The sequence below is a fragment of the Thiobacillus sp. SCN 63-57 genome (assembly GCF_001725555.1).
In the GTDB taxonomy this organism is placed as follows: domain Bacteria; phylum Pseudomonadota; class Gammaproteobacteria; order Burkholderiales; family Thiobacillaceae; genus Thiobacillus.
On the sequence record NZ_MEGP01000024.1, the window covers coordinates 54,836 to 108,630 of the forward strand.

At 62.6% G+C, this 53,795-nt stretch carries 56 protein-coding genes, 1 pseudogene and 1 riboswitch (1 of these 58 cut by a window edge); of the genes and pseudogenes, 35 read left to right on the forward strand and 22 right to left on the reverse strand.

Going from position 1 to position 53,795, the window contains the following annotated elements; genetic code table 11:
* Positions 1 to 453, forward strand: the final stretch of a protein-coding gene (locus ABT23_RS10675; protein WP_296634803.1) for an EAL domain-containing protein. 1,944 nt of this gene lie to the left of the window's left edge; 453 of the gene's 2,397 nt are visible here — the last part of the coding sequence; the start codon falls outside the window, past its left edge; its stop codon occupies positions 451 to 453.
* 93 nt (positions 454 to 546) lie between these two features.
* Positions 547 to 1,563 carry a glycosyltransferase gene (locus tag ABT23_RS10680; protein WP_296634806.1) on the forward strand — a complete coding sequence of 339 codons (1,017 nt, stop codon included), beginning with the start codon at positions 547 to 549 and terminating at the stop codon, positions 1,561 to 1,563.
* Between the two features lie 59 nt (positions 1,564 to 1,622).
* On the opposite strand, the gene ABT23_RS10685 is transcribed toward ABT23_RS10680, so the two are convergent.
* The 12 genes from ABT23_RS10685 to ABT23_RS10740 all read right to left on the reverse strand — a co-directional run bounded on the left by ABT23_RS10685 (position 1,623) and on the right by ABT23_RS10740 (position 16,221).
* A complete protein-coding gene (locus tag ABT23_RS10685; RefSeq protein WP_296634808.1) occupies positions 1,623 to 2,996 on the reverse strand; it encodes a phosphomannomutase/phosphoglucomutase in 1,374 nt (457 codons plus the stop codon).
* Positions 2,997 to 3,027: 31 nt separating this feature from the next.
* Positions 3,028 to 3,987, reverse strand: a complete 960-nt coding sequence (locus ABT23_RS10690; protein WP_296634810.1) for an alpha/beta fold hydrolase — start codon at positions 3,985 to 3,987, stop codon at positions 3,028 to 3,030.
* Positions 3,988 to 4,040: 53 nt separating this feature from the next.
* Positions 4,041 to 4,475 (reverse strand): nuclear transport factor 2 family protein, encoded by a 435-nt coding sequence (locus tag ABT23_RS10695; RefSeq protein ID WP_296634813.1) that lies wholly within the window; start codon positions 4,473 to 4,475, stop codon positions 4,041 to 4,043.
* A gap of 45 nt (positions 4,476 to 4,520) precedes the next feature.
* Positions 4,521 to 4,724: a zinc-finger domain-containing protein gene (locus ABT23_RS10700; protein ID WP_018506805.1), complete on the reverse strand. Its 204-nt coding sequence runs from the start codon at positions 4,722 to 4,724 to the stop codon at positions 4,521 to 4,523.
* Positions 4,725 to 4,736: 12 nt separating this feature from the next.
* Positions 4,737 to 5,657: a branched-chain amino acid transaminase gene (locus ABT23_RS10705; RefSeq protein WP_296634816.1), complete on the reverse strand. Its 921-nt coding sequence runs from the start codon at positions 5,655 to 5,657 to the stop codon at positions 4,737 to 4,739.
* Positions 5,658 to 5,767: 110 nt separating this feature from the next.
* Positions 5,768 to 6,091: a TusE/DsrC/DsvC family sulfur relay protein gene (locus ABT23_RS10710; RefSeq protein ID WP_296634819.1), complete on the reverse strand. Its 324-nt coding sequence runs from the start codon at positions 6,089 to 6,091 to the stop codon at positions 5,768 to 5,770.
* A 54-nt stretch (positions 6,092 to 6,145) separates the two neighbouring features.
* Positions 6,146 to 8,890 (reverse strand): EAL domain-containing protein, encoded by a 2,745-nt coding sequence (locus ABT23_RS10715; protein WP_296634821.1) that lies wholly within the window; start codon positions 8,888 to 8,890, stop codon positions 6,146 to 6,148.
* A gap of 3 nt (positions 8,891 to 8,893) precedes the next feature.
* On the reverse strand, positions 8,894 to 10,090 hold the full coding sequence (locus tag ABT23_RS10720) for a hypothetical protein (RefSeq protein ID WP_296634823.1): 1,197 nt from the start codon (positions 10,088 to 10,090) through the stop codon (positions 8,894 to 8,896).
* Complete coding sequence (locus ABT23_RS10725) at positions 10,059 to 10,484, reverse strand: hypothetical protein (protein WP_296634825.1); 426 nt, start codon at positions 10,482 to 10,484, stop codon at positions 10,059 to 10,061. Before ABT23_RS10725 ends, ABT23_RS10720 begins: the two co-directional genes overlap by 32 nt.
* Before the next feature lie 67 nt (positions 10,485 to 10,551).
* The gene (mutY, locus tag ABT23_RS10730; protein ID WP_296634828.1) at positions 10,552 to 11,598 is read right to left on the reverse strand and encodes an A/G-specific adenine glycosylase; all 1,047 of its coding nucleotides are present in this window, start codon (positions 11,596 to 11,598) and stop codon (positions 10,552 to 10,554) included.
* Between the two features lie 78 nt (positions 11,599 to 11,676).
* On the reverse strand, positions 11,677 to 13,893 hold the full coding sequence (locus tag ABT23_RS10735; protein WP_296634831.1) for a DUF1631 domain-containing protein: 2,217 nt from the start codon (positions 13,891 to 13,893) through the stop codon (positions 11,677 to 11,679).
* A 77-nt stretch (positions 13,894 to 13,970) separates the two neighbouring features.
* Positions 13,971 to 14,062, reverse strand: a riboswitch (cyclic di-GMP riboswitch).
* 92 nt (positions 14,063 to 14,154) lie between these two features.
* On the reverse strand, positions 14,155 to 16,221 hold the full coding sequence (locus ABT23_RS10740; RefSeq protein ID WP_296634833.1) for a DUF1631 family protein: 2,067 nt from the start codon (positions 16,219 to 16,221) through the stop codon (positions 14,155 to 14,157).
* Between the two features lie 184 nt (positions 16,222 to 16,405).
* Here ABT23_RS10740 and thiS point away from each other — a divergent pair, with 184 nt between their 5' ends.
* From thiS to pgl, 7 genes are all read left to right on the forward strand, one after another.
* Complete coding sequence (gene thiS / locus ABT23_RS10745) at positions 16,406 to 16,609, forward strand: sulfur carrier protein ThiS (protein WP_296634836.1); 204 nt, start codon at positions 16,406 to 16,408, stop codon at positions 16,607 to 16,609.
* Positions 16,610 to 16,671: 62 nt separating this feature from the next.
* Positions 16,672 to 17,460, forward strand: a complete 789-nt coding sequence (locus tag ABT23_RS10750) for a thiazole synthase (RefSeq protein WP_296634838.1) — start codon at positions 16,672 to 16,674, stop codon at positions 17,458 to 17,460.
* A gap of 4 nt (positions 17,461 to 17,464) precedes the next feature.
* Positions 17,465 to 18,148 (forward strand): tRNA (guanosine(46)-N7)-methyltransferase TrmB, encoded by a 684-nt coding sequence (gene trmB, locus ABT23_RS10755; protein WP_296634840.1) that lies wholly within the window; start codon positions 17,465 to 17,467, stop codon positions 18,146 to 18,148.
* A 34-nt stretch (positions 18,149 to 18,182) separates the two neighbouring features.
* The gene (locus tag ABT23_RS10760; protein WP_296634844.1) at positions 18,183 to 18,818 is read left to right on the forward strand and encodes an NAAT family transporter; all 636 of its coding nucleotides are present in this window, start codon (positions 18,183 to 18,185) and stop codon (positions 18,816 to 18,818) included.
* A gap of 148 nt (positions 18,819 to 18,966) precedes the next feature.
* Positions 18,967 to 19,875, forward strand: a complete 909-nt coding sequence (gene gnd / locus ABT23_RS10765) for a phosphogluconate dehydrogenase (NAD(+)-dependent, decarboxylating) (protein WP_296634847.1) — start codon at positions 18,967 to 18,969, stop codon at positions 19,873 to 19,875.
* Between the two features lies 1 nt (position 19,876).
* Positions 19,877 to 21,367, forward strand: a complete 1,491-nt coding sequence (gene zwf / locus ABT23_RS10770) for a glucose-6-phosphate dehydrogenase (RefSeq protein ID WP_296634849.1) — start codon at positions 19,877 to 19,879, stop codon at positions 21,365 to 21,367.
* Positions 21,367 to 22,059 (forward strand): 6-phosphogluconolactonase, encoded by a 693-nt coding sequence (gene pgl, locus ABT23_RS10775; RefSeq protein WP_296634852.1) that lies wholly within the window; start codon positions 21,367 to 21,369, stop codon positions 22,057 to 22,059. Before zwf ends, pgl begins: the two co-directional genes overlap by 1 nt.
* Here pgl and ylqF read toward each other — a convergent pair whose 3' ends face one another.
* Positions 22,060 to 22,974 carry a ribosome biogenesis GTPase YlqF gene (gene ylqF / locus ABT23_RS10780; RefSeq protein ID WP_296634854.1) on the reverse strand — a complete coding sequence of 305 codons (915 nt, stop codon included), beginning with the start codon at positions 22,972 to 22,974 and terminating at the stop codon, positions 22,060 to 22,062.
* Between the two features lie 48 nt (positions 22,975 to 23,022).
* Positions 23,023 to 24,438 (reverse strand): aspartate ammonia-lyase, encoded by a 1,416-nt coding sequence (locus tag ABT23_RS10785; RefSeq protein WP_296634857.1) that lies wholly within the window; start codon positions 24,436 to 24,438, stop codon positions 23,023 to 23,025.
* Between the two features lie 13 nt (positions 24,439 to 24,451).
* On the opposite strand from ABT23_RS10785, the gene ABT23_RS10790 reads away from it, so the two are divergent.
* Genes ABT23_RS10790 through ABT23_RS10805 form a run of 4 tightly spaced genes read left to right on the forward strand, consistent with a single transcriptional unit; the run spans position 24,452 to position 27,251 of the window.
* Positions 24,452 to 24,946 carry a TlpA disulfide reductase family protein gene (locus ABT23_RS10790; RefSeq protein ID WP_296634859.1) on the forward strand — a complete coding sequence of 165 codons (495 nt, stop codon included), beginning with the start codon at positions 24,452 to 24,454 and terminating at the stop codon, positions 24,944 to 24,946.
* A gap of 24 nt (positions 24,947 to 24,970) precedes the next feature.
* Positions 24,971 to 25,477, forward strand: coding sequence for a thioredoxin family protein (locus ABT23_RS10795; protein ID WP_296634862.1), 507 nt, complete (start codon positions 24,971 to 24,973; stop codon positions 25,475 to 25,477).
* Complete coding sequence (locus ABT23_RS10800; protein ID WP_296634865.1) at positions 25,474 to 26,742, forward strand: TolC family protein; 1,269 nt, start codon at positions 25,474 to 25,476, stop codon at positions 26,740 to 26,742. The genes ABT23_RS10795 and ABT23_RS10800 overlap by 4 nt, the downstream gene beginning before the upstream one ends.
* Entirely contained in the window at positions 26,739 to 27,251 is a 513-nt protein-coding gene (locus ABT23_RS10805) for an efflux RND transporter periplasmic adaptor subunit (protein WP_296634869.1), read from the forward strand. The genes ABT23_RS10800 and ABT23_RS10805 overlap by 4 nt, the downstream gene beginning before the upstream one ends.
* A 51-nt stretch (positions 27,252 to 27,302) precedes the next feature.
* On the opposite strand, the gene ABT23_RS10810 is transcribed toward ABT23_RS10805, so the two are convergent.
* From ABT23_RS10810 to ABT23_RS10820, 3 genes are all read right to left on the reverse strand, one after another.
* A complete protein-coding gene (locus tag ABT23_RS10810; protein WP_296634873.1) occupies positions 27,303 to 27,815 on the reverse strand; it encodes a hypothetical protein in 513 nt (170 codons plus the stop codon).
* A gap of 263 nt (positions 27,816 to 28,078) precedes the next feature.
* Positions 28,079 to 28,720 (reverse strand): lytic transglycosylase domain-containing protein, encoded by a 642-nt coding sequence (locus tag ABT23_RS10815; protein ID WP_296634875.1) that lies wholly within the window; start codon positions 28,718 to 28,720, stop codon positions 28,079 to 28,081.
* Between the two features lies 1 nt (position 28,721).
* On the reverse strand, positions 28,722 to 30,452 hold the full coding sequence (locus ABT23_RS10820) for a proline--tRNA ligase (RefSeq protein WP_296634878.1): 1,731 nt from the start codon (positions 30,450 to 30,452) through the stop codon (positions 28,722 to 28,724).
* 321 nt (positions 30,453 to 30,773) lie between these two features.
* Between ABT23_RS10820 and ABT23_RS10825 the strand changes: the two genes are divergently transcribed.
* Complete coding sequence (locus ABT23_RS10825; protein ID WP_296634881.1) at positions 30,774 to 31,544, forward strand: polyamine aminopropyltransferase; 771 nt, start codon at positions 30,774 to 30,776, stop codon at positions 31,542 to 31,544.
* Here the strand turns inward: ABT23_RS10825 and ABT23_RS10830 are convergent.
* Entirely contained in the window at positions 31,508 to 32,407 is a 900-nt protein-coding gene (locus ABT23_RS10830; protein ID WP_296634884.1) for a hypothetical protein, read from the reverse strand. The genes ABT23_RS10825 and ABT23_RS10830 overlap by 37 nt on opposite strands.
* A gap of 131 nt (positions 32,408 to 32,538) precedes the next feature.
* Here ABT23_RS10830 and ABT23_RS10835 point away from each other — a divergent pair, with 131 nt between their 5' ends.
* From ABT23_RS10835 to alr, 11 genes and pseudogenes are all read left to right on the forward strand, one after another.
* Positions 32,539 to 33,090 (forward strand): RNA pyrophosphohydrolase, encoded by a 552-nt coding sequence (locus tag ABT23_RS10835; RefSeq protein ID WP_296634887.1) that lies wholly within the window; start codon positions 32,539 to 32,541, stop codon positions 33,088 to 33,090.
* An 18-nt stretch (positions 33,091 to 33,108) separates the two neighbouring features.
* Entirely contained in the window at positions 33,109 to 33,468 is a 360-nt protein-coding gene (locus ABT23_RS10840) for a hypothetical protein (RefSeq protein WP_296634889.1), read from the forward strand.
* Positions 33,469 to 33,653: 185 nt separating this feature from the next.
* A complete protein-coding gene (apbC, locus tag ABT23_RS10845) occupies positions 33,654 to 34,742 on the forward strand; it encodes an iron-sulfur cluster carrier protein ApbC (protein WP_296634892.1) in 1,089 nt (362 codons plus the stop codon).
* Positions 34,742 to 35,308 carry a dCTP deaminase gene (gene dcd / locus ABT23_RS10850; protein ID WP_296634894.1) on the forward strand — a complete coding sequence of 189 codons (567 nt, stop codon included), beginning with the start codon at positions 34,742 to 34,744 and terminating at the stop codon, positions 35,306 to 35,308. Before apbC ends, dcd begins: the two co-directional genes overlap by 1 nt.
* A gap of 97 nt (positions 35,309 to 35,405) precedes the next feature.
* Positions 35,406 to 37,602 (forward strand): annotated as a pseudogene (locus ABT23_RS10855) (arginine/lysine/ornithine decarboxylase).
* A gap of 165 nt (positions 37,603 to 37,767) precedes the next feature.
* On the forward strand, positions 37,768 to 38,166 hold the full coding sequence (gene rpsF / locus ABT23_RS10860; protein WP_296634896.1) for a 30S ribosomal protein S6: 399 nt from the start codon (positions 37,768 to 37,770) through the stop codon (positions 38,164 to 38,166).
* Positions 38,167 to 38,186: 20 nt separating this feature from the next.
* Positions 38,187 to 38,477, forward strand: coding sequence for a primosomal replication protein N (priB, locus tag ABT23_RS10865; RefSeq protein ID WP_296634899.1), 291 nt, complete (start codon positions 38,187 to 38,189; stop codon positions 38,475 to 38,477).
* A 3-nt stretch (positions 38,478 to 38,480) separates the two neighbouring features.
* On the forward strand, positions 38,481 to 38,768 hold the full coding sequence (rpsR, locus tag ABT23_RS10870) for a 30S ribosomal protein S18 (RefSeq protein ID WP_018506772.1): 288 nt from the start codon (positions 38,481 to 38,483) through the stop codon (positions 38,766 to 38,768).
* Between the two features lie 10 nt (positions 38,769 to 38,778).
* A complete protein-coding gene (gene rplI / locus ABT23_RS10875) occupies positions 38,779 to 39,228 on the forward strand; it encodes a 50S ribosomal protein L9 (RefSeq protein ID WP_296634900.1) in 450 nt (149 codons plus the stop codon).
* A 131-nt stretch (positions 39,229 to 39,359) separates the two neighbouring features.
* Positions 39,360 to 40,751: a replicative DNA helicase gene (gene dnaB / locus ABT23_RS10880; RefSeq protein WP_296634903.1), complete on the forward strand. Its 1,392-nt coding sequence runs from the start codon at positions 39,360 to 39,362 to the stop codon at positions 40,749 to 40,751.
* A gap of 3 nt (positions 40,752 to 40,754) precedes the next feature.
* Positions 40,755 to 41,822: an alanine racemase gene (gene alr, locus ABT23_RS10885; RefSeq protein WP_296634906.1), complete on the forward strand. Its 1,068-nt coding sequence runs from the start codon at positions 40,755 to 40,757 to the stop codon at positions 41,820 to 41,822.
* Positions 41,823 to 41,829: 7 nt separating this feature from the next.
* Here alr and ABT23_RS10890 read toward each other — a convergent pair whose 3' ends face one another.
* A complete protein-coding gene (locus tag ABT23_RS10890) occupies positions 41,830 to 42,192 on the reverse strand; it encodes a TusE/DsrC/DsvC family sulfur relay protein (RefSeq protein ID WP_296634910.1) in 363 nt (120 codons plus the stop codon).
* Positions 42,193 to 42,320: 128 nt separating this feature from the next.
* Between ABT23_RS10890 and ABT23_RS10895 the strand changes: the two genes are divergently transcribed.
* On the forward strand, positions 42,321 to 43,355 hold the full coding sequence (locus tag ABT23_RS10895) for an SH3 domain-containing protein (protein ID WP_296634913.1): 1,035 nt from the start codon (positions 42,321 to 42,323) through the stop codon (positions 43,353 to 43,355).
* Positions 43,356 to 43,403: 48 nt separating this feature from the next.
* Here the strand turns inward: ABT23_RS10895 and ABT23_RS10900 are convergent, their stop codons facing one another.
* Complete coding sequence (locus ABT23_RS10900) at positions 43,404 to 43,691, reverse strand: DUF4936 family protein (protein ID WP_296634915.1); 288 nt, start codon at positions 43,689 to 43,691, stop codon at positions 43,404 to 43,406.
* Positions 43,692 to 44,720 (reverse strand): folate-binding protein, encoded by a 1,029-nt coding sequence (locus ABT23_RS10905; protein WP_296634917.1) that lies wholly within the window; start codon positions 44,718 to 44,720, stop codon positions 43,692 to 43,694.
* A 40-nt stretch (positions 44,721 to 44,760) separates the two neighbouring features.
* Between ABT23_RS10905 and ABT23_RS10910 the strand changes: the two genes are divergently transcribed.
* Entirely contained in the window at positions 44,761 to 45,204 is a 444-nt protein-coding gene (locus tag ABT23_RS10910) for a protein YgfX (protein ID WP_296634919.1), read from the forward strand.
* On the opposite strand, the gene nadB is transcribed toward ABT23_RS10910, so the two are convergent.
* On the reverse strand, positions 45,140 to 46,765 hold the full coding sequence (gene nadB / locus ABT23_RS10915) for an L-aspartate oxidase (RefSeq protein WP_296634921.1): 1,626 nt from the start codon (positions 46,763 to 46,765) through the stop codon (positions 45,140 to 45,142). The genes ABT23_RS10910 and nadB overlap by 65 nt on opposite strands.
* Positions 46,766 to 46,906: 141 nt before the next feature.
* Here nadB and rpoE point away from each other — a divergent pair, with 141 nt between their 5' ends.
* From rpoE to lepB, 8 genes are all read left to right on the forward strand, one after another.
* Complete coding sequence (gene rpoE / locus ABT23_RS10920; RefSeq protein WP_296634924.1) at positions 46,907 to 47,503, forward strand: RNA polymerase sigma factor RpoE; 597 nt, start codon at positions 46,907 to 46,909, stop codon at positions 47,501 to 47,503.
* 2 nt (positions 47,504 to 47,505) lie between these two features.
* Positions 47,506 to 48,054, forward strand: coding sequence for a sigma-E factor negative regulatory protein (locus tag ABT23_RS10925; RefSeq protein ID WP_296634925.1), 549 nt, complete (start codon positions 47,506 to 47,508; stop codon positions 48,052 to 48,054).
* Positions 48,054 to 49,001 carry a MucB/RseB C-terminal domain-containing protein gene (locus ABT23_RS10930; protein ID WP_296634929.1) on the forward strand — a complete coding sequence of 316 codons (948 nt, stop codon included), beginning with the start codon at positions 48,054 to 48,056 and terminating at the stop codon, positions 48,999 to 49,001. The genes ABT23_RS10925 and ABT23_RS10930 overlap by 1 nt, the downstream gene beginning before the upstream one ends.
* An 8-nt stretch (positions 49,002 to 49,009) precedes the next feature.
* Entirely contained in the window at positions 49,010 to 49,450 is a 441-nt protein-coding gene (locus ABT23_RS10935; RefSeq protein ID WP_296634932.1) for a SoxR reducing system RseC family protein, read from the forward strand.
* A complete protein-coding gene (locus tag ABT23_RS10940; protein ID WP_296634934.1) occupies positions 49,447 to 50,844 on the forward strand; it encodes a DegQ family serine endoprotease in 1,398 nt (465 codons plus the stop codon). The genes ABT23_RS10935 and ABT23_RS10940 overlap by 4 nt, the downstream gene beginning before the upstream one ends.
* A complete protein-coding gene (locus ABT23_RS10945; RefSeq protein WP_296634937.1) occupies positions 50,837 to 51,082 on the forward strand; it encodes a glutaredoxin family protein in 246 nt (81 codons plus the stop codon). The genes ABT23_RS10940 and ABT23_RS10945 overlap by 8 nt, the downstream gene beginning before the upstream one ends.
* Positions 51,083 to 51,146: 64 nt before the next feature.
* Positions 51,147 to 52,946 carry a translation elongation factor 4 gene (lepA, locus tag ABT23_RS10950; protein WP_296634939.1) on the forward strand — a complete coding sequence of 600 codons (1,800 nt, stop codon included), beginning with the start codon at positions 51,147 to 51,149 and terminating at the stop codon, positions 52,944 to 52,946.
* A 17-nt stretch (positions 52,947 to 52,963) separates the two neighbouring features.
* Positions 52,964 to 53,773, forward strand: a complete 810-nt coding sequence (gene lepB, locus ABT23_RS10955; protein ID WP_296634942.1) for a signal peptidase I — start codon at positions 52,964 to 52,966, stop codon at positions 53,771 to 53,773.
* The last annotated feature ends 22 nt before the right edge of the window (positions 53,774 to 53,795 follow it).

The following is a 53,795-nucleotide window of genomic DNA, read 5'->3' on the forward strand; positions in this document are numbered from 1 at the left end:
GGGCGCAGTCTGAGCGATCCAGGCACGGCCGATTTCGTCCTCGAAGAAATCGGCCAGTATCATTTCGATCCTTCGAGGATCAGCTTCGAGGTGACCGAAACCGCCGCCATCGACAGCCTGGATTCGTGCGAGCAGCTGATCCTGGCGCTGAAGTCGCATGGCATCCTGTTCGCGCTGGACGACTTCGGCAAGGGGCAGTCATCATTCGGCTACCTGAAGCGCCTGCCGGTGGCTTACCTCAAGATCGACGGCGAATTTGTGCGCGGCATGGACCACGACCGCGAGAAGCTCGCCATCGTCAAGGCCATCCATACGCTGGGGCACGAACTGGGCAAGCAGACCATCGCCGAACAGGTCGAAACCGAGGCCGAGCTGAACTGCCTGGAAGAAATGGGGGTGGACTTCGTACAGGGCTATCTGCTGCACCGGCCGGCGCCGCTGCTGGTCAACTGACGCTGAATCGTCCGGCATCACCGGCAATGGCGTGTTGTTTCAGTGATACGTTTGCATGGTTTGACGAAGAACGGATAGAGAAGAGGACTCGTTTTGAGGATATGCCAAGTCATCGCCAGCTATGGTGAAGGTGGACTGGAAAAACACGTACGCGAACTGACGCAGCAGATTCTTGCGGCTGGCCATGAAGCAATCGTCCTGGGCGATCGACGGTTCCTGGTGACGTTGCCTGAAGAGGCGCGACAGGTTCCGGTGCATTTCAGTCTGAGTCGCCGCAATCCCCTGTTGCTGCTCGAATTGCTCGTCAAGCTGCGAGCTTGCCGCTGCGATGTGATCCATGCCCAGGCCAACAAGGCGGCCAGCCTGGTGGCTTCTCTGAAGCCGTGGTTGCGCAGTCCAACCATAGGGACGTTGCACAACATGAAACGTGATGTCGAGGCGTTCCGGAAACTGGATCATGTCGTCACTGTGAGCCGGCATCTCGCCCGGTCTTTCCCCGCGACGCAGGCCTCGGTTATCTACAATGGCGTCGACCAGCCAGGTTTCGAGAAGATCGATATCCGGGGGATATATCAGTTGCCCGCCGATCTCCCCGTCCTATGCGCCGTCGGTAGACTGGTGACTGCCAAGGGATTCGATGTGCTGCTGGATGCCATCGACGGATTGCCGGTCAGCCTTGTGATAGCGGGAGAAGGGCCCGAGCGCCCCGCCCTGCAGCAACGCGTGGCGAACTTGACGTCCGCGGCCAATATCCGTTTGCTGGGCCATAAGGACAATATCCCTTCCCTGATGGCTTCGGCAGACGCAGTCATCATCGCTTCCAGACGAGAGGGGTTTTCCTATGTGTTCAACGAGGCTTTGTTTTGTGATGTGAAAATAGTATCCACCGATGTTCCCGTTGCGAACGAAGTGCTGCCTCCCGAGTTGATCGTTCCGGTCGGCGATGCTGCGGCGCTTCGGGAAAAATTGATCAGTCTTCTCGACAATGGGGAGGGGTGGGAACGCATGATGCATGCACCGCGGCAGTTTGCCCGCGAGCGCATGACCAAACGGGCGATGGGCCTAAGCACCTTGGCGGAGTATGAGAAATTACTGACGCCGAAGCCATAGGGAATGCCTAAGGGCAATCGAAGGCAAAACCCGCATGGACCCGCGTCACTTCCTGCAGATCAAAACGGCAGCGCGAGACCGGGTGCGGCCTGGTGGATCACGCGGCGGAAATCGGCCTGGATCCGTTCCAGCGCTTCGTTCGTATCGGCTTCGAAGCGCAGCACGATCACCGGCGTGGTGTTCGACGGTCGTGCCAGGCCGAAACCATCGGCATACTCGACGCGCAATCCGTCGAGCGTGATGATCTCCCGGGCATCGGGGAAGCGCGCGGTTTTCTGCAGCGTATCCATCAGCGTGTAATGCTCGCCTTCGGCCATCTTGATATTGAGTTCGGGCGTGTTCACCGTGTCGGGCAGGCTGTGCAGGGTGGCATTGATGTCGGGCTGTTTGCTCAGGTATTCGAGCAGGCGCGCGCCGGCGTAGAGTCCGTCGTCGAAGCCGAACCAGCGCTCCTTGAAGAACACGTGGCCGGACATTTCGCCGGCCAGCAGCGCGCCGGTTTCCTTCATCTTCGCCTTGATGAAGCTGTGGCCTGTCTTCCACAGGAGCGGGCGGCCGCCGCGTTCGCGGATCCAGCCGAACAGATTGCGGGTGGACTTCACGTCGAAAATGATCTCGGCACCCGGGTTGCGGCTGAGCACATCGTCGGCGAACAGCATCAACTGGCGGTCGGGGAAGATGATGCTGCCGTCCTTGGTGACCACGCCGAGGCGGTCGCCGTCGCCATCGAAGGCGAGACCGATTTCGGCGTCGCTGGTTTTCAGCGCGGCGATCAGGTCCTGCAGATTCTTGGGCTGCGAGGGATCGGGGTGATGGTTGGGAAAGTTGCCGTCGACCTCGCAGAACAGCTCCTCCACCTGGCAGCCCATGTCGCGATAGAGTTTGGGCGCGAAGGCGCCGGGGACGCCGTTGCCGCAGTCGATGATGATCTTCATCGGCCGCGCGAGTTTCACATCCGATACGATGCGCGTGAGATATTCGCCCGCGATGTCGTGCTGGCGGTAGCCTCCGTCGCCGTGTGCGAGATCGTTGTTCACCAGTCGCTCGCGCAGCTTCTGGATGGCCTCGCCCGATAGCGTCTCGCCACCGAGCACCATTTTCAGGCCGTTGTAGTCGGGCGGGTTGTGGCTGCCGGTGACCATCACTGCGCTGTTGGTGCCGAGCTGGTAGGCGGCGAAATAGGTCATCGGCGTGGCGACCATGCCGAGGTCGACGACGCCGATGCCGGCCTTGCGGATGCCGCGCCCAAGCGCTGCGGCGAGATCGGGGCCGGACAGGCGGCCGTCGCGGCCGATGCAGATTTCGGTCTGGCTGCGCGCCACGGCCTCCGACCCGATGGCGTGGCCGATGGCCTCGACGATTTCCGGCGTGAAGGTCGTGCCGACGATACCGCGGATGTCATAGGCCTTGAAGATTTCCTTGGGGTATTCCACAACACGCTCCCTGTTTTCAGATGGATCGATTCTACCCGGGCTGTGTGTCGAAATGCTGCATCAATCGGCGTGGAAGCCAGTCGAGGTTGCCCGGGAACGGGCCGGAAGGGAAGGCGACGTGGCCACCGGTGGCTGGCTGTTCGAGCGTGACGGTCGGCGAGACTTCGTCTGGCGACGGCAAGGCCCAGGCCGGCAGGAACGGATCGTTTCGCGCGTTGATGACGAGTGTGGGGACTGCGATGGCGTGCAGCAGGGGTTTGGCGGAGACCTTCAGCCAGTAATCGTCGGCATCGCGAAAGCCATGCAGCCGGGCCGTGACCAGCGTGTCGAATTCGCGGAAGGTGGTGGCGGCCGCAATCGCTTTCGCATCCAGGGCGCCGGGAAAGCCGACGGCCTTGCGCAGGGCTTTCTGCTTCAGGGTGACGAGGAAGCGCGCGGTGTAGACACGGCGATTGAAACCATGATCGAGCGTGTGGCCGGCTGCGGCGAGATCGAGCGGCGCGGAAACGCCGGCGGCACGTTCGACCAGCGTACGTGCCGCTTCGCCCTGTTCGCCCAGCCATTTCAGCAGCGCGTTGCCGCCGAGCGAAACGCCGACGGCGTAAACCGGGGCATGGGCGTGCAAGGATTTGACGTGACGCAGCATGCGTTCGATGTCCCCGCTGTCGCCGGCAAAATAGGCGCGCGGCAACCGGTTGTCCTCGCCCGAGCAGCCGCGGAAATGCGCCACCACACCATGCCAGCCGCGCATCCGGGCATGGGCCATGAGGTCGCGCGCATAGTGACTGTCCGCACTGCCTTCCAGGCCATGGAACAGCACTACCACCGGCGCACCGGCGTGGCCGTCCACCCAGTCGAAATCGAGAAAGTCGCCATCCGGCAATTCCAGCCGTTCGCGCCGATAGGCTACCGGCGGAACGCGGATGAACAGGCTGCTGTAGATGGTTTGCAGGTGGCCGCCGGGCAGCCAGACAGGGGCGCGATAAGCCATGCTTTCCGGAAAGGACATGGCGCGGGGGTTAGCCAAATCGCTGCCGATCCTTCTTAATGCAGGACCACGGGCGGCGTGTGCGAGGGCGGCGTGCCGCCCACCTGGAGCGGCGAGGCGTGGTGCAGCACCATGCGCCAGCCGCCGTCGGCTTCCTTGCGGTAGACATTGGTCGCGAGTATGGGCGGGCGCGGTTCCGTCTCCTGGCCAATGACGAGGTATTCGCGAACGATACGGACGACCTGCGAGGTTTCGCGTAGCTGGTGGGCGATTTCCACCCGTACGCTGAACTGACCCGCGGCCTCGAACATGCTGCGCCAGCCGGCCGCTACGGCGGTACGCCCATTCAGCGGCGCGGCCAAGGGATGGATGCAGGCGATGCTGTCGTCGCTGGCCCAGACCGCCATCATGGCGTCAAGCGAGCGGGTCTCGAAAGCCGCGTAGAACGCGGCTTCGGCAGCTTCGGGAGTGGGAAACGTGGATTCGGACATGGTTCTCGAATCAGGACCTGCCGCCCCGGGCCAGGGACGACAGACCTAGTGATGGCTGCCGCTGGGCTTGCCTTTCAGGCGATAGAGCGTGCCGCAATACGGACACAGCGCATCGCCGCGCGCCTCGATAGGCAGATAGACGCGCGGGTGGGCACTCCAGTCGCTCTGCTGAGGCATCGGGCAATGCAGTGGCAGGTCGCTTTCGGTGATTTCGATGACGCGCTGGGTATTGTCGTGCCGCTCGCTCATGTCGCGCCCGCTTCAGACCGGGCTGAGCCAGTCGGTGTGGGCTGCGGCACGGCCATGCACGCAGTCGAAATACATCGCCTGCAGCCTGGCGGTGATGGGGCCGCGCGTGCCTTCGCCGATGGTGCGGTTGTCGAGTTCGCGGATCGGCGTGACCTCGGCGGCGGTGCCGGTGAAGAAGGCCTCGTCGGCGCAGTAGACCTCGTCGCGCGTGATGCGTTTTTCGACCACCTGCAGGCCGATCTCGCCGGCGAGCTGCACGATGGTGTCACGCGTGATGCCTTCCAGCGCGGCGGTGAGGTCGGGCGTGTAGAGCTTGCCGTTGCGGACCATGAAGAAGTTCTCGCCCGAGCCTTCGGCGACGAAACCGTCGACGTCCAGCAGCAGGGCTTCCTGGTAGCCGTCCATCTCGGCTTCCTTGTGGGCGAGGATCGAGTTCATGTAGTTGCCGTTGGCCTTGGCCTTGCACATCGTGATGTTGACGTGGTGACGCGAAAACGAGCTGGTCTTCACGCGGATGCCGTTGGTGATCGCTTCGTCGCCCATGTACGCGCCCCAGGGCCAGGCGGCGACGATGACGTGCACCGACAGGTTCTTCGCCGAGATGCCCATCGCTTCGGCGCCGAAAAACGCCATCGGGCGCAGATAGCCGGATTCGAGCTTGTTCTCGCGCACTACCGTCCGCTGTGCCTCGGAAATGGTGTCCTTGTCGAAGGGCAGCTTCATGCCGAGGATATGGGCCGAGCGGAACAGCCGGTCGGTGTGCTCCTGCAGGCGGAAGATCGCCGTGCCCTGTTCGGCCTTGTAGGCGCGCACGCCCTCGAAGACACCCATGCCGTAGTGCAGGGTGTGGGTCAGGACGTGGGTGGTGGCGTCGCGCCAGGGGACGAGCTTGCCGTCGTACCAGATGACGCCGTCGCGGTCGGCCATGGACATGGTGAAAATTCTCTAACGAATGGAAAACGCCAATCTTACCGGATTCCGGGCGAGGAAAAGCACCCGGCACGCAGCGGATGTTGCCGTTCAGGCTGCCTGGCAAGGCGGCTTCAGAGATAGGTTTTGGCTTCCTCGCCCGGATTGGGAAGCCCTGCCAGGCGCCAGGCCTCGCGCGGATTGGGGAACAGGTGTTGCATGCAGTCGGCTTCTTGCCCAATGAGGTGGCAGACATGGCTGAGCGCGGTGACAGTGTTGAACTTGGAGAACTCGCTCCGCAAGGCCTGGAGCAGGGCAAACTGCGCCTTGCTGAGGGGGCCGATGCCGTCGGTTTGGGCGATACGGTCGGCCAGGCTTTCATTCCACATGGCGGGATCGATCAGGAAACCGTCGAGATCGAAGACGGCGGTGCTGGATGAATCGAGCCGTGTATTCATGGCAACCTCCTGGTGTGGGGCGTGAGAATGTTAGGTATAGCACCCTGTCCGCAATCAGCCAGGCTTGAGCGGAAGTACCGATTCGGCCGGCTGCGGCCGGCCGAAGTGATAGCCTTGGGCATAGTCCACGCCAAGTTCCGTCACCCACCGAAGAATGGCCTCGGTCTCGACGTATTCCGCAATCGCCAGCTTGCCATAGCCGTGTATGGCCTCGACCAGGGCTCTTACGAACAGGCGATCGTCCTCGCTGTGATCCAGTGTGCGAATGAATGAGCCGTCGATTTTGACGAAATCCACCGGCAGATGTTTCAGGTACTGGAAGGTGGAAAAGCCCACGCCGAAATCGTCCAGCGCCAGCTTGCAGCCGAGCGTTCGAATGCCGGTGAGCAGGATTTCGGCATGCGTCATCTGGTTCAGGGTCGCTGTTTCGGTGATTTCCAGGATCAGCTGATGCGGCTGGACGCCTTGCTGCTCCAGCATGGCTTGCAACAGGGCAGGCAACTCGGGGTTGTCGAGGCTGCGGGCGGACAGGTTGACCGCAAGGTGCAGACCGGGCCGGCTTGCGATCAGAGAGATGGCATGCTGCAGCACCCACTGATCGATCTCCCGGATCAGCCCCGAGGCTTCGGCCGCAGCGATCAGCGGAGCGGGCGGCAGAATCTGCCCGTCCGGCGCCCGGACCCGCAGCAGCGCCTCATAGTGCACGGCCCGTCCGGCCTGGATCGACATGATGGGCTGGAGGAACAACGCCAGCCGGTTGTCGTGCAGCGCGTCGGTGATCAATGCAAGCTGCGACGTGCGGTCCAGCAGGCTTTCGCGGGTGCCGTCCCCCGGGTTGTAGAGATGCCAGTTGGAGCGGCCTTTGGCACGCGCCTGGGATAGTGCCAGATCGGCATGGCCCAGCAGGCTTTCCGTGGTGCAGTCGGGCTGGACTACGGCGATGCCGACGCAGGCGGTGGCGATGTGCTGGTCGCGGTCGCCCTTGCACAGAAAACGCGCAGTCTGCAGCAACTGGGCGTCCGGCAGGGGTTCGAAGTAGAGGGCAAACTCGTCGCCGCCCAGCCGTGCGGCCAGCTTGGGTGCCGGCTGCAGTTCGCGCAGCCGTTCGGCCATGTTCTGGATCACGGCATCGCCGGCGCTGTGGCCGGCCAGGTCGTTGATCGCCTTGAAATCATCCAGGTCGATCAGCAGGAGGGCGCCGCTCTTCAGTTCGGTCAGGGCGTGGGCCAGCCGCCGCTGGAAGCCCTGGCGGTTGTAGAGTCCGGTCAGCGTGTCGTAGTCGGACAGATAGCTGGCGCGAGCCTGCGCGCTCTTGAGTTCGGTCAGGTCCAGTCCCACCGAGAGGATCAGTGGTTCGCTGTCGCCTTTTGGGCCGATCAGCGAATGCACCCAGGTGATGTTGCGCAGGCCGTCGGGGGTGGCGAGCAGCGCCTCGAATCGCAGCGGCGCGGGGTCGTTGAGGAAATGGACGAGAAGCCGCGAACGCCAGTCGCGGCTTTCCTGTGGCGCGATCATCTGCTTGAAGTAGTCCTGCCCGATCAGCTGCTGCTCGGTGAGGCCGGTCAGGGTTTCCACGTAATGGTTGGCCATCCGGATCACGCCCTGGCGATCCTGGGTCAGGATCAGTGCCTGCGCCGTGTCCAGCAGGCCGGAGATGAAGTCGCGTTCGTGCGACAGGGTGTCGACCAGCTTGGCGAGATCGTTCTGCTGGCTGCGTGCGGCAGTGTCGAGCGATTCAAGCTGGCTGGCGAGCGTGAGCGCCGCTTTTTCCAGGGTGGAGAGTTCGTCGCCCGGTGCGATGTCGCGGAACTGCAGATGCTGGCGTGCGTCGCGCCAGCGGCCGTCGCCCAGCAATGGCAGGCCGGTGCTGACCCGGTTCATCCGCCGCATCAGCCAGGCGAGCGAAACCAGCAGCACGCCTTCGGCGAGGATGAAAACGGTCAGCCCCGTGACCAGATTGGTCAGGAAAGATTGCCTGATGGCGCGCTCGGCATCGGTTACGTCCTTGCGTGCAATGAAATACGGGGTATCGGGCGTACTCGCAAGCGGCTTCAGCTTTTGCCATACATAGGCCTTGCCTTTGCTGTGGGTCAGCGCCGATTCGATCTGCAGCCGTTGTGGATAAGGAACGAAATCCGCCTGGCCCACCATTGCCCCGATGTCCGGGGTGGTGGCGGCGATCAGCGCGGTTTTCTGCTGACGGTCGACTGCGACCGCCAGGTCGTGCCCGCTGCTTTGGCCAAACGTGCTCAGCAGGTTGGACAGGTCCATCGAGACTACCACCACGCCGGCGGTGCGGCCCTGGCGTAGCACCGGCGCTATGCCGTAAAACAGGCAGCGTTCGGCACAGTACAGGCCGCTGGCCGGATGTTCGTTCGAGAGCACCTCACCGAGCCGGGACGCGATCAATGCGTCGGGCGCCGGCATGCTGCCGAAACCGGTCAGCAACCGTCGACCGGCATCGTACAGGCGCAGGCTTTCGAATCCCTGGTTGAGGCTGAGCTGTTCCCAGTAAGGCTGCAGGGCGAAGCCGGCATCCAGATCGGGCGGGCCGCCATGACTGGCCACCAGAAAATCGGCCAGTGCCGATCCGGCATCCACCAGCTGGCGTTCGTTTTGTTGGATCAGGAAGCGTAGCAGCGCCTCGTTGCGGGTTGCGCTATCGAGGCGTGTCTGCTGGACTTCGCGGCGCAGGTTGGCGTCGTTGATCCAGGTGAGCGCCATCGTACCGATCGCCATGGCCAGCGTGAGCGGCAGCAGCAGCTTCCATTTCAGGCTGAGAAAGACGGGCGATCGCATGGCCTAGAACCGATAGGCTGCCTGCAGGAGCCACATGTTCCAGCGTTGTTCGCGGCTGAGAAAGACAGGGTTGTCCGGGCCCGGCAGCCAGCCGGTGCCATCGACATGGTGGAACTCCGCACGCAGCATCAGGTTCGGCGTGGTGTCCCAGCGCAGCCCCAGCGTCGTGTCGCGGGCAAACATGCTGTGGGCCGGCAGACCGGTGGCGGCGGCAAACAGACGACCGTCCTTGTCGTGCTTGTCCCGGTAGAAGACGTCATGGCGCAACATCAGTTCCCAGGCTGGCAGGAAACGCCATTCGCCCTGGAGATACCCCGCCTGGATGACCCGGTGGCTGTTGGGCAGGAACGGGCCGAAGCCTGCGGTATCGAAGCGGGGCTCGCCATACTCGGCCGTCAATGTGACGGTATCGAGGCGTTGCTGGGCCGTGAAGAGGATATTGCGGAACTGCACCTTGCCTGCTGCCAGCGTGTCGCTGCTGCCGGGCGCATACTCGGCCCTGGCATTGGCATAGGTCAGCATCAACGTGGTATCGGTCGGCAGATCCCAGCGCAGGCGGGCGCCCAGTGCACCCTTGCCTTCCAGCTTGCCCGGCCGCGTGTTGCCAAGAAAACTGTAATCGACGGAGGGGCTGTCGAAATTGGGACGCACCCAGCCCAGCAGGAAATCGAACGCGCCGTATTCCTGCACGCTGGCACCATGCAGGAAGGCTCCGGGCGCGGCGAGTAGCAAGTCGCGGCTGTTGTCGACATAGACCGACTGCGGCAACAGGATGCCGGAACGCGTGAACGGTACGTCGCGCGTTTCGTTATACAGGCCGTAGGGAAGCTTGACCTTGCCGAACTTGAGTCCGAGCTGGCTGACATCGGTCTGGTAAAACTGCCAGTCCGCCTGGGCATAATCCACGCGCAGGCCATCCCGATCGCTTTCGCCCGCACGCCGATACAGGATCTGGCCGGACAGCCGCACCGCGTCGAGCGCCTGCCAGGTCCCATGGAGGCCGGCTTCGGTGAACTCGGTGCTGACGCCGTTCCGGCTGTCGCCGAAGAAACGGTTGTTGGTGCTGCCGATCAGGCCCTGGGCGGCGAACCCCTGGATCTGGTAGCGGGGGCCGGCCAGTTCGTCAGCCCGGACGGGCGACACTGCCAGCAGGCTGCCCAACAGCAGGCTATTCCAGCCTAAGCGTCTTGATGCCGTCATAAACCATGTCCTTGCTTGTATAACCGATTGCGCCCGGTGTGGCTCGAACGCGTGCCCGCATTTCGTTCTCGTCCTTTACCTGAATCGGCGCACTGGCCATTCCGCTGAAGCTCATCCGGTCCCAGGTCTGGCGCAGACGATAGGGATACAGGCCGAGCTTCTCCTTGGCGAAGGCCACGTGCGCCGGATGGTCATCCGGCAGGACGAAAACCACGATGGGTTGGTGGTTGGGCCACAACGTCTGGCGCAGGGTGTAAATGTTGCGCAGGGAGGTGATGCTGATGCTGTGGCCTTCAACGTCGGGATTGACGATGATTCCAGCTGATGCGGTAAGCGGGCTGAGCAGACATGTCAGCAACACCAGCCGCCAGAAAAAGAAATACGCTTGAGCCACTGGGCGTCGGAAGTTTGTTTTATCAGGTTGCCGCTTTATAGCATGGCAAATGCAGCACGGGCAGTAATCAGAGGATTCGTTTGTGGTCGAGTTGTCTGACCAGCGTACGTACGGGGGCGGGGAGCGCGGCATCCAGAGCGTCGGCCAGAGGGAGCCAGATCTGGCCGGGTGGTGTGTCGGGGCGTGGCGCCAACTGGAGCCGGACCGGCTGGATGTGTAGCTTGAAGTGGGTGAAGCTGTGTGTGAACTGCGGGAGCGCCTGCCTGGCCAGCGCGGTGAAGCCGAAGCGCTCGCGGCAGTGGCTGGCGGCGTCGACGTCGGGAGCCAGTTCGGGCAGGCTCCATAAGCCGCCCCAAATACCCTGCGAGGGACGCTTTTCAAGCATGAGTTCGCCGCGGTCGAGCAGCAGCAGCATCTGCACCTGCTTTTCCGGCAGTGCTTTCCTGGGGCGTGGTGTTGGCAATTCGTGGGCGCGGCCTTGCGTATGGGCGACGCAGTCGGTATTGACCGGGCAGACCGCACAATTTGGCTGGCTACGGGTACAGACGAGTGCGCCGAGATCCATCATGCCCTGGGTATAGGCCTCGATGGCCGTGTCGGGCAGCAACGACTCGGCCCGCGTCCACAGCGCCGACTCGACTTTCTTGTCGCCGGGCCAGCCAGCGATGCCGCCATGGCGTGCCAGGACGCGCTTGACGTTGCCATCTAGAATGGCGCAACGCTGGCTGAATGCCAGCGCTGCAATGGCCGCAGCGGTCGAGCGCCCCACGCCCGGCAGTTGCGCGATGGCGTCGGGCCGGGCCGGAAATATCCCGCCATGTCGGGTCACGACGGCGCGTGCCGCCGCGTGCAGATTGCGCGCGCGGCTGTAGTAGCCAAGCCCGCTCCACAACGCGAGCACGTCGTCTTCCTGGGCGGCGGCCAGGGCCGGCAGATCGGGGAAACGGGCGACAAAGCGCTCGAAATAGGGGATGGCCGTGGCAACCTGGGTCTGCTGCAGCATGATTTCCGACAGCCAGATACGGTAGGGATCGCGTGTGCCCTGCCATGGCAGGGTATGACGGCCGTGGTGCAACTGCCAGTGGATGATGCGGGACGCAAATGATTTTTTCACCCCGGCAGGGTAGCACCGTTTAGGGTACAAGCCGTGGCGAAAGGAGGGGCAAGCGAAGCCCGCGAGTCAGTTGCCTGCTCAGGCGTGGCCGAGTTTCTGGCGGAACAGGTTCATCAGCTTGCCGAACGCCGACTCGGTGATCGACTTGCGTTCGACCAGCACGGCTTCGCCGCGGCGCAGCTTGTCGGCCAGGCGATGCAGGCCGATGGAAAAGCTGTTCATGCCATCCTGATCCGAGAACAGGTAGGTGTTCTTGATGCTGCTGACCCAGCCCAGTCGTGCCCAGCGGAACGTGCCGTCATCGTAGTGGAATTCCACCCAGTCGCCCTTGTTCAGGGCAAGGGCGCGCTGGGTGAATTCGTCTTCCACTTCAGGCGTGGCCGGCTCGGCTTCGGCTGCCACGATCGGGGGGGCTTCCGGTACGGCAGGCGCGAGCGCTTCGATTTCTTCGGGGGTGATGTCGGGCAACGGAACCGGCTGGGCATTGGGCCGTACCGCGTTGGCGTGCAGGATGACCAGGGTGGCGAAGAAACGATCGGAGAGTTTTTGCGGCAGGTCGATTTCTGCCGTACCTTCACGCAGGCGCTTCAGCAGCCCGGGCAGAATGCGCACCAGCATCAGGCGTGCATCCATATCCGCCTTGGGTTGCACGCTCCAGACCAGTTCGCGCATGGTTTCGACATGGCTGTTGAAATGCGCGCCCTGCTCGCCTTCGCTGATGTAATCCTGGGTAAGCAACTGCGCCCAGTCGCGGCGCAGGAATTCGCGCACCGCATCGCCTGCCTGTTGGTCCTTGAGCGCGCGATTGATGAAATCATGCACGATGACCGGCGCGAGTTCGGCGCGTTCGCTTTGCTTGATCTGGGCGATATCCGGTTGCAGGCTGACATCCACCGTTTCCTCGAGCGTTTCTTCCAGAGTGGAGGCCATGGCCTCCAGCTCGATGGCAGCGGATTCGAATACGGCAATGTCCTGCTCGAAACTGTCCAGCACCCGGCTGACCACTTGCGAGATGGCATCGAGACGGGCATTACCCGTCTCGTTGTCGGGCAGGTGTACGGAAAGCGTGGCGATCGCATCCAGCATGCGGCGCACCGGATGATTCGACTGTGAGAAGAAATTGCGGTCCAGCATCGCCGCCTTCAGCACCGGAATCTGCAGGCGCGCAATTTGGGCCTTGAGGCGATCGGGGATGGAGGCTTCGTCGAACACCACGTCGAACAGCATGGCCACAGCGTCCACCAGCACCGCATCGAGCGGGCTGGCTGCCTGCATGACTGGGCTTTGCTGCAAGCTGCGCAGCACGTTGCTGACATTGGTGGCTTCCAGCAGGGGCAGTTCGAAGCGTCCGCCTCCGGGCAGCATGAGGGCGCCGGATTGAAGCTGGCTGAGCGAATCAAGCAGGCTGAAGCCGGCAAGCCCGGCCGACGCACTGCCACCGCCCGCACCGGTACCGGCGGCATATCCGCCTGTGGCCGGCGCGCCGCCATGCGCGAGCTGCTCGAACAGCCTGAACATGTCGCCGCCGGTTTGTCCCTGCATGGCAGGGCCCGTACCGGCAGAGGGTGTGCCGTGTTGGGCGGGTCCCGAGCTTTGTGCCCGGTTCTTCGCGCCGACTTTCAGGTCAGGCAGGATGCCGCGGTCGATCAGATGGCGGTTGATGGCCTGGTAGATGTGGGCGAGTTCGGTGGTGAGCACCAGATCGAACTGGTTCAGCAGAACGATTCGCACGTCCTGTTCCAGCTGCATGCGGGTGATGCCGTCGAGCATCGCTTCGCACAGCGCACGCGGGCCCAGCGGGTTGTCGTTCTCGGCCAGATCGCTGCGGCCCAGCAGATGGGCAATACGAGCATCCAGGGCAACCAGTTCCTCGGCGCAGTTGAAGCGCAGTCGCGAGGTGGCTTTATCGACTGCCAGCGTGATTTCGAAATCCTGGTCGTCCACCAGGGACAGTTCGAGCAATTCGCTGCCGGTCGTTTTCTCGCGATTGAGCGCAAAATCGCTGAAGTTCTGGCAGTAGGCGTCCTTGCAGGCACTCAGTAATTCGTTGGCCTGCTTGTTGAGGATGCCCTGGGCGCCGTAATACGTATTGCGTGTGTCCAGCAAAGGCGAACGGTCGGCCATTGCCAGCAGGGTGTTTTCCATGGCCTCGGTCTGCCGAGTCAGCACACGGGTCGCACCTTCGATCAGCAGGTCGCGGCAGCCGTGCAGGACGGACAAAGTCTCGGCGGAGACCTGCGCACGGCGCGCTCGCTCGAATTGATTGAGGTTAACTACGACTGAATTGTCTGGCATCTCGCGCTCCATGGGGATCACCTCGCGGTATCGGCGGCTGGCCGGCCAACGGAGGGTGTACGCGTGACAGGAGTACTGCCGGCGGCCCCGCTATCTCGTCAGCCGGATGTGGCGGGCGAGACCGGTAACTTTGCGTCCCTGCCTCGCGGCGGGTTTGCCCTGTTCGGTGGTCGGCGATTGCGCCGAAAAATCGACACACAACCGCATAACTGACCTATCGGCCAAGCTGAACGAAACTTGAGTGTAGTCGAAGCCGAAATATTAAGCGCGACCGTTTACCAAGCTGTCCTTAAGGCGCAGCATGGCATTTCGGGTTAGTGACTGCTCCGGAATCCGAGCCCGGCCGGTCCGGATTTCCACCGCGAGTCCCTCGCAATCCAGTGAAAAGCGCTGCTCGCCTTCGCTGTCACAAAACAGCAGGTAGCCACGTACGCCGACCCAGGCCACGCGGGCAGTCGCAAGACCCTCGTAAGGCGGGTCGAAATCCACCCAGTCGCCCTCGATCAATTGTTGCGCCTGCAGCAGGGCGGGATCGTTTTCCTGTGGGGCCGGCACCTGGTCGGCCAACGATTCGATTTGCGCTTGCGAGATGCGCTTCGGGGTAAATGTGCTCACCCGCGCTTCGCGATGTCCCAGGGCAGGGCGGATCCAGCATTCCTGAGTGGCCGTGATGGCGCTGAAGAAATCTTTCAATTGCGCTGGTTCGGCCCCCTGGGCCAGGAGGCCCTGCCGCAATGCGGCATTGATGGCGGGGATCGATTGCAGTCGGGTTTCGCGCGTGGTATCGCTGTCGGGCGTCTGCAGGCTGAGGAAAAGATTCTGCAGGGTCTGGCAGGCCGCCCGCCAGTCGGGGCCTTCGCCGGATTCGGCCATGTACAGGGAGGCCATATGCGGAACCCAGGCGGTTTCCAGCCGCCGCAGGACGGATTCCGGGGCAGGATAGCGTTCGGTCAGGTCATTCAGGTTTTCCAGCGCCAGCAGCGTGCCCAGTTCCTGCCGCTCGATCTGCTCCAGATGCGCGACTTCAGCATTCAGTGCGACTTCCGTGCGCGCATCCTCGCCCGCCAGCCAGACGGCGAGTGCGCTGTGTGCCCGGGCAAAAGCCTCGTTCGGGTGATCGGCGTCGTCGAGAACGGTGGCGCAGGCGGTATGGATTTGCTCGAGCGCGCTGTGGTGCGTCGCGTCGCCTTCGGGAAAGCGTCGGGAGAACTGGCCCATCAGGTCGATCAGTTGGCGTGCCGGGTGTTGGTCGTCGCTGAAAAACTCGGGCGAAATGAGCGCCACCCTGAGGGCCGGGATCTGCAGGTGCGCGATCTCGACCTTGTAGTTCGGCGAGACGGCGGGATCGTCGAGGATGAATTCGAACAGGCCTGCCAAGGCATCCAGTATGGCGAGATCGAATGCACCGGTGCCGGCTTGGCGTGCATCCTGCTGCAGTTGTCGCAGGACCAAGGACGGTGTTTCGCCGCCGGCGCTTGTGGGTCCGGGGGGGAAGGCATGCCAGTCGGCCAGGCTGTCGACCAGGCTGTCGACCAGGCTGCGCGGCGGGGCACCCTGGAGCAGCCCGGTTGAAGACCCTCCGCTTGCTGGGCCTGTTCCTCCGGCGGCGGAGGCGGACTGGATATGCGCCAGCACAGCGTGTCCTACGTCAGGCTCGCTTCGTCGGGACGGGGATGGACGGGGGGCATCCGGCACCGGAAGGTCGGGAAGATCGACCATGCTGAGAAATTGATTGAGCGCCGTGTAAGTGTGTTTCAGCGTATCGAGCAGCGGCGCGCGTACGCATTCGAGCAAAAAGGTACCGCATGCCGAACTCATGCCTTGCGAATCAAGTGCGCGTGAAAGGGCGCGAACGACCGGAAGCGGGCCGTAGGCATCGGGATGGTTCGTGTTTTTTTCCTGCTTGGCCCGTTGCACCGCCTGGATGCGGCGGAACAGCGGCAGCATGTCGGCGCGCAGCGTTTCGGTCATGTCGGCAGCAAGCTTCTCTTCGGCCAGTTGACGCTTGAGCGTGTCGTCGTCCACCAGCTGCAGTTCGGGCGCAGGATCGCCGTGGTGACGGGGAAATGTCTCGGGCCGGGCGAGGTGGCGGCGAAACTGGTCGGCAAACGCGGTGGACAAGGCTTCCGGACTGGTGTTGAGCAGGTCGAGACAGGTTTGTCCGGTGGCGACGTGCGGGGTGTCCATCCGGTCGGCCAGCACCCGGAAGATGGTGTCCTGGATCGCGGTGCGACTGCGCTGGAAGAAATTGTCCAACGCCTGCGTCATGCGCGCATCGACCTCGTGCAGCAAGGCGTCGGGGGAGGACGGGGCGGGCTTGGTATTCATGGCCTTAACACTATCAGGAGTTACCCCAATCAATCGGCGGCAAGCCATATCTGGAGCGGGCGACTCATGAGCTTGGGAAGCTCAGGTAATGCCACTATACGACGCCCGCGCGGTATCGGTACCCTTCAGGGTAGAATCCGTCATGATACTGAAACTTGCACACCTCCGATAGAAGAAGCGCTTTGTGATTGAACTGCTCATCAACGGCGAATCCCGCAGCTTTCCAGCTCCGCTTTCACTTGCCCGGCTCGTCGAGACCCTCGACCTGGCTGGCAAGCGCATCGCGATCGAGCGCAACGGCGCGATCGTGCCAAAGAGCCGGCACGCGGATACGCAGCTTGTATCTGGCGACCGGCTCGAAATCGTGGTCGCGGTCGGCGGCGGTTGAGCCAGCCGGCACGCCACCATTTACCCCTCACCTCTCACCCCTCACCCCTCACCCTCACCCCCATGGAACCTCTCGTCATCGCCGGACAACCCTATGCCTCCCGTCTGCTGGTCGGCACAGGAAAATACAAGGATTTCGAACAGACGCGTCTCGCGGTCGAGGCCTCGGGCGCGCAGATCGTCACCGTCGCGATCCGCCGTACCAACATCGGCCAGGACGCCAGCCAGCCCAGCCTGCTGGATGCGCTGCCGCCGTCGAAATACACGTATCTGCCCAATACCGCGGGCTGCTACACGGCAGACGATGCGATCCGTACCCTGCGCCTGGCGCGCGAGCTGCTCGACGGCCATTCCTTGGTCAAGCTCGAAGTGCTGGGTGACGCCGAGTCGCTGTATCCCAACGTGTCCGAAACGATCCGGGCCGCCGAGGTGCTGGTCAAGGATGGCTTCCAGGTCATGGTCTACACGTCCGACGACCCCATCGCCGCCAAACAGCTGGAGGACATCGGCTGTGTCGCGGTGATGCCGCTGGCAAGCCTGATCGGCTCCGGCATGGGCATTCTCAATCCGTGGAATTTGCAGATCATCATCGATCGGCTGTCGGTGCCGGTGATCGTCGATGCCGGTGTGGGGACAGCGAGCGACGCCACCATCGCGATGGAACTGGGCTGCGATGCCGTATTGATGAACACTGCGATTGCAGGCGCGGGCAATCCCGTGCTGATGGCCTCGGCGATGAAGAAGGCGGTGGAGGCCGGGCGCGAGGCCTTCCTCGCCGGCCGCATGCCGAAGAAGATCTACCAAGCGAGCCCGAGCTCGCCGACCAGCGGCCTCATTACAGGCGGCAAATGACAGCATGACGAGCGAAACCGGCGCGCATCCGCGCATCCGTTCCTATGTGCTGCGCGCCGGACGCGTCGGTTCCGGCCAGGCGCGTGCACTGGCCGAGATCGGACCACGGTTCATGCTGCCCTACCAGCCCGGCGTGATCGATCTCGACGCCGTGTTCGGCCGGTCGGCCCCCCGCATTCTGGAAATCGGTTTCGGCATGGGCGAGGGGCTGGCCGAGATTGCCGCCGCTCACCCCGAAAACGATTACCTTGGTGTGGAAGTCCACACGCCGGGTGTCGGTGCGCTGCTGAAGCAGGTCGGCGAACACGGTCTCGCCAACGTGCGCGTCATCCAGCACGATGCTGTCGAGGTGCTGACCCACATGCTGGCGCCCGACGGTCTGACCGGCGTCCATATTTTTTTCCCCGATCCCTGGCACAAGAAGCGTCACCACAAGCGGCGTCTGATCCAACCGCCATTGGTACGACTGCTTGCCAGCCGCCTCCGCCCTGGCGGTTATATTCACCTGGCGACCGACTGGCAGGATTACGCCGAACAGATGCTCGCGGTGCTCTCCAGCGAACCGCTGCTCGCCAACACCGTGGCAGACTACGCGCCGCGTCCCGATACCCGACCCCTGACCAAGTTCGAGCAGCGCGGCATCCGCCTGGGACATGGCGTGTGGGACCTGCTATTCCGCCGGTCTTAGAAATCCGTCAGGGCATGCGGCTATGATGCAGGCCATGGACATCCTCGAACTTGCCAAGGCCGCACTCGCGCTGTTTGCCATCGTCGATCCGGTCGGCGTGATTCCGATGTTTCTTCTGGCCACCCAGGGTTACACGCTTGCGCAGAGCCATGCAGCAGCGCGGATCGCCGCATTGACCGTGCTGGGGGTGCTGACGCTGTTCGCCTTTCTGGGTGAGCCGCTGCTCACGTTCTTCGGCATTCGCCTGGCTGCGTTTGCGGTGGCGGGCGGTTTGCTGCTGTTGCTGCTGGCCTTGTCGATGGTGCAGGCCCGCGTCAGCCCACAACGGCAAACCCAGGATGAAGCGGTCGAGGCTGAGGAGCGGGATGCAGTGGGCGTGGTGCCGCTGGGTATTCCCCTGCTGGCCGGACCAGGTGCGATCACCCACGTGATCGTGGCGGCTTCCGCTGCCAAGGGCGAAGTGCTGCATCAGACGGCCCTGCTGATCCCGATCGGACTGGTTGCACTGTCGGTCTGGCTGTCATTTCGCGCCGCACCCGTGATTTCACGGCGGCTGGGAAAAACCGGGATTCATGTCGTCACCCGCTTGATGGGATTGATCATCGCGGCGATTTCAGTCGAGATGATCGCGGACGGACTCGGCAAGCTGTTCCCCGGCCTGCTGACCTGATTGGGTGCGTGGTGCACCGGCAAGGTGCGCAGTTAGGCAACTTGTCCGTCATTCAGGCGTCCTATCATGCGATTGCGCGGGCATTCATGCCCTTCAGGGTACGATTGATGCGCCATGCAAGCCATCCACTACAAATAAGGAGCCAGGTATGGAATTCGGAATCGTCGGACTCGGTCGCATGGGCGGCAACATGGCGCGGCGGCTGGCGCGCAAGGGGATCAGGATCGCAGTCACAAATCGCAGCCATGACGTGAGCGAGGCCATCGCAGCTGAAACCGGGCATCTCGCCTGTGTCTCCCTCCAGGACATGGTGGCGGCCTTGCAGACGCCGCGCATCGTCTGGCTGATGCTGCCGGCGGGCGAGGCCACCGAGACGGCGCTGGATACCCTCGCCCCACTGCTGTCGCCGGGCGATCTCGTGGTCGACGGCGCCAATGCCTATTACAAGGACGACCAGCGCCGCGCCGGACAACTGGCGAAACAGGCGATCGAGTTTGCCGATGCCGGCGTATCCGGCGGCGTGTGGGGATTGGAGAACGGCTACTGCATCATGTTCGGCGGCAGCGATGCGGCCGCCGCGCGGCTCAAGCCCTACATGGAGGCGCTCGCGCCCACCCCGACGGAGGGATGGCTGCATACCGGGCCGGTCGGGTCCGGTCATTTCGTCAAGATGGTACACAACGGTATCGAGTACGGCATGATGCAGGCCTTCGCCGAAGGCTTCGCGCTGATGAAGAACAAGCCGGGCTTCGATCTCGACATCGGTGAAATCGCTGAGCTGTGGCGGCATGGCAGCGTGGTGCGTTCCTGGCTGCTGGATCTGTCGGCCGATTTCCTGGCGAAGGATCAATCATTGGAATCCATCGAACCCTTCGTCGCCGATTCGGGCGAAGGGCGCTGGACGGCGCTGGAATCGGTGGAGCAGGGCATCCCCACGCCGGTGATGTCGCTGGCCCTGATGATGCGGTTCGCCAGCCAGGGCAAAAACGACTACGCCGCGAAAATGCTGGCGAAAATGCGTCAGGGATTTGGCGGCCATGCAGTGAAGGAGGGCTGAGATGAATCTGGCCAAGAATGCGAGTTCCGACAATCTGCCGTGTTCGTTCGTCATCTTCGGCGCGACCGGCAACCTCGCGTCGAACAAGCTGTTGCCTGCGCTGTATCACCTCGAGGCGGCGGCCCGATTGGCCGAATCGCTGACCATCATCGCGTTCTCGCGGCGCGACTGGACGACCGACAGCTGGCGCGAGCACATGCGCGAAGTCCTCAAGGACAGGATCAAGGGATCGCTCGACACGCCGGTGTTCGAGCGCTTCATCGCCCGTTTTTCCTATCACAAGGGCGACCTTAACGACGTCGAGTCCTTCCATGCACTGGCCAACCGTCTGCCGCCAGAGTCGGCGTGCTCAAGCACCGTGTTCTACCTGGCGATCAAGCCGGCCGAATTCAGTGCGGTGATCCAGAACCTCGAGGCCGTTGGCCTCAACAAGCCGCGTGGGCTGAACCGGGTGGTGATCGAAAAGCCCTTCGGCGAGGACCTCGAATCGGCCCAGATGCTGAACCGCCTATTGCACCAGCACTTCGACGAGGAGCAGGTCTATCGCATCGACCATTTCCTCGGCAAGGAAACGGTGCAGAACCTGCTGGTTTTCCGCTTCGCCAACACGCTGATCGAGCCCTTGTGGAACCGTAATTTCATCGACCACGTGCAGATCACGGTGGCCGAGTCGATCGGCATCGAGCAGCGCGCCGACTACTACGACCGCGCGGGCGCGCTGCGCGACATGCTGCAGAACCACCTGATGCAGCTGCTCACGGTCGTTGCGATGGAACCGCCGCCGGCGCTCGAGGCCGATGCGCTGCGCGACGAGAAGGTCAAGGTGCTGCGCTCGATCCGGCCGATCGCCAAGCGCGCGGTCCATGCCCACGCTGTGCGGGCGCAATATGCGCGCGGCAACATCGACGGCCAGTCGGTCATGGGCTACCAGCAGGAAGACGGCGTCGAGTCGAATTCGATTACCGAAACCTTCGTCGCGGCCAAGTTCTACATCGACAACTGGCGCTGGCGCGGCGTGCCGTTCTATCTGCGCACCGGAAAACGACTGGAGAAGCAGACGTCGATTATCGCAATCCGTTTTCGCCACCCGCCGCAACAGCTGTTCCGTGAAACGCCCGTTGAAACTTTGGCGCCGAACTGGGTGCTGCTGTCGATCCAGCCCGAGGAATCGATGCGCATGGAAATCCATGTGAAGCAGCCTGGCCTCGACATGGACACCCGCGTGATGCAGATGAACGCAAGCTTTCTGAAAACCGACGAGCAGACGCTCGATGCCTACGAGACCCTGCTGCTCGACGTGATCGAGGGTGATCGGTCGCTGTTCATCCGCTTCGACGAGGTCGAGTGGGCCTGGCGGGTAGTCGATCCCATTCTCCGGAACTGGACCGTCGAGCGCGAGTTCATCCCGACCTATCCTGCCGGGTCCTGGGGGCCGGCCGAGGCGAACCGGCTGTTCGACAGCGACGACCAGACCTGGCGCGACGAACTGTGATGACGACCCAGTGGCGGGTATTCGCCGATGCCGATTCGCTGGTGCGGGCGCTGGCCGACGCCCTGTGCGCCGAGGCCGCTGCGGCGATTGCCGCGCGTGGCGCGTTCCACCTGGTCCTGGCCGGCGGTACCACGCCGCGCACCTTGTATGCCGAGCTCGCGCGGCGTGGTGCCGGCGATGCGTGCTGGCATATCTGGTATGGCGACGAGCGCTGCCTTCCAGCCAATGATGCCGAGCGCAACAGCGCCATGGCCGAGGCCGCCTGGCTAGCGGCGTCGAACATTCCCGAGGAACAACGCTGGCCGATCCCTGCCGAGTTTGGTGCCGACGAAGCGGCAGCGGTATATGCGGATTGGCTGGAGCGCGTGGGCGATTTCGATGTCGTGCTGCTCGGCATGGGCGAGGACGGCCATACGGCGAGTCTTTTCCCCGGCCACCATTGGGGAACAGCGGAGGACAGTCCGGATGCGCTGGCCGTATCCGATGCGCCGAAGCCACCACCCCAGCGCGTGAGCCTGTCGGCGGCGCGGTTGAATCGCAGTATGAAGCTGTGGGTCGTGGTCACGGGCGCCGGCAAGCATGCGGCGTTGCAGCGCTGGCGCCGTGGCGAAACGCTGCCAATCTCGGCCGTCAAGGGCAGGCAGGAAACGGTCGCCTGGCTCGATGCCGCCGCATCGGCGCAGAGCGGCTGATCAGTCGCCGCTCGCGTCGGGTTCGGGCGCGGCTGTCTTTTTGGGCTTTTCCGCCGCGGCCAGCATCGCCTGCCGTGTCGCCGGCGTCTCCAGGCTGATGCGACCGAGCGTGCCGCTGCGGTAATCGGTCAGCAGGATCATCGCGGCCTTTTCCAGGTCGAGTTCGCCGCCGCGCCCCTTGAGGATACAGCCGCGTTTCTTCGCCACCGCCTCCAGCACGCCGGTCGCATCCAGCCCTTCAAGCGCGAAGCCATAGCGTGCCTTCAGCAGCTCCGGGTAGCGTTCGAGCAGGATGCCCGCCAGAAATACCGCCACTTCCTCGTCGATCACCGCGTTGCGGCCGATGGCGTGGCTGGCGGCCAGCATGAAGCCGTCGGCGTCGTGTTCGATCTTCGGCCAGGTCATTCCCGGCGTGTCGACCAGAATCAGCCGCGGCGACAGGTTGATGCGCTGCTGCGACTTGGTCACCGCCGGCTCGTCGCCCACCGCCGCCACCTTGCGCTTGACCCAGGTGTTCATCAGCGTTGACTTGCCGACGTTGGGAATGCCCATGATCATCAGCCGCAGCGGCTTGAAGGCATCGTCGCGATGTGGTGCAAGCTTCTGCGCCAGGCCCGGCAGCTTCGCCACGTCGCCGGGCTTCTTCGCCGAGATCGCCACTGCCATCACGCCGGGCTGCCTGTTGAAATAGTCGATCCAGGCGCGCGTTGCCTCGGGATCGGCCAGATCGACCTTGTTCAGCACCTTGAGGCAGGGGCGTTGCCTGAAGTGGCGCAGCTCGTGGATCATGGGGTTGCTGCCGGCCTCGGGCAGGCGCGCGTCGAGCACCTCGACCACCACGTCGATTTGCGCCATCGTCTCCGCGGCCTTCTTGCGCGCGGTGGTCATGTGACCGGGGAACCACTGGATCGCCATGGGGTGGGGGCTCGGCTAAAGGGCCGTGATTATCGCATCAGTGCGGCATCAGCCCGCGCCGCCGCCGCTTCCCACGCCATGCGCGGCCTGCAACACCAGCGCGTCGAAGTCGGCGGCGCTCATCAGGCTGCGCTCGGCGACGATGTCGCGTACCGGACGGCCGGACTTCTCCGATTCCTTGGCGACTTCGGCGGCCTGGTTGTAGCCGATCTGCGTGTTGAGCAGGGTGGCGAGCGCGACGCTCTGGTGGATAAAGAAGGCACACCTTTCCCGATTCACGACGATGCCCTTGAGGTTCTTCTCGGTGGCGGCGTTCATTGCGTTGGTCAGCCAGTCCATGGCGTCGAACAGCGCGCTGCCCAGGGCCGGCATCATCACATTCAATTCCATCTGCCCGGCCTGCACCATGTAGGACACGGCGGCGTCCTGCCCCAGCACCTGGAAGCAGACCTGGTTCAGCATCTCGAACATCACCGGGTTGACCTTGCCCGGCATGATGCTGGAGCCGGGCTGCACCGGTGGCAGCTGGATCTCGCCCAAACCGGTGCGCGGGCCGGAAGCCAAGAGACGCAGGTCGTTGGAGATGCGGGTGAGTTCCAGCGCGAGGTTGCGGATCTCGCCCGACAGGCGCGCGAGGTCGTTCATCGACTGCATCTGCGCGACCAGTTGGCCGACGCGGATCGGCTCCCCGGTGAGCCTGGCGAGTTCGGCCGCCACGCGGGCCGGGTAGTCGGGCGAGGTGTTCAGGCCGGTGCCGGCGGCGGAACCGCCCAGGCCGATTTCGCACAATGCCGGGCGCACGGCTTCGAGCGCGGCGGCACAGCGGGACAGCGTCCATGCGTACCCGGCGAATTCCTGCCCCAGCGTGGTCGGCACGGCGTCCTGCAGGTGGGTGCGGCCGGATTTCACGGTGTCCTTTTCGCGTTCGGCCAGCCGGCTGAATTCGGCGGCCATGCTGTGCACTGCGGCGACCAGGCGCGGCAGCTTGGCCAGCACGGCGAGGCGGATCGCGGTGGGGATGGTGTCGTTGGTCGACTGCCCCATGTTGACGTCGTCGTTGGGGTTGACCGGCTTGTACGCGCCCTTTTCGCCGCCCAGCGCGACGTTGGCGAGGTTGGCAATGACCTCGTTGCTGTTCATGTTGTGGCTGGTGCCGGCGCCGGCCTGGAAGCGGTCGACCACGAACTGGTCGATATATTCGCCGGCCAGGATCTTCTCGCAGGCGACGACGATGGCGTCGCGTTTCTGTTCGCTCAGCCAGTCCGGCTGGCAGTTGGCGCGTGCGGCAGCGAGCTTGATGCGCACATGGGCTAGTACGAAATCCTTATCCGCGCGGCGGCCCGAAATGGGAAAATTGGCGACGGCGCGCGCCGTTTGTGCGCCGTACCAGGCATCCGCGGGAACCTGGACTTCGCCCAGCGAGTCTTTCTCAGTGCGAAATTGATTCGCGGCGAATTCATTCATGATGGTAAAACCAATGCAGACATTACAAGGTGGTCGATTTTATCCGATATGGCTGGCCGGGCTATTACTGGCACTGCTCGCCTCCTGGGCCCATGCGGGCGGATTCACGCTGACCGATACCAACGGCAAGACCCATACGCTGGACGGCTACAAGGGCAAGTGGGTGTTGGTGAATTTCTGGGCAACCTGGTGTCCGCCCTGCCAGGAGGAGATTCCGGACCTGATCGCGCTGCACGGCGAGAAGAAGAACAACCTCGTCGTCATCGGTATCGCCATGGATTATCGCAATGCCAAGCAGGTGACCGATTTCGCGGACGGACTGCTGGTCGATTACCCGATCGTGCTGGGAAATGCCCAGATAGCCAGCCAGATCGGGCCGGTACAAGGATTGCCGACTACCTATCTATACAACCCAGACGGTAAAATGGTTGCCCAGCAAGTGGGCGCGATTACCCGTGAATCGGTGGAAAGCTTCATTGCCAAGAAAAGTGCACGTACCAAGAAATAAGCCACTGCATAACGAGGAGACACCATGCGCCAACTGTTTATCGCGTTCCTGATGGTATTCGCCGTATCCGCGCAGGCGGAGACGCGTGACCCCCTCAGCTATTTCTTCCAGCCCAAGTTCGGCGATTTCCACGCCGAACTCCAGACTGCCCGTGAGCAGGGCAAGAAAGGGATCTTCCTGTTCTTTGAAATGGACGACTGTCCGTTTTGCGAACGCATGAGAAGCACCATCCTCAACCAGTCCGACGTCCAGGATGCCTATCGTGCGAAGTTCCTGTTGTATCCGATCGACGTCAATGGTGATACGCAGATGACCGATTTCCAGGGCAAGCAAACCACTGAAAAGGCATTCGCGCTCGCCAACCGCGTGCGTGCCACGCCGACGATGTTGTTTATCGATCTCGACGGCAAATTGGTTACGCGCTATGTCGGTCCCACCAAGGACAAGGCCGAATTCCTGCTGCTCGGCAAGTATGTGGCCGAGGGCAGCTACGCGAGCGAACCCTTCACCAAATACAAGCAAGGTAAATGAGGCGCGCGGCGTGGGGCGCGTTGCTGGCGTGCGCGCTGTCCGCCACGGCGGCTGCAGAACAACTGACGCTGGATGAGGCACTGGCAAGTGTGGCCGCGCCCCATCCCGATCGGCGGGTTGCAGAAAGTGAACTGGCCTTGGCGCGCGCCAACCGTGTGGAGGCGGACAGCCGCCAGGATTTCAGCCTCTTCCTGGACGGCAGCCTGCGCACGGGACGGCGGCCCGATGGCGACTGGAAACCCGACAACATCGGCCGCATCGTTGCGCGCAAGCCGCTGTTCGACTTCGGCCGCAGCAATCAGGCGATCGCTGCAGCGGACCAGGAAGTCACCGCCCGGCAGGAGGCGCTCTACAACGTCGAGAGCCTGCGCCGTATCGACATCATGGCGCGCTATTTCGACGTCCTCATGGCCGACAGGCAGTATGCCGCGGACAACGAATTCATGGCGGTCGCGTATGTGGCCTGGGACAACGCGAAGGATCGTTTCAAAGTGGGACAAATCAGCCAGCCCGCTCTGTTGAAGCTGGAAACCGAGTACCAGGATGTTCGCGAGCGCCGCTACGCCAGCGAGCAGCGCATGCGCAGTGCACGACAGCGGCTTGCCCAGGCTATTTACCGCCCAGATACCTTGCCTGAAGAGCTGGTCGAGCCCGAGCTCAAGGGCAATGCCCGTCCGGTCCCCGAATACGAAGTCATGCTGCCATGGGTCATGGCGAAGAACCCGCGCATCCTCGCGCTGCAGGCCCAGTTGGCTGCAGCAGATGCGCGCCTGGCAGCGATACGCGCGGATCGCAATCCGACGCTTGATGCCGAGGTTATCGGCGGCGGTTACAGCCGGGAATCGACCACGCGCGACGAAGCGAGTGCCGGGCTGGTGTTCACCATTCCGCTTTACCAGGGCGGGCGCGTGGATGCCCGGATTGCGCGTGAACTGGCGCAGAAGGAGCGCATAGCCGCCGAGCTGGAAAAGCTCAAGTTCGACCTCTCCGATACCCTGCTCGCGACCCTGCAGGAAATCGAATGGCTGCGGGGCAGCAGCCGCGTGGCCGCCGACAAGCAGATCGAGTATCGCGACTGGGCGCTGGAACGTGCGCGTGCGGAATATGAACTGGAACTGAAAACCAACCTGGGCACCAGCATGGCGGAAACCCAGATGGCGCAGATACGCCGCAAGCAAGTGGAATACCGGCTGGCGCTGGCGCTGGCGCGGCTGCAGGCATTGTCCGGTGGCAATCTGCCACCTGTTGAGGGAGCACGAAAATGAATCAGCGCATGGCGGCCATTGCACTGGCCGGATTGAGCCTGCTGGGTGCCCACCCGCTATGGGCCGCGGATAAGGTTGAACTCACCACCCGCGTGTCCGGCGTGGTGGAGTCGGTGCTGGTCAAGCCCGGCCAGCGCGTGAAGAAAGGTGCCATCCTGCTGCGTCTGGACAGGACCATCCTGCAGGCGCGCCTTGAGGAAGCCACGGCGGACCATGCGCGCGCGCAGGCTGATGAGGCCGACGCCAAGCGCGAGCAGGGACGGGCACAGGAACTGTACGATCGGACGGTGTCGTCGACCAGCGAACTGGAAGCCGCCGAATTGCGCTACGCGCGTGCCCAGGCTGCGCTGTCGGCGGCCCAGGCGCGCCGGGTGATCGCGCAGAAAAATCTGGCGGATGCCGAGCTGAAAGCGCCGTTCGATGGCGTGGTGAGCGCGATACCGGGCGGCGCCGGTACCGTCGTGGTTGCGGATTGCCAGCCGAAGCCGCTGATCGTCCTGTCGCGCTAAGTATCGAACCCAATCGACCCGGCCTGGCGTGTCCGTGGCCTGCTAGCCGCGTCAGGCCATGCGCCGGGCGATTTCGGTTTCCATTTCAGCTGCCTGATGTGGCGAAGCGACTGCAGCGATCACCTTGTAGCACATCGGCAGGACGGCGTTGAAACCAGCCAGATCCTGTACTTCGCTCATTTTCCGGTAGGCCGGGGACTTGGTTCCCACCAGGGCGGACAGGAATTCCAGCGCATAGGTGCGGGTGCTTTCCAGGTTGGCGGCGGAGTGCGCAGGGGTGGCCGCTGCAGGGGCCGCAGGGGCCGGGCTGCGGGAAGCGGCCGGCGCAGGCTGCGAAGGCGATGCCATGTTGCGCAAGGCCTGGATGAATCCGCTTTGCAGCAAGTCGTTCACCATCGCTTCCAGCTCGGCGCAGTGGGGCATCTTCTTGCAGAGTTCGCCAAACGAAATGCCATTTCCCACGCTGAACAGGATTTGTCGGTGTCGGGGCCGCAAGGTATGGCCGAGATTGAAGATTTCTTCCTGTCCCTTAACCGTACGGGACAATTGCATTGTCATGTCCATGGTCGCCTCCATTGTTGTGATTGCAGGCATTTAGCCTGTGGCGGACATCCTGCATGGCTTGTGCCAGATGACGAAATGCCCCGGACGCCTTGTTTGACAAGGTACGCGGCGCAGGAGGCCGGGGAGGAAACGGCTGAAAAGTGTCGATGGCGTGACGACCGGTCGAGATTTCGTCAGCGGACAAGAGGGGTGGGCAAGGCATGCCCGGAACGGGTGTTCAGGCTAGGTGTTTTTGACGTGTGGCATGTCTCTGCAAGGAGACGTCAACTGCGCGGGTCGGAGTCGGTGCGATTGTCGGCCGACTGGGTGCGAGGGGTGTAATCCCAGTAACGTTTCCAGGCGTTGACGACGAGCGTCGGATATTCCGGCTGGCCCAGGCTGCCGTTGTAGCGGCCCAGCGCACGGAATAAGTCACCGTGCTCGATGTCGATGTAATAGCGCAGGATCAGCGCGCCGTATCTCAAATTGGTGCGGAGCTGGAACAGGTTGTGGTTGGGGTTGCCGATGGTTTTGACCCAGAAGGGCATGACTTGTGTGTAGCCGCGCGCACCGACCGGCGACACGGCATATTTGCGGAAGCCGCTTTCCACCTGGATCAATCCCAACATCAATTGCGGGTCGACGCCGGCGCGCGAAGCCTCCCAGTGCAGCGTGGTCAGGAATTCGAGCCGTTCGTCCTCGTCGGGCATGCGTTTGGCCAACCGGCGCGACATTTCCTTCAGCCAGGCGGCACCATCGGCCGGGTTGCGGAATGCCGTGCGGGTGACCGGCGTGTCCGCCAGGGCGCGCTGCAGCGACGAGCGCACATTGGCCGACATCGCTTCTTCGAGCTGGCCCCCCGCAAATGCGGGCTGGGCAAGCAGCAAAGCGGCGATCAGCAGTCCGATGTGCGTCCGTTTGTTCATGTCAGCGTTCCAGCAATCCCGTCAAAAATTCCCTTGCATCGGCGAGCGCGATTTTTTGCGCTTCGCCGCTTTGCCCCGGCGCGGCGCGGCGCGCCTGGTATTCGATCACACCCTCTTTCAATCCGCGCTCCCCCACGGTGATGCGGTGGGGGATGCCGATCAGTTCGGCATCGGCGAACATCACCCCGGGGCGCTCGTCGCGGTCGTCGAGCAACACGTCGAATCCGGCCGCGCTCAGATCAGCATAGAGCGAATCGGCGGCTTTTTGAACCGCCTCGCTCTTGCCATAGCCGATCGCCACGACCACCAGCAAGAACGGTGCCATCGTCGCCGGCCAGATGATGCCGCGGTCGTCATGGTTCTGCTCGATCGCCGCTGCGACGATGCGCGACACGCCGATGCCGTAGCAGCCCATTTCCATCACCTGCGCCTTGCCCGCTTCATCCAGATAGGACGCGTTCATCGCCTGCGAATACTTGCTGCCGAGCTGGAATACGTGACCGACCTCGATGCCGCGGCACAGTGCGAGCGCGCCCTTGCCGTCCGGGCTGGGGTCGCCGGAGGCGACATTCCGTATATCGGCCACGAGGTCGGGTTCCTGCAGGTCGCGGCCGAAATTGACCCCGGCGAGGTGGAATTTGGGCTTGTTCGCACCGCAGACGAAGTCGCTCATCGCGGCGACCGTGCGGTCAGCGATGACCTTGATCCTGGCACGATCGATCCCGACCGGCCCGAGAAAGCCGGGCGGGCAGTCGAAGGCGGCACGGATCTCCGCTTCGTTCGCCAGGCGGAAATCAGCCATGCCCTCCAGCTTGCCAAGCTTGACCTCGTTCAGCATGTGATCGCCGCGCAGCAGCAGCGCGACCATCTGTTCGCCCACCATGACCGCGATGAGCTTCACGGTACGGGCGAGCGGAATATCGAGCAGGGCGGCGACGTCCTCGCAGGTGGTCTGTTTCGGCGTATCCACCTCGCGCAGCGTTTCCTGCGGCGCGGCGCGCGGCGTCGCCGGGGCGAGCGCCTCGGCGAGTTCGACGTTGGCGGCGTAGCCGGAATCCGGGCAGTAGGCGATCAGATCTTCGCCGGACTCGGCCAGTACATGGAACTCGTGCGAGGCCGAGCCCCCGATGGCGCCGGTGTCGGCGGCCACGGGGCGGAAGGTCAGCCCCAGCCGGGTGAAGATGCGCGTATAGGCGTCGTACATCGTCTGGTAGGTGGCCGCGAGGCTGTCCTTGCTGGCGTGGAAGGAATAGGCGTCCTTCATCAGGAATTCGCGCGCGCGCATGACGCCGAAACGCGGGCGGATCTCGTCGCGAAACTTCATCTGGATCTGGTAGAAGTTGACCGGCAGCTGACGGTAGCTCTTGATCTCGCGGCGCGCAACGTCGGTGATGACTTCCTCGTGGGTGGGGCCGAAGCAGAAGTCGCGCTGGTGGCGGTCCTTGATCTTCAGCATCTGCGGGCCGAACACGGCCCAGCGCCCGGTTTCCTCCCACAGTTCGGCCGGCTGCACCGCCGGCATCAGCAGTTCAATCGCGCCGGCGCGGTTCATTTCCTCGCGCACCACGGCCTCGACCCGGCGCAGCACGCGCAGGCCCAGCGGCATCCAGGTATAGAGCCCCGACCCCAGCCGCTTGATGAGGCCGGCGCGCAGCATCAGCTTGTGGCTGACGAGTTCGGCCTCGGACGGGGCTTCCTTGGTGGTGGAAATGAAGAACTGGGTGGCGCGCATGGTGGAATAATCGGGACGAAAATGCGCATTTTAGCGTGCAGACGGGTAGTCATCCCAGAAACCACAGTTGACCGCCTAACTTCCTCGACGATTTTTTCACATGAGTATCATCTGTTCTTCGGCTGAAATCATCCGCTGACTGAAGTCCGCTATGCACCTGCTGCTACGCCTGGACAAGCGCCTGCCTTTGTCGCTCGTCGTTGCAGGCAATAAGCCTGCGGCCTCCTTGCTTCGCGGCAGTCACCTGCCCAGACGCACCATCAGATGCATCCAACTGCGATTTCTAGGATGATTCGCCCTCGATTTTTGGATGGGATGGCCATGCGCTTGAAGTTTGGTAAACGTCGGGCAGGCGACGAGGGACTGGAAGTGACCGAGGAACGCGGCACGCGTACGCTGCATCTGGGCAGTCGAGCCATCCAGAGCGCGATGCGGGTGAATCGGCCGTGGGACCTGGAACTGGCGTACACGCGAGCCATGATGGGGTTTCTGATGTTCAACCCGATGCCGCAGGACGTGCTGATGATCGGTCTGGGCGGCGGTTCACTTGCCAAGTTCATCCGCAAGCAGCGGCCGCAGACACATGTCACCGCAGTGGAAATCGATCCACGGGTGGTCGCTGCCGCGCGTACGCACTTCGAATTGCCGCCTGACGATGCCACGCTCAGCGTGGTGGAAGCCGACGGCGCCGTGTATGTGCGCCAGCACCCTGGCAGCGCGGACGTCATCCTGCTCGACGGTTTCGATGCCGGCAATCAGGTCGAGGCGCTGGCGACGCAGACGTTTTATGCCGCCTGCCGCCGCGTGTTGAAGCCGGGTGGCATTCTGGTGGTGAATCTGTGGGGGCGTGACAGTGAATTCGCCGAGTACTTCGCGCGGCTGACGCGTGCATTCGACGGTGAGGTCGGCTGGATTTCGGTACAGAACAAGACCAACGTCATCGTGTTTGCCTTTGCCGAGCCGGGCGCTGCGGCCCGGCTCGAGGCGGCGCGGCCGCAACTGGCCGATCTGTCGAAGCGCTACGGCCTCGATCTGCGCGGTTTTGCACGTGATTTTCAGTGGGCCGAAGGGATTGCGCCGTTGCTTGAATAGGCGGGGCGATGGAAGCGGTACAACCGAACGCTTTCGTCGTCCGAGCCGGAAGCCAGGGTCTGTCCGTCGGGGCTGAAGCGGATGACGGCGCCGCATAGTTCATGGGCCTGGTAACGTTGCACGACCCTGAAATCCGTGGTGTCGACGATGCGGATGGCGGAATCGGTATGGCGCCCCAGGGTGGCCAGATAGCGGCCATCGGGGCTGAAGGCGATCGAGGTCAGCAAACCGTTGTGCTCGGTCGGGATACTGTGCATTTCGCCGCTGGCGACGTCCCATTCGAGCAGGCGGAACCAGGTGCCTGCCGCCAGGATGCGGCCATCCGGACTGAATTGCAGGTCGTGCGGGGTATGTGGCGTGCGGATCGTCCGTCGCGTTTTGTAATCCGCATCGAGGAGCAGGATGGCGTGATCGAGGCCAACGGCCAGCCGGGTGCCATGCGTCGTCAGCGCAACGACATCGTCGGATAACTGAATTTCCCGTACAGGCTGTAACGTGTCCGCAGACCAGACCCGCAAGCGCCCATCGCGCTGACCGCTCACCACCTGGCCTTGGAACAAGGCCAGCGCAGTCACCTTCGCGCCCTGGGTTTGTTGCTTGATGCGTCTGTCATGCCACAGGATCAGGCGACCGTCGTCCCCGCCGCTGACAAAGTCGCCCGAGGCCAGCGGCAGAATCGCGCGCACCGCCCGCCGATGCCCGTGGTACTCGCCGAGCGGGCGCAGGGTGGCCGCATCCCACACTCGCAACTCGCCACGGAAGCCGCCGCTGATGAATTGCCGGCCATCCGGCGTAAAGGCGAGCGCCGTGGTCCCGAATTCATGGATTCCCGCCAATACCCGGTCGGGCGGAGCGGCTGACATCAAATTGGAACATCCGCTCAAAATTCCAATTAAAACAATGCTTAACAGCAGGCTTCGAATCATGGAAGGTTTGCAATTTTCGGCGGGTATGAAAGAATGGAGCTAATCGAACTTTATTGATGGTGGCGGCCATGATCGACCGAGAAGGGTACCGCCCGAACGTAGGCATTATATTGTGCAACGCGAGCAACCAGGTTTTCTGGGGCAAGCGCGTCAATCAGCACGCCTGGCAGTTTCCCCAGGGCGGCATCAACGCGGGGGAGACGCCGGAACAGGCCATGTTCCGGGAACTGGAAGAGGAAGTGGGCTTGCTGCCCGCGCATGTACGCATCCTGGGCCGCACGCGCGAATGGTTGCGCTACGACGTGCCTCCCCACTGGACGCGGCGCGACAGCCGTGGCCTGTATCGCGGCCAGAAGCAGATCTGGTTTCTGCTGCGCCTGACCGGGCGCGATTGCGATGTTTCGCTGCGCGCCAGCAGCCACCCGGAATTCGACGCCTGGCGCTGGAACGAATACTGGGTGCCGATGGATGCGGTGGTCGACTTCAAGCGCGAGGTCTACCGCCTGGCGCTCGAGGAGCTTGAACGCTTCCTGCACAAGGATGCACGCCATTTGCGCCAGCGTGCGCCACGCCTGTGCGGACGGCGCAGTGCGGCGCCGGATCTGCTACTCAAGTCCTGATACAGGGTCGGAGGCGTGATGAAGATACAAATCCATGCTTCAAGTACGCTGACGACTGTTGTCGAAACCGGACCGGGGTTGCCCTTGTGGCAGGTTGCGCCCACGCGCGATCTGGCCGGCAAGCGGCTGACCGATTTCATGATGCTGATCCCGCGTTTGCGCAGTCGCCCGCGCGTCGAGATCGAACGGGCGTCGCGCGAAATTCAGGCGGTGCTGTCGCTGCATCAGGATGTGGTGTTCGCTGATCTCAACCTGAAACTCAACTTGCTGTGGGTGTCCCTGCGCCCGCGTCCGGGGGCGATCAGCGAGCTTGTCGCAGCGATTCGTTTACGCGTGCCTGAAGCCGTGCTGGTGGCGCATCACGCCGAGCCTCGTTAGGCCGGCTTCAAGGGATGGCACGGGATCTCGTGCCGCATATCACAAGGCCCCCCGATCGCGCCGGATGATTGGCAATATCCCTGCGAATGGCAGGGAATCCCGCGCCGTTTCTGCGTTTCCGTTCACCCAAAGCGACAGAATTCGTTAAAATGAGCAATTGCTAATTTAACTTTGCTGGAGCAAATATGGCCGTTTCTGAACTTCAGGTGCAGACCGCACTAAAAGAGTTGGTCGATCCCAACACCCACAAGGACTATGTCTCGACCAAATCCGCCCGCAACATCAAGATCGACGGCGGCGCCGTGTCGGTCGACATCCTGCTGAGCTATCCGGCACAGAGCCAGCTGCCGGTCATCAAGCAGCAGGTTGAAGACAAGCTCAAATCCATCGATGGCGTCACGGGCGCCACCGCCAACGTCAGCTTCAAGATCGTGTCCCACAGCGTCCAGCGCGGCGTCAAGTTGATCCCCAACGTCAAGAACATCATCGCCGTGGCCTCCGGCAAGGGCGGCGTCGGCAAGTCCACCACCGCCGTCAACCTGGCGCTGGCGCTGTCCGCTGAAGGCGCGCGTGTCGGCATGCTGGACGCCGACATCTACGGCCCGTCGCAGCCGACCATGCTGGGCATCACCGACAAGCCCGAGTCCAACGACGGCAAGAACCTTGAGCCGCTGATCGGCCACGGCATCCAGGCGATGTCGATCGGCTTCCTGATCGACGTCGAAACGCCCATGGTCTGGCGTGGCCCGATGGTCACCCAAGCGCTGGAGCAGTTGCTGAACAACACCAACTGGAACGACCTCGACTACCTGGTGGTCGACCTGCCGCCCGGCACCGGCGACATCCAGCTGACGCTGGCACAGCGCGTGCCGGTGACGGGCGCGGTGATCGTCACCACGCCGCAGGACATCGCGCTGATCGACGCGCGCAAGGGTCTCAAGATGTTCGAGAAGGTCGGCATCCCCATCATCGGGGTGGTCGAGAACATGAGCCTGCATATCTGCTCGAACTGCGGCCACGAGGAGCGCATCTTCGGCGAAGGCGGCGGCGAGCGCATGTGCAAGGACTACAGCGTCGAATTCCTGGGCGCGCTGCCGCTCGACGGCGCGATCCGTGCCGATACCGATTCCGGCAAGCCGTCGGTGGTGTCCGACCCGAACGGCCGCGTGACCGAGATCTACAAGCAGATTGCGCGTCGCGTTGCTGTTAAGATTGGCGAAACGGCGGTGGATCACTCCGCCAAGTTCCCCAATATCGTCATTTCCAATACCTGATGAGCATCAAGTCCGACCGATGGATCCGCCGCATGGCGGAAGAGCATGGCATGATCGACCCGTTCGAACCGGGGCAGATCAAACAGGCCGGCGGCAAGTCCATCGTGTCGTACGGCACGTCGAGCTATGGCTACGACGTGCGATGCGCCAACGAATTCAAGCTGTTCACCGACATCAATACGACGATCGTCGACCCCAAGGCGTTCGACCCGAATTCCTTCGTCGAGGTGAAAGGTGATTCCTGCATCATCCCGCCGAATTCCTTTGCACTTGCGCGTACCGTGGAGTATTTCCGCATCCCGCGTAGCGTGCTGACCATCTGTTTGGGTAAAAGTACCTATGCGCGCTGCGGCATCATCGTCAACGTGACGCCCCTGGAACCCGAATGGGAAGGCCACGTGACGCTGGAGTTTTCCAACACTACGCCGCTGCCCGCTCGAATCTACGCCAACGAAGGCGTGGCGCAGATGCTGTTCCTCGAATCTGACGAGGTGTGCGAAACCTCGTACAAGGACCGCGGCGGCAAATACCAGGGTCAGGTCGGGGTCACGCTTCCCAAGATCTGAACGGCGCGATTTCAGCACACGCGCAAAATTTCATCCTGCCGCCGCGCACGCGACGTACAATCCGCGTTTTTCTCCCGCCCCTCACTGAGGAGTCGCCATGCGTTTTCGCTTTCCCATTGTCATCATCGACGAAGATTTCCGTTCCGAAAACGCGCATGGAGGTGCTGGGCGTCACCAACTATGGTGACCTGACCTCGTTTGCCCAACAGCAGGCCCGGGCGTCGGCCTTTGTACTGTCGATCGATGACGAGGAACTCGCTGGCAGCGACGAGGATACGAGCAAGGCGCTGCAAAAGCTCCGCGGATTCGTCGAGGAAGTGCGCTTCCGCAATGCCGAGATCCCAATTTTCCTGCACGGCGAAACCCGCACTGCACGTCACATTCCCAATGACATCCTGCGCGAACTCAACGGTTTCATCCACATGCTGGAAGACACGCCGGAGTTCCTTGCGCGTTACATCGGTCGCGAGGCGCGCGCCTATCTCGATTCCCTGGTGCCGCCGTTCTTCCGCGCGCTGACCCATTATGCGGCGGACGGTTCGTATTCCTGGCACTGCCCTGGCCACTCGGGCGGCGTCGCCTTCCTGAAGTCGCCGATCGGCCAGATGTTCCATCAGTTCTTTGGTGAAAACCTGCTACGCGCTGACGTTTGCAATGCAGTGGACGAGCTGGGGCAACTGCTTGATCACACCGGCCCGGTCGGCTCGTCGGAGCGCAACGCGGCGCGCATCTTCAACTGTGATCACCTGTTTTTCGTCACCAACGGCACGTCGTCGTCCAACAAGATGGTGTGGCATGCGACGGTGGCACCGGGCGATATCGTGGTGGTCGACCGCAACTGCCACAAGTCGATCCTGCACGCCATCATGATGTGCGGGGCGATCCCGATCTTCCTGACGCCGACGCGCAATCACTACGGCATCATCGGGCCGATTCCACTCGACGAGTTCCGCCCGGAGAATATTGAGAAAAAGATCGCGGCCCATCCGTTCGCCAAGGACGTGAAGCGCAAGCCACGCATCCTCACGATCACCCAGTCGACCTACGACGGCATCCTGTACAACGTCGACATGATCAAGGAACTGCTCGGCGACTATATCGACACCTTGCATTTTGACGAAGCCTGGCTGCCGCATGCGACCTTCCACGACTTTTATCGCGGCATGCACGCCATCGGTAAGAACCGGCCGCGGGCGAAGGATGCGCTGGTGTTCGCCACGCAATCCACGCACAAGCTGTTGGCGGGCCTCTCCCAAGCTTCGCAGATCCTGGTACAGGACTCGGAGACGCGCAAGCTCGACTTCCACCGCTTCAACGAAGCCTATCTGATGCACACCTCGACCTCGCCGCAGTATGCGATCATCGCCTCATGCGATGTGGCAGCGGCGATGATGGAGCCACCCAGCGGTCCTGCGCTGGTCGAGGAATCGATCCGCGAGGCATTGGATTTCCGCCGGGCCATGCGCAAGGTCGACGAGGAATTCGGCGATTCCTGGTGGTTCAAGGTGTGGGGGCCGCAAAAGCTGGCCGATGAGGGTGTGGGCGATCGCGAAGACTGGATGCTGGAGACGGGTGCGCGCTGGCACGAGTTCGGGAAAATCGCGCCAGGTTTCAATATGCTCGACCCGATCAAGGCTACGGTCATCACGCCGGGACTTGATGTGGACGGTTCATTTGCCGACTGGGGCATCCCCGCGGCAATCGTCACCAAATACCTGGCTGAGCATGGCGTCATCGTGGAAAAGACCGGCCTGTATTCCTTCTTCATTATGTTCACCATCGGCATCACCAAGGGCCGCTGGAATACCCTGGTGACTGCGCTGCAGCAGTTCAAGGCCGATTACGACGAGAACCAGCCGCTGTGGCGCGTGCTGCCCGAGTTCATCGAGAAACATCCCCGCTATGAGAAAACTGGTCTCAAGGATCTGTGCGACCAGATCCATGCCATCTACAAGGCCAAGGATGTGGCGCGCCTGACCACCGAAATGTACCTGTCGGAAATGGCACCGGCGATGAAGCCCGCGGACGCTTTTGCCAAGATGGCGCACCGCGAGATCGAGCGGGTCGAGATCGATAAGCTCGAAGGGCGCATCACTGCCATGCTGGTCACGCCGTACCCGCCGGGCATTCCGCTGTTGATCCCGGGCGAGCGCTTCAATGCCACCATCGTCCGTTATCTGCAGTTCACCCGCGAATTCAATGACAAGTTTCCGGGCTTCGAGACCGACGTACACGGCCTGGTCGAAGACGTGGTCGATGGCAAGGCGCGCTATTACGTCGATTGCGTCATCTGAGCCTGCCGCCGTGAAGGCGGTCGAGGCTTGATTTGTCAGGCAAAAAGCGTATGATTCGCAGTCCCCGGTTTGCCGGGGATTATTTTTACTTGGCTGTTTAAACCTTGGCCATTTTTAACCTTGCTCCACCGCACCGCAGCGGGGGGCTAAACCGAAAGGAACAAGATGCGGCATTACGAAATCGTATTTATCGTCCATCCCGATCAGAGTGAGCAGGTGCCCGCCATGATCGAGCGCTATCGCGCCAATATCACTTCACGTGGCGGCAGCGTCCATCGTCTGGAAGATTGGGGCCGCCGTCAGATGGCCTACCCGATCCAGAAAGTCCACAAGGCTCACTACGTGCTGATGAACATCGAGTGCGACCAGGAAACGCTGGAAGAACTCGAGCATGGCTTCAAGTTCAACGATGCCGTGCTGCGTCATCTGACCATCAAGCGTGACGATGCCGTGACCACGGCTTCGCCCATGATGAAGGAAGAAAAATCGCGCGACATGCTGGACAGCGCCAAGGCAGAAGGCGCCAAGCCGGAAGCGGCAGCCGAGCAGCCTGCGGCAGCTTGAGTGAGTGCCGGGTTGAATGAGTGAACAGGCTGGTCATCAGCGGAGTCCTCATCCAGGTTGATCCTGTGCGTTACAGTCCGGCAGGCGCACCGATAGCGGAAGCGGTGATTCTGCATCGCAGCAGTCAGGCGGTGGCAGCCCATGCCAGGCAGGTGGAATGCGAGTTGACAATACAGGCGAGCGGACCGCTCGCTGCACAACTGGCACAACTGGCCACCGGGGCGCAGGTGAAACTGGAAGGCGCGTTGAACCGACGCAGCGTGAACAGCCGACAACTGATCTTGATATTGAACCGAATCGAAAAGGAATAAATCATGGCACGTCCCATGGGTGGAAAATCCGGCGGCAAGTTCGCCAATAAACGCCGCGACAGCGGCAACCGCGGCCTCTTCAAGCGTCGCAAGTTCTGCCGCTTCACCGCTGAAAAAGTGGTCGAAGTCGACTACAAGGACATCGAGGTGCTGAAGGAATTCATCGCTGAGAACGGGCGCATCATCCCGGCCCGCATTACCGGCACCAAGGCGCACTATCAGCGTCAGCTAGGTACCGCGATCAAGCGTGCGCGTTTCCTGGCGCTCATGCCTTACACCGACCTGCATTGAGGAGACGACCATGCAAGTGATTCTGATGGACAAAGTCGTCAACCTGGGCAATCTGGGTGACGTGGTCAAAGTGAAAGACGGCTATGCCCGCAACTTTCTGATTCCCACTGGCCGTGCACGTCGTGCCACGCAGGCCAACATGGACGCATTTGCCGCCCAGAAGGCCGAACTGGAACGTGTCGCAGCCGAGAAACTGGCCGATGCGCAGACTCGCGCCGGCAAGCTCGAAGGCATGAGTGTGACGATCAGCCAGAAAGCTGGCGTCGATGGCCGTCTGTTCGGCTCCATTACCAATGCCGACATCGCCGATGCGCTGAAAGCGCAGGGCCATGACGTGGTCAAGGCGGAAATCCGCCTGCCCGAAGGCCCGTTCAAGGCCATTGGCGAATACCCGGTGGTGCTGGGACTGCACCATGACGTCACCGCTAACATCACGGTGGTGGTGGTCGGCGAGCAGTAATCCGCCGGCCTTTCCTGGAAAGGGAGCCATCGGCTCCCTTTTTTATTTGTCCTCAAGGCATACCCGGCTGTCCACGGCTTATCCACAGCTTTTCCATTGTTGGGTCCGAGGCTGAAGACTAGAATCCTGCCATGGCCGCCATCCACTCCCTGACTGCAAATTCCGATCCCCAACTAGCGCAGATGCGCCTGCCGCCACACTCGCTGGAAGCCGAGCAGGCAGTGTTGGGCGGTCTGCTGCTCGACAACAGCGCCTGGGACCGCATTGGCGACGTCGTGTCGGAAAGCGATTTCTATCGACAGGACCATCGCCAGATTTTGCGTGCCATCGTGCGGCAGATCGCGGAGAACCGCCCGGCCGATGCCGTGACGGTTTCCGAGGCACTGCAGTCCATGGGGCAGCTCGAAAACGTTGGCGGACTGGCCTACATCGTTGCGCTGGCGAGCAACACGCCTTCCGCCGCCAACATCCGCCGCTATGCCGAGATCGTGCGCGAACGTTCGGTGATGCGGCGGCTTGCCGAAGTGGCGACCGGCATTGCCGACACGGCCTACGCACCGGCCGGCCGCAGCGCCTCGCAACTGCTCGACGAGGCCGAAGCCAAGGTGTTCGAGATCGCCGAGTCCGGCAGCCGCGGACAGGCGGGCTTCACCGAAATCAAGCCTTTGCTGAAGGAAGTGGTCGAGCGCATTGACGAGCTCTATCACCGCGACAACGACTCCGGTGTCACTGGCGTGCCCACCGGCTTTCACGATCTCGATCAGAAAACTTCGGGTTTGCAGCCGGGTGACCTGGTCATCGTTGCCGGCCGTCCGTCGATGGGCAAGACCGCGTTCTCGATCAACATCGCCGAGAATGTCGCACTCGACACCGGCCTGCCGGTGGCAGTGTTCTCGATGGAAATGGGCGGCGCCCAGCTGGTGATGCGGATGATCGGTTCGGTCGGCAAGCTCGACCAGCACCGTCTGCGTACCGGCAAGCTGGGCGAGGACGATTGGCAGCGCCTCACCTACGCGCTCGGCAAGCTCAACGAGGCGCCGGTGTTCATCGACGAGACACCGGGGCTCAACGTCCTGGAACTGCGCGCGCGCGCACGCCGGCTGATGCGCCAGTGCGGCAAGCTCGGCCTGATCGTGATCGACTATTTGCAATTGATGGCGGGCAGCGGCACCGGTGAGAACCGCGCTACCGAAATATCAGAAATCTCGCGTGCGCTGAAAGGGCTGGCGAAGGAGCTGCACGTGCCGGTGATCGCGCTGTCGCAGCTCAACCGCGGTCTGGAACAACGTCCCAACAAGCGTCCGGTGATGTCCGATCTGCGCGAATCGGGTGCCATCGAACAGGATGCCGACGTCATCCTGTTCATTTACCGCGACGAGGTCTACAACCCTGACACGCAGGACAAGGGCACGGCGGAAATCATCATCAGCAAACAGCGTAACGGCCCCATCGGCACGGTGCGACTGGCCTTCCTCGGCGAATACACGCGCTTCGAAACCCTCGCGCAGCCGGGCAGCTACTGAGCCATGCGGCCCATCCAGGCGCGAATCTCCATCGGCGCGATGGCACACAACCTGCGTGTGGCACGTAGTCATGCAGGCGCAACGCGCGTGTTTGCCGTAGTCAAGGCCAATGCCTACGGTCACGGGCTGTCGCGTGCACGGCGCGCATTGGCGGCCGCCGACGGCTTTGCCGTGCTGACGCTGGAAGAGGCCGCCAACCTGAGATTGATGGGGGTCGACCAGCCCATCCTGCTGCTGGAAGGGTTCTTCGGGGTAGACGAAATCGCCACCTGCGCCGAACTGGACCTGTGGCCGGTGTTGCATCATCCTGCCCATCTCGATTGGCTGCAGCAGCAACCGCCTGCGCGGCCCCTGCAGGTTTTCCTCAAATTCGACAGCGGCATGCACCGGCTGGGATTTCCACTGGCCGATCATGCCGCCATCGTCGCGCGGGCGAGAAGCCTCAGCGCAGTGGCCGGCATCACGCTGATGACGCATTTTGCCCAGGCGGATGAAACGGTTGGCGTGGACTGGCAGTTGCACCCTTTCCTGCGCGAACTGTCGGCCTACGGTCTACCATGGAGCAGCGCCAATTCGGCCGCGCTGTTGCGTTACCCGCAGACCCTCGGTGACTGGGCGCGCCCGGGACTGATGCTCTATGGCGCGTCGCCATTTGCCGACCTGTCGGCCGAGCAATTGGGTTTGAGGCCGGCCATGACCCTGCGGTCGGAAATCATCAGCGTGCAGGCCCTGCAAGCGGGCGAGGGTGTGGGGTATGGGCAGTTGTTTCGTGCCGACCGCCCCATGCGGGTGGGTGTGGTTGCCTGCGGCTATGCGGATGGTTACCCGCGCCATGCGCTGACCGGTACGCCGGTTCTTGTCGATGGACACCTCAGCCGAACCTTGGGCCGGGTGTCGATGGACATGCTGTGTGTCGATCTGGGCGAATGCCCCGAAGCCGGCGTGGGGAGCCCGGTCGTGCTGTGGGGCGAGGGCTTACCCGTGGATACGGTAGCCGCAGCCGCAGGCACCAGCAGTTATGAACTGCTGTGCGCGCTGGCCGCGCGGGTCCCCGTGGACGAAACCGACTAAAGCTTAGTTAGTGCGTCGTGCCAAATGAGGGATCGCGGGTGCCAGGCGGCATCGGCAGACCGGCATAGTGGCTGGCCTGGGCGATGGGCCCTAGTGGAAACAGCTTGTACAGGAACTTGTGTCCGCCCTGGCCCGCAAATTCTTCTTCCAGCGAATGCACCAGCATGCGCGCATTGATAGTGCCACCATGATCGGCGTAACAGTCGCGCAGATAGCGAATAATGGCCAGATGGTCGTCGGTCAATTCCAGTCCATCCCGGCGCGCACTCTCGATTGCCTGTTCTTCCGTCCAGGGTTCCAGGTCGATGAGATAGCCGCGGACCGTTGGGCCCGAATGCTCCTGTTCCACCATTTTGTTGATGTCCAGCATGATGATCTCCTTGTGACGTGCGTGCCTTGTTTATAGAACGTGCATGTCGGAAACCAAGGCATTTTGTATGCGTCTGGATGACGCTTGAAATGGATATAATCGTTTTAAATCAACCAAGGGAGACAACAATGACAGCCATTGCGCGCGCACTCGTTACCGGCTTGTTTTTGACGCAGGCGATCAATCCGGTCTATGCCGGCCTCTTCGATTTCAAACTGGGGGGCGGCGATAAAAAAGAGGCCGGTCAGCCGTCCGGTTCTGCGGGGCCGGACGGGGCACAAGGGGAAGCCAAGGAACTTGAGAAATGCGACAAGCCCTACGGCACGCTGGCCGTGGTTGAGCCGCAGGATGCCGTGATTTCCCATCTGCTCCAATACGGCCTGCAATCACCGACAGGCCTGATTCGCATGATGGTGCAGCAATCCAATTGCTTTGTTCTGGTGGAGCGTGGCCGCGCCATGCAGAACCTGATGCAGGAGCGTCAACTGGCCGAGTCCGGCGAATTGCGCAAGGGTTCCAACATGGGCAAGGGCCAGATGGTCACGGCCGACTATGTGCTGACCCCCGACGCGGTATTCTCCAGCAAGGATTCGGGCGGTGTGGGCGGCGCACTGGGCGGCCTGGGCGTGTTTGGCGCCGTTGCGGGCCTGGTCGCGGCCGGCCTCAAGTTCAAGTCGGCGCAAACCACCATGATCCTCTCGGATTCGCGTACTTCGTTGCAGCTCGCTTCGGCCACCGGCAATGCCGAGAAAACGGACTGGAGTGTGGGCGGGCTGCTGGTCGGTGGCGGCGCGGCAGGTGGACTCGGCGCCTACACCAATACGCCGGAAGGGAAGGTCATCGCGGCCAGCTACCTGGACAACTGGAACAACATCGTCCGTTCCATCCGCAACAATCCGGAGATGGCACGCCAGGAGATCAACCTCAAGGGCAAATCCGGCCAGCCGACCAAGGCTGGCATCGTGTTCGAGGAAGGCGACACGGTAACCGGAAAAATTGCCGGGTTGAGGGTCTACGCCCAGCCCAAGAAAACCTCCAAAGTGGTCTCGACCCTCGCGCGAGGCGAGGAAGTCATTTATACCGGCCATGACCAGGGCGGATTTATTTCCGTCCAAGGCCAGGATGGCGAAGGCTGGGTGGAAAAGGTGATGGTGAAGAAATAGGCGACTGTTTCTGTACACCGCCAAAAAAGCCGGGCAAGCCCGGCTTTTTTATGGGGCCGGGTCGGGCGCCGAGAAGCACTCCAGATGGCGTTCGCCCACAGTGGCCCCGGTACAGTCCAGGTCAAGCACGGCCCGGTCCAGCGCGGCGGAAAATGCCGCAAAATCGGCAATGCCTTCGTAGATCTCCATCCATGTCGACGGATCGTCGCAGCGTCGCAACCGACGTGGCGGCTGGCTGCAATACCGGGCCAGCGCGTCCAGCAATGCATCGATACGGGGGGCTACCAGACTGGTTTGCGCAGGATCGATACGGTAATAGACGTAGGCGTGCTTCACCTATTCGGGTAGCGCGTAGGGCAAGGGTTTCAGCGTCAGCACCGCGCCGTCGCCCGCTTTCAGGTGCAGGGTTTGCGTCGCCGCGCTTTCGACCTGGGCCACGGCCAGCACATCGAAGCCGCCCGCCGGCGCCGGTGCTGCATTGACTACCGTGCCGGTGGCCTGGCCCTCGATGTCGGCGCTGTACAGGCTATCGCCAGGTACGGCTTCGATATCCACGTGCGCAAGGAACATGCGGCGTTTGAGTTTGCCCAGATACTGGCTGCGGGCGACGATTTCCTGGCCGGGGTAGCAGCCTTTCTGGAAGCTGACGCCGCCGATGACCTCGAAATTGACCATTTGCGGGACGAACTGCTCCTGGGTGGCGGCAACGATCATCGGAATGCCGGCGTTGAGCCGCAGCCAGTCCCATACCGGTGCGCCGACCGGGGTGGCCGTTTCGCGCAATCCCTGCCAGACCGTGGCGGCGCGTTCGGGGAGGATCGACAGAACGAATTTGTCGTCGCCGACGCGGATGACCTGGCCGGCTTCTCCGTTGATGGTATGCATGGTGGTATTCGGAAGGACGCCCATCGTGGCGTTCACCCTGGCCGCCGCCTGCTTGCCGGCGACGACCAGCCGGACGTGTTCATCGCTGGCGTCACGTCCTTGTACCTTGGCGCGCATGATGAACATGGATAGCCGCTTCAATACGCTGGGCAGGATGTCGCCCGATAGTTGCAGGCAGTAATCCTCGCCCTGCCGCCATACCAGAAAATTTCCGAGCAGGCGTCCCTTGGGGCTGCAATAGCCGTTCCACTGGGCGGCGTCGGCCTGCAGGCCGCGAACGTCGTTGGTGAGTTGGCTTTGCAGGAAGCTGGCGGCTTCGTCGCCGTGAAAAGCGATGACGCCGAGTTGCGACAAATCCGCGACAATGGTGCCGTCAGCGGCGGCGGCGCGTTCGGCCGCCGGATCGCCATAATGCAGAACCGCGCTGTCTTCGATGTGCGCACCTTGGGATTGCAGAAAGTTTTTCCAGGAATCGATCACGTTGCGTTCCAGTCAAAGAGGGATGTCATGAAGTCCAAAAGTGTACACGCTGATGCACGAGATTGAACTCAAACCCTCGCGCCGACTGGGGCTGTTGCTGCTGGGCATGACCGTGCTGGCAGGGGTTGCCCTGCTGCTGACGGATGTCCCTGCAGGCGTTGCGTTTGCGCTGGGAAGCGCGGTGATTGGCCTGGGCGTATGGGGTTGGCGGCAAGCCGCGCCAATGACGCGTCTGCGTATTGCGGCAGACGGCCGTCTGCAAAGCCTGGATGGCCGTGCCGAGTGGTGCGACGTCGAGGTGCTGGATGACAGTTTTGTCTCGCCCGGGTTGATCGTGTTGCGTTATCGTGCCGCCGACCGTCGCGTGCATGCCCTGACGCTGCTGCCAGATAGCGCGGATGCTGACAGTTTGCGGCGCCTCAGGATGTCGCTTCGCTGGGCACGCCGCACACGCTCGGACACAGGGTTCCCGGACGCGGGTTGAGCACGGTGTTGCCAGCGATCGGCAGAATTTCCGGATAGTCGCGGCTGAAATGCAGGCCGCGGCTTTCCTGCCGCAACTGGGCCGAGCGGATGATGAGATCGGCGCTCTGCACCAGATTGCGCAGTTCGATCAGGTCGTTGGAGACCCGGAAGTTCCGGTAAAACTCGTCGATTTCAGCGCGCAGCAGGCGGATCCGGTGCGACGCGCGTGCCAGCCGCTTGTTGGTGCGCACGATGCCTACGTAGTCCCACATGAAGCGCCGCAGTTCGTCCCAGTTGTGCGAGATCACCACCTCCTCGTCGGGGTCGGTGACGCGCGACGCATCCCAGGGCGGCAGGCTGAGCGACGGGGCGGGCGGCGTGGCCAGAATGTCGGCGGCGGCGGCATGGCCGAACACCAGGCACTCCAGCAGAGAATTCGACGCCAGCCGGTTGGCGCCGTGCAGTCCGGTGAAGGTGACTTCGCCGACGGCATGCAGGTTGCACAGGTCGGTACGCGCATTCATGTCGGTGATGACGCCGCCGCAGGTATAGTGCGCTGCCGGCACCACCGGGATCGGCTGGCGCGTGATGTCGATGCCGAGTTCCAGACAGCGGCCGTAGATCGTCGGGAAATGCTCACGCACGAAGTCGGCCGGCTTGTGGCTGATGTCGAGATAGACGCAGTCGATGCCGCGTTTCTTCATCTCGAAGTCGATTGCGCGGGCGACCACGTCGCGTGGCGCGAGTTCGGCGCGCTCGTCATGAAACTGCATGAAGCGACTGCCGTCGGGCAGCAACAGGCGGCCGCCTTCGCCGCGTACCGCCTCGCTGATGAGAAAGGATTTGGCGTGCGGGTGGTATAGGCAGGTCGGGTGGAACTGCACGAACTCCAGATTGGCCACCCGGCAGCCGGCGCGCCAGGCCATCGCGATGCCGTCGCCGGTCGAGGTGTCGGGGTTGGTCGTGTAAAGATAGACCTTGCCGGCGCCACCGGTGGCGAGCACGGTGTGCCCGGCGGCAAAGGTCTCGACCTCGCCGGTGCCTTTGTTCAGCGCATAGGCGCCGTGGATCTGCCGTTCTTGGCCGCCGGCGCGCTTGCCGGTGATGAGGTCGATGGCGACATGCTGCTCGAAGGTGTCGATATTGGGATGGGCACGTACCCGGTCGAGCAGGCTGGTCTGTACTGCGTGTCCGGTAGCGTCCGCCGCGTGCACGACCCGGCGTTTGGAATGTCCGCCTTCGCGGGTGAGGTGCAGGCCGCCCGGCGCTTGTGGGTCTGGGGTGAAGGCGACGCCGTTGGCGGTCAGCCAGGCGATCATTTCGCGCGCCTGGCTGGCGACCAGCCGGGTGACGGCCTCGTCGCACAGGCCGGCCCCGGCAACCAGGGTGTCATGGACGTGGGCCTCGACCGAATCGCCGCTGTCGACCGCTGCGGCAATGCCGCCTTGCGCCCAGTCGCTGGCCCCGTCGGTCATCTGGCGCTTGGTCACAATGGCGACGCGGCGCTGGTCGGCAAGCTTGAGCGCGGTGGTCAACGCGGCGAGGCCGCTGCCGAGGATGAGGACGTCGTGTCTGTGCATGGTGGTCGGGGGATGATAGCAGGCTTGGGCCGTGTCCGAATAACCCTGTTTAGGGTGAACTTTTTTACCCTGACCCGCTCACATGTTCCGGAAGGTGCGGTCACGTATACTTTCAACACAAACAAGAAGCAGCAGGGAGATATGTCGGACCGCGAACTGGATCAGGTGTTGGTCGAACGCGCCCAGCAGGGCGACAAGCGCGCTTTCGAGCTGTTGGTGAGCAAGTATCACCGCAAGCTCGGGCGGCTGTTGTCGCGCATGGTGCGGGATGCTGCGGAGGTGGAAGATATTACGCAGGAAGCTTTTATCAAGGCCTACCGTGCGTTGCCGGGGTTTCGTGGCGAGAGCGCCTTCTACACCTGGCTGTATCGTATCGCCGTGAATACCGCCAAGAATTATCTGGTGGCGCACAAGCGCATGCCGGTGGCGAGCGACGTGCAGGCGGAAGATGCGGAGAATTACGAGGACGGCGACCTGTTGCGCGATATTGCGACGCCGGAAGCGGAACTCCAGACCAAACAGATCGCCAAAGCAGTCAATGAGGCGGTCGATGCGCTGCCCGAGGAATTGAGGACGGCCATCACGCTGCGCGAGATCGAAGGCATGAGCTACGAGGAAATCGCGCAAATGATGGACTGCCCGATCGGTACTGTGCGCTCGCGGATTTTCCGCGCGCGCGAGGCCATAGCGGAAAAGATACGCCCGATGCTGGGCACCAGTCAGGACAAAAGGTGGTAACCATGTCAGCACTTCTTAAAACCCATGCCCATCCCCAGAGTGAATCGGCCGACGACGACTGGCGTCTGTTGCTTTCGGCCGCGCTTGATGGCGAGACGGAGCGTACCGAAACGGAAGCCTGCCTCGCGGCCCTGAAACGCGACGGCGAGCTGCGACAAAGCTGGTCGGACTACCATCTGATCGGCGACCTGATGCGAGGCGAAGCCCCGGCGCAGGAGGGCTTCATGGCACGTTTCTCGGCGCAGTTGTCCACCGAGCCGACCGTGCTCGCACCGCGCCGAAGCGTGTGGCCGCAGCGGGTTGCCGTGGCCTCGTTTGCCTCGCTCGCGGTGTGGGGCGCGATTTCGCTCACCCGGATGATGTCGGATGAACCGGCCACGCTACCCATGGCGACAGCCCCAGGATTTCAGCAGGCCTCGCTGTCGTCGGAGCCGGCAAGCGAAGACGCCCGGTTTGCGCCTTATCTGGTGGCGCATCAGGAGTTTGCCCCGATGACGGTGGTTTCTTCCCCTTACCAGCCGGCGGTGGCCGTAGCGGTGGAGCCGCGCTGATGCGGTCGCTGGCTGGATGGCGGCAGGGCTGGCTGGTTGCAGGGTTCGCTGGGCTGGTCTTGCTGTCCGGCGGGGCGCGTGCCGATGCTGCGGCCGATTGGCTCAATCGTGCGGCTACGGCCGCCAAACAGCAGAATTACAGCGGTATCTATGTCTATCACCACGGTGAGCACGTCGAGGTCTTGCGTGTACAGCACCGTGCCGATGCGAATGGCGAGCAGGAAAAAGTCGAAGTCATGGATGGCACCTCGCGCCAGTTCATGCGCATCAATAACGATGTGTACTGCCACTTGCCGGATGGCAAGCACGTTCGGCTGGAGCGCAATGCGCTGCGCCGTTTCTTCCCGGCTTTGCTGCCTGCCCAGCCAGCCAGCCTGCTCGATTTCTACGAAGCGAAGCTGGGCGGGATCGAGCGCGTTGCGGGACGCGCCTGCCAGGTGGTGACGCTGGCGCCGCGCGACGGATACCGATATACCTACAACTTCTGGCTGGACACCCGGACAGGCTTGCCGCTCAAGGCGCGCATCGTCAACGATAGCGGCAATGTGATCTCGATCCTCGTGTTCTCGGAAATCCAGATCGGCAAGGCTCCGGACATCCGCAATGACATGGCAGGAAAGATCATCCAGAAAATACAGCCGGGCAAACCGGTCATGAACGACTGGAACGTGACCCCGCCCCCCGGATACGAACAGGTGCAGGAAGCAGTACGTGTACTGCCCGGCAAGCGGGCGCCGGTCACGCATCTGGTTTTTTCGGACGGTTTGAGCGTGTTGTCGATGTTTGTCGAGCCTGCGGATCCGCAGGTGCAAAGCCTGCATGGCCTGTCGGCTGAAGGCGCGATCGGCATCTATGCCCGCGAGGTGGATGGCTACATCGTGACGACGCTGGGTGAAGTGCCGAACATGGCACTCATCGAAACCGGCAATTCGGCAACCCGGAAGTAAGGCCGGACATGCTGGAGCAGACAGCCGAAGTCATCCACACCGCATCCGACGGCGTCTGGGTGCAGGCCGTCGAGCCATCGGGCTGCGGCACCTGCGGTGGGCAGGGATGTTCATCGCGGCGCATCGCAGAACTGTTCCAGCGCAAGCCCCGGAATTTCCTGGTCGACTGCGACCTGCCCCTGACACCCGGAGACCGCGTGGTGATCGGGATTGCCCATGGCAGCGTACTCAAGAGTGCAATGCGCGCCTATGGCCTGCCGTTGGGCCTGATGCTGATGGGCGCGTTGCTGGCGCAGGTCATCCAGCCCGGCGACGGCACGGCGCTTGCCGGCATGCTGATCGGAGGGGCAGCGGGCTGGCTCCTGGCACGTGGCGGCCGGACGGCCCGTCCGGTGGTGCTCAGGCGAGAAGACAGAATTTCGCTTCAAGTAATGAAAGGACAGTCATGATGAAAAACGCTTTGGCGGCGATCGCGTTGGTGTTTGCCGTGTCGGTACCTGCATTGGCGAAGGATGTGATGGATGTGGCCGACCTGGTCGAGAAAGAAGGGCCGGCCGTGGTCAATATCAGCACCACCAAGATGGTGAAGCGTGGCCAGGAGTTTGGTGACGAAGGCATGCAGGAATTCTTCCGCCGCTTCTTCCCGGGCATGCCGGGCATGCCCGGAGGGCAGGAAGGCGGACAGGGCCCCGGCCCCATGCAGGAAATTCCGGCGCGCGGCGAAGGCTCGGGTTTCATCGTCAGCAACGATGGCTACATCCTGACCAATGCGCATGTGGTCAAAGGTGCGGACGAAGTGGTGGTCAAGCTCATCGACAAACGAACCTTCACGGCCAAGGTGGTGGGGGCCGACGCGCGTACCGACGTGGCCGTCATCAAGATCACCGCCAACAATCTGCCTGTCGTCAAACTGGGCGATCCCACCAAACTGCGGGTGGGCGAGGCGGTGGCGGCCATCGGTTCGCCCTTCGGTTTCGAGAACTCGGTCACTGCGGGCATCGTTTCCGCCAAGGGGCGCTCGCTGCCATCGGAGACCTACGTCCCGTTCATCCAGACCGATGTGCCGATCAATCCCGGTAATTCAGGCGGGCCCCTGTTCAATATGAAAGGCGAAGTGGTCGGCATCAATTCGCAGATTTACAGCCGCAGCGGCGGCTATCAGGGCGTATCGTTCGCGATTCCGATCGATGTGGCGATGGAGGCGGCGGCTCAGCTGAAAAGCGGCGGCAAGGTGTCGCGCGGCTGGCTGGGCGTGGTGATCCAGGAAGTGACCGCCGATCTGGCCGACTCCTTCGGCCTGGATCGTCCGCGTGGGGCGCTGGTGTCGCAGGTTCAGGAAGACAGTCCGGCGCAGAAAGCGGGACTCCAGGCGGCCGACGTCATCCTGGAGTTCAATGGCAAGGCCGTGGAAAACTCCAGCGACCTGCCGCGCATCGTCGGCATGGCCAAGCCGGGCACCAAGATCCCGCTGCAAGTCTGGCGTAAGGGGAAAGTCCAACAATTGAACGTGGTGTTGGGCGAATTGCCCACTGAAAGCCAGCAGGCGACCAATGACGGCAAGGCTATTTTGCGCGGCGGGCTGGCCCTGACTGAACTGGGGGCGGACCAGCGGCGGGCGCTCGACCTCGATTATGGCGTGCTGGTCGCGGATGCAACGGGCGATGCGGCACGTGCCGGCATCCGGACGGGTGACATCATCCTGGCGGTCAACAATACCAAGATCACCAGCGTGGCGGTTTATCGCAAGGCCATCGCCGCGATTCCCGCCGGCAAGAGCGCGGCGATCCTGGTGCGTCGCGGCGACGGCTCGCTCTATATCCCGTTGAAAATTTCGGGTGGGTAAAACGCTCACGCTCTATACGCGGAAAGGCTGTCCGCTCTGCGATGAACTGGCAGCCGAGGTCCGCGCCCTGCTTGCAGGGACGGGACACGCCCTGGTTCCTGTGGATGTGGATGCCGATCCGGCACTCAAGGCCGAATACGGCTGGGAGGTTCCGCTGTTGTTTGACGGCGACACCGAGATTTGCCGCCATCAGCTCAATCTGCCTGCGTTTCAGGAATGGCTGCGCTTCAACCCTTGAAATCCGTTAAAATCCGGGGTCTTATCGAATCCCTGATCGGGCACGGAAGCGTGCCCGTTTTGTTGTGTCCCAGAATCTGATCCGCAATTTTTCCATCATTGCCCATATCGACCACGGCAAGTCCACGCTGGCGGACCGCCTGATCCAGTTTTGCGGCGGCCTGTCCGAGCGCGAGATGGAGGCGCAGGTGCTCGATTCCATGGATCTGGAGAAGGAACGCGGCATCACCATCAAGGCGCAGACCGCTGCGCTGACCTACAAGGCGCAGGATGGCCAGGTTTACCGCCTGAACCTGATCGACACCCCGGGCCACGTCGATTTTTCCTACGAAGTCAGCCGCTCGCTGTCCGCCTGCGAGGGCGCATTGCTGGTGGTCGACGCCTCGCAGGGTGTGGAGGCGCAGACGGTGGCCAACTGCTACACCGCGATCGACCTTGGCGTCGAGGTGATCCCTGTGCTGAACAAGATCGACCTGCCGGCCGCCGATCCCGACCGGGTGGCGGAAGAGATCGAGGATATCGTCGGCCTCGACGCCACCGACGCGGTGCGTGCCTCGGCCAAGACCGGCATCGGTATTTCCGAAATCCTCGAGGTGGTGGTGAAGCAGGTGCCACCGCCGCGCGGAGACGAGTCTGCGCCTCTGAAGGCGCTGATCATCGATTCGTGGTTCGACAACTACGTCGGCGTGGTGATGCTGGTGCGCGTGGTCGACGGCGTGCTACGCCCGAAGGACAAGATCCGCTTCATGGCGAGCGGTGCGCAACATCTGACCGAACACGTCGGCGTGTTCACGCCCAAGTCGGTCGACAAGCCCCAGCTTTCGGCGGGTGAAGTCGGTTTCGTCATCGCCGGCATCAAGGAGCTCAAATCCGCCCAGGTGGGAGACACCATCACGCTGATCGACCGTCCCGCCAGCGAACCCCTGCCGGGTTTCAAGAAGGTGCAGTCGCAGGTGTTTGCCGGCTTGTATCCGGTTGAATCCCACGACTTCGAGGCGCTGCGCGACGCATTGACCAAGCTGCAGCTGAACGATGCCGCGCTGCAGTTCGAGCCCGAGGTATCGCAGGCGCTGGGATTCGGCTTCCGCTGTGGCTTCCTCGGCCTGTTGCACATGGATATCGTGCAGGAACGGCTCGAGCGCGAGTACGACATGGATCTCATCACCACCGCGCCGACGGTGGTGTATGAAGTGGTGCTGAAGGATGGCACCACGATCAACGTCGAGAACCCGTCCAAGCTGCCCGAGCCGTCCAAGATCGAGGAAATCCGCGAACCCATCATCACCGCGACCATCTTCGTGCCGGAGGAATTCGTCGGCAACGTCATCACCCTGTGCAACCAGAAGCGCGGCATGCAGCTCGACATGCAGTACCACGGCAAGCAGGTCATGCTGCGCTACGACCTGCCCATGAACGAAGTGGTGATGGACTTCTTCGACAAGCTGAAATCGACCAGCCGCGGCTATGCCTCGCTCGACTATGAATTCAAGGAATTCCGCGCCGGCGATCTGGTCAAGCTCGACATCCTGGTCAACAACGAGAAAGTCGATGCGCTGTCCCTCATCGTGCACCGTGCCACCAGCGTGTACCGCGGGCGCGAGCTCGCCGCCAAGATGCGCGAACTGATCCCGCGCCAGATGTTCGACGTCGCCGTGCAGGCGGCGATCGGCGCCAATATCATTGCGCGTGAGAATGTGAAAGCCATGCGCAAGAACGTGCTCGCCAAGTGTTACGGCGGCGACATCACGCGCAAGAAGAAGCTCCTGGAAAAGCAGAAGGCCGGCAAACGCCGCATGAAGCAGGTCGGCAACGTGGAAATCCCGCAGGAAGCCTTTCTTGCGATCCTCCAGGTCTCCGATAAATAAGAAACGGACCCCCCGACATGAACTTTGCCCTCATACTCTTCGTCGCCCTGGTGGTCACCGGCGCCATCTGGCTGCTCGACGTGCTGTTCCTCAAGCGTGGCCGCGACAGGGACGCCAAGGAGCCGATGCTGGTCGAGTACGCCAAGAGCTTCTTCCCGGTGATCCTCGTCGTGTTCGCGCTGCGCTCCTTCCTGGTCGAGCCGTTCAAGATTCCATCCGGTTCGATGATGCCCACGCTCCTGGTCGGCGATTTCATCCTGGTCAACAAATTCACCTACGGCATCCGCCTGCCGGTCATCAATACGAAGGTGGTCGAACTGAACAATCCCAAGCGGGGGGACGTGATGGTATTCCGCTATCCGGGCGACCCCAGTCTCGACTACATCAAACGGGTGATCGGCGTCCCCGGCGACGTGGTCGAATATCGTGACAAGAAGCTCACCATCAACGGCAAGCCCGTGCCATCAACCAACACGGGCACCTACAGCTACGTGGGTAATGGCCTGAATTACATTACCGCGATGGTGTACAAGGAACGCCTCAACGGCACCGACCACACCATGATGACGGAGCCGGACAAGCCCTCGGTCTATCCGACCCAGGTGGTGGACTTCCCTTACCGCGAGAACTGCTCCTACAATGCCGAGGGCGAAGGCTTCGTCTGCAAGGTGCCGCAGGGGCAGTATTTCATGATGGGCGACAATCGCGACGCCAGCAACGACAGCCGCTACTGGGGATTCGTTCCGGACAGGAACATCGTCGGCAAGGCCTTCTTCATCTGGATGAATTTCGACGAATTCGGCCGCATCGGCACTACCATTCGATAAGGAGACAGCATGTATCGCACGC

Excerpts from the sequence above, each read along its gene's own strand:
- ABT23_RS10690 (WP_296634810.1), bottom strand. The coding sequence starts at position 3,987 with ATGGCTTATCGCGCCCCTGTCTGGCTGCCCGGCGGCCACCTGCAAACC.
- ABT23_RS10695 (WP_296634813.1), bottom strand. The coding sequence starts at position 4,475 with ATGTCCGAATCCACGTTTCCCACTCCCGAAGCTGCCGAAGCCGCGTTC.
- ABT23_RS10700 (WP_018506805.1), bottom strand. The coding sequence starts at position 4,724 with ATGAGCGAGCGGCACGACAATACCCAGCGCGTCATCGAAATCACCGAA.
- ABT23_RS10705 (WP_296634816.1), bottom strand. The coding sequence starts at position 5,657 with ATGTCCATGGCCGACCGCGACGGCGTCATCTGGTACGACGGCAAGCTC.
- ABT23_RS10710 (WP_296634819.1), bottom strand. The coding sequence starts at position 6,091 with ATGAATACACGGCTCGATTCATCCAGCACCGCCGTCTTCGATCTCGAC.
- ABT23_RS10715 (WP_296634821.1), bottom strand. The coding sequence starts at position 8,890 with ATGCGATCGCCCGTCTTTCTCAGCCTGAAATGGAAGCTGCTGCTGCCG.
- ABT23_RS10720 (WP_296634823.1), bottom strand. The coding sequence starts at position 10,090 with ATGACGGCATCAAGACGCTTAGGCTGGAATAGCCTGCTGTTGGGCAGC.
- ABT23_RS10735 (WP_296634831.1), bottom strand. The coding sequence starts at position 13,893 with ATGCCAGACAATTCAGTCGTAGTTAACCTCAATCAATTCGAGCGAGCG.
- ABT23_RS10740 (WP_296634833.1), bottom strand. The coding sequence starts at position 16,221 with ATGAATACCAAGCCCGCCCCGTCCTCCCCCGACGCCTTGCTGCACGAG.
- ABT23_RS10750 (WP_296634838.1), top strand. The coding sequence starts at position 16,672 with ATGGAACCTCTCGTCATCGCCGGACAACCCTATGCCTCCCGTCTGCTG.
- trmB (WP_296634840.1), top strand. The coding sequence starts at position 17,465 with ATGACGAGCGAAACCGGCGCGCATCCGCGCATCCGTTCCTATGTGCTG.
- ABT23_RS10760 (WP_296634844.1), top strand. The coding sequence starts at position 18,183 with ATGGACATCCTCGAACTTGCCAAGGCCGCACTCGCGCTGTTTGCCATC.
- gnd (WP_296634847.1), top strand. The coding sequence starts at position 18,967 with ATGGAATTCGGAATCGTCGGACTCGGTCGCATGGGCGGCAACATGGCG.
- zwf (WP_296634849.1), top strand. The coding sequence starts at position 19,877 with ATGAATCTGGCCAAGAATGCGAGTTCCGACAATCTGCCGTGTTCGTTC.
- pgl (WP_296634852.1), top strand. The coding sequence starts at position 21,367 with ATGACGACCCAGTGGCGGGTATTCGCCGATGCCGATTCGCTGGTGCGG.
- ylqF (WP_296634854.1), bottom strand. The coding sequence starts at position 22,974 with ATGGCGATCCAGTGGTTCCCCGGTCACATGACCACCGCGCGCAAGAAG.
- ABT23_RS10785 (WP_296634857.1), bottom strand. The coding sequence starts at position 24,438 with ATGAATGAATTCGCCGCGAATCAATTTCGCACTGAGAAAGACTCGCTG.
- ABT23_RS10790 (WP_296634859.1), top strand. The coding sequence starts at position 24,452 with ATGCAGACATTACAAGGTGGTCGATTTTATCCGATATGGCTGGCCGGG.
- ABT23_RS10795 (WP_296634862.1), top strand. The coding sequence starts at position 24,971 with ATGCGCCAACTGTTTATCGCGTTCCTGATGGTATTCGCCGTATCCGCG.
- ABT23_RS10800 (WP_296634865.1), top strand. The coding sequence starts at position 25,474 with ATGAGGCGCGCGGCGTGGGGCGCGTTGCTGGCGTGCGCGCTGTCCGCC.
- ABT23_RS10805 (WP_296634869.1), top strand. The coding sequence starts at position 26,739 with ATGAATCAGCGCATGGCGGCCATTGCACTGGCCGGATTGAGCCTGCTG.
- ABT23_RS10810 (WP_296634873.1), bottom strand. The coding sequence starts at position 27,815 with ATGGACATGACAATGCAATTGTCCCGTACGGTTAAGGGACAGGAAGAA.
- ABT23_RS10815 (WP_296634875.1), bottom strand. The coding sequence starts at position 28,720 with ATGAACAAACGGACGCACATCGGACTGCTGATCGCCGCTTTGCTGCTT.
- ABT23_RS10820 (WP_296634878.1), bottom strand. The coding sequence starts at position 30,452 with ATGCGCGCCACCCAGTTCTTCATTTCCACCACCAAGGAAGCCCCGTCC.
- ABT23_RS10825 (WP_296634881.1), top strand. The coding sequence starts at position 30,774 with ATGCGCTTGAAGTTTGGTAAACGTCGGGCAGGCGACGAGGGACTGGAA.
- ABT23_RS10830 (WP_296634884.1), bottom strand. The coding sequence starts at position 32,407 with ATGTCAGCCGCTCCGCCCGACCGGGTATTGGCGGGAATCCATGAATTC.
- ABT23_RS10835 (WP_296634887.1), top strand. The coding sequence starts at position 32,539 with ATGATCGACCGAGAAGGGTACCGCCCGAACGTAGGCATTATATTGTGC.
- ABT23_RS10840 (WP_296634889.1), top strand. The coding sequence starts at position 33,109 with ATGAAGATACAAATCCATGCTTCAAGTACGCTGACGACTGTTGTCGAA.
- apbC (WP_296634892.1), top strand. The coding sequence starts at position 33,654 with ATGGCCGTTTCTGAACTTCAGGTGCAGACCGCACTAAAAGAGTTGGTC.
- dcd (WP_296634894.1), top strand. The coding sequence starts at position 34,742 with ATGAGCATCAAGTCCGACCGATGGATCCGCCGCATGGCGGAAGAGCAT.
- rpsF (WP_296634896.1), top strand. The coding sequence starts at position 37,768 with ATGCGGCATTACGAAATCGTATTTATCGTCCATCCCGATCAGAGTGAG.
- rpsR (WP_018506772.1), top strand. The coding sequence starts at position 38,481 with ATGGCACGTCCCATGGGTGGAAAATCCGGCGGCAAGTTCGCCAATAAA.
- rplI (WP_296634900.1), top strand. The coding sequence starts at position 38,779 with ATGCAAGTGATTCTGATGGACAAAGTCGTCAACCTGGGCAATCTGGGT.
- dnaB (WP_296634903.1), top strand. The coding sequence starts at position 39,360 with ATGGCCGCCATCCACTCCCTGACTGCAAATTCCGATCCCCAACTAGCG.
- alr (WP_296634906.1), top strand. The coding sequence starts at position 40,755 with ATGCGGCCCATCCAGGCGCGAATCTCCATCGGCGCGATGGCACACAAC.
- ABT23_RS10890 (WP_296634910.1), bottom strand. The coding sequence starts at position 42,192 with ATGCTGGACATCAACAAAATGGTGGAACAGGAGCATTCGGGCCCAACG.
- ABT23_RS10895 (WP_296634913.1), top strand. The coding sequence starts at position 42,321 with ATGACAGCCATTGCGCGCGCACTCGTTACCGGCTTGTTTTTGACGCAG.
- nadB (WP_296634921.1), bottom strand. The coding sequence starts at position 46,765 with ATGCACAGACACGACGTCCTCATCCTCGGCAGCGGCCTCGCCGCGTTG.
- rpoE (WP_296634924.1), top strand. The coding sequence starts at position 46,907 with ATGTCGGACCGCGAACTGGATCAGGTGTTGGTCGAACGCGCCCAGCAG.
- ABT23_RS10925 (WP_296634925.1), top strand. The coding sequence starts at position 47,506 with ATGTCAGCACTTCTTAAAACCCATGCCCATCCCCAGAGTGAATCGGCC.
- ABT23_RS10930 (WP_296634929.1), top strand. The coding sequence starts at position 48,054 with ATGCGGTCGCTGGCTGGATGGCGGCAGGGCTGGCTGGTTGCAGGGTTC.
- ABT23_RS10935 (WP_296634932.1), top strand. The coding sequence starts at position 49,010 with ATGCTGGAGCAGACAGCCGAAGTCATCCACACCGCATCCGACGGCGTC.
- ABT23_RS10940 (WP_296634934.1), top strand. The coding sequence starts at position 49,447 with ATGATGAAAAACGCTTTGGCGGCGATCGCGTTGGTGTTTGCCGTGTCG.
- lepB (WP_296634942.1), top strand. The coding sequence starts at position 52,964 with ATGAACTTTGCCCTCATACTCTTCGTCGCCCTGGTGGTCACCGGCGCC.